The sequence below is a fragment of the Salinimicrobium sp. WS361 genome (genome assembly GCF_050750585.1).
Taxonomy (GTDB): domain Bacteria; phylum Bacteroidota; class Bacteroidia; order Flavobacteriales; family Flavobacteriaceae; genus Salinimicrobium.
In genome coordinates this window covers 57,672-115,342 of the sequence record NZ_JBOJLM010000003.1, presented here as the reverse complement: position 1 = coordinate 115,342, position 57,671 = coordinate 57,672, and the positions used below count along the sequence as shown (strand labels likewise).

The following is a 57,671-nucleotide window of genomic DNA, read 5'->3' as shown; positions in this document are numbered from 1 at the left end:
TTCTGGAACTACGGGATGTTCAAAGGTATTAGTGAGAACGTGGATAAACCTGTTTCCCCTGGAACTCTCGGAATACTAACGAATCCAAGTCACCCTATTTTCAGCTCTTTCCCTACAGATTTTCATACCAACTGGCAATGGTTTTCTATTATTAAGGAAAGTAATTCAATCATCCTTGACAACACTGACAGCGACTATTTACCCATCGTACATATTATCGATAATCTCGAAAGAAATCATAAACTGGGCCTGATCTTCGAATTCAAAGTGGGTAAAGGAAAACTGCTGGTTTGTATGTCGCAACTAAATAAACTAAAAGGAACTCCTGAAGCCGATCAGCTTTATAAATCTATTCTTGATTATATGAGCAGCGATAACTTCAATCCTTCTTATGAGATCAATGTAGAAACATTGGCAGAGCTATTAAACTAATAAAGATCAAAAAGTTCTACTTCTTCTGTTCAACAGGGGATATTTTTGCAGCCCATCCTCCCCCCGTAGACATGTGAATGTTTATCTTGTCCCCGGAAGAAATCTCAATCACCTCCCGCACATAATCTGTTGCTTCTCTGTCTGCATTTATTCCGTCCTTAAAGACAACGGCTTCATAATCTCCTTTCGGCAGAAAGGAAAGATCAAGCTCAAGAGAACGTGCATCCCAGTTGGTAATGGCTCCCACATACCAGGTATCACCTTTTCTTCTTGCTATAGCAGCATATTCTCCTACTTTCCCTTCTAACGCGACAGTCTCATCAAAGGTGGTGGGCACAGAGGCAATAAATTCAGTACTTTCCGGTTCATTTTTATAGTTGGTAGGATTATCGGCCAGCATATTGAAAGGAGCCTCATAAAGTATGTAAAGTGCCAGCTGGTGCACCCGCGTCCCCTGACTCATAGGAGCAGAATGAACTGCACGGAAGTTTGCCTTGTTAGCATTTTTCATGGCTCCCGGAGTATAGTCCATAGGACCTGCTAACATTCTTATAAATGGGATCCTCGTATCATAAAGTGGAAAATCAGTTTCAGACCATTTTACATTTTCCAGTCCCCGAACGCCTTCAAAATTCACCACGTTTGGATAGGTGCGCTGGAGTCCGGTAGGTTTATAGGAACCGTGAAAATCCAGCATCAGTTTATGTTCGGCAGCTTTTCTTGAGAGATCATAGTAGAAATCCACCATTTTCTGATCATCCCTGTTCATGAAGTCTACTTTGAGTCCCTTCACACCCATTTCAGAATATGTTGTCAGGGCTTGATCCATATTCTGTGCAAGTGGTAGATAACCCGACCATAGCCACACTCCTACATTTTTATCATTGGCGTACGTTATGATTTCTTCAAGATCGATTTCGGGAATAGTGTTGAGTATTTCCCCTTTTGGAGCCCAGCCTTCGTCCAACAGGATGTTCTCTATTCCATATTCGGCAGCAAAATCTGTATAATATTTATAAGTTTCAGTATTGATGCCTGCGCGAAAATCCACCCCTGAAATATTCCAGTCATTCCACCAGTCCCACGCAACTTTGCCCGGTTCGATCCAGGAAGTATCCTCTATTCGGGGCGCAGAAGCAAGCTTGTAAACCATATCATTATTGAGAAGGTCTTTGTCCTCTTCGGATATTATTAAAACGCGCCATGGAAATTTTCTGTTTCCTGATGTTTTGGCAATATAATCTGCCCGCTTAGTAACGAAAGACTGTAAACCATTATGCCCGCCCTGTTCTTCTTCCAAAGGGTAACCTGCAAATTCTCCTTGTAAAGAAAATTCCATTTCACCTGCCTTTAAGAACATTCCGGGATAGCTTTCTAGATCTGCTTCAGTAATTGCGGCTTTCATCCCATTGAGTAACTCAACCAAAACAGGGGCAAAAGCAAGAGTATCCTTCACTACTTCAGATAAAGGGATATGCTGATAATTATTCTCAAAAGAGATTTGGTAAACGTCCTTTTCAGGATCATTAGCATAAGGAACATAGATCCTGTAATCATCAGAAAAATTGAAGTTCACCTCTTCAGAAACAACAGTAATCTCTTGTCTTTTGTTGGTAACAAAGCGATATGCCACACCAGAATCGTAAACTCGGAATTCCAGGTTGTAATTCTTTCGGAATTTTAGTGTCAGTTCGTTATACCGGTCTTCAATGACATCTTTTTTATAGTTGATGGCATCAATTGTTGTGTTAATAATTTTCTTTTCTGAATCAATCAGTTTCGGATTATTTCCCAGTATTTCATTTTCAAGCTGAAGGTTTATCGCGGATGGAGAAATAACCTGCTGTGAATTGTTTTTAACCGACCAGGTAATGATCTCTCCGACACTAATAGTAAGTTCGATATCAGAATCCGGGGAGAGCAGTGTTATTGTTTTATTCGATTGAGCAATCATTGTGTTGCTGCCGATTACAACAAGAAAAATGAGAAGGAAGAAATTCTTTTGGTAAACCATTATTGTAAAATTAAGTTGACAATTTGGATTGATCTCCTTTGCTTAGGAAACTCCTAAAGCTATTGCTGTTATTTTTAATAAACCTGCAACCCTCGGGTACTCGGTAGCACATTAGTCAGTTTCCTGCTTCAACATCTCGATTACATTCTGAAGTGCCCGAAAATTGTGATATGAAGCTTTCCAGATATGCCCTTTCAGATCGTCTTTTGCTTCGGGATCCTGATCCAGTCCCCATTCATACCAGCCACCGTATTCATCATCGATAATGTATGTCTGGATATAATCCCACTGCTGTTCAAAGTATTGCCTGTAATTTCTTTCATCTTCGGGAAAATATCGATTCATTATAAACAATGTATTCAATCCCTCGGCCTGTGCCCACCAGTTTTTCCGGTTGTTCACTATACTTATTTGATCTTCCCCCTTGAAATAATATCCGCCGTCATAGAAGCCGCCAGTTTCATGATCCCATCCTGTTTTAAGCGCATGATCCACCATTTTTTCCCCTTTTTGGAGGGTAAGCGAATCATTTTTCAATCCCAGAGCATGAGAAGCCTCCAGCATGAGGTAAGCTGTTTCCACATCATGACCAAAAGAAACATGGTCGAGGTAGTAGTGTTTTTGTATTTCCTCTTTTGATCTGTTCTTAAAACTAACCGCCGTCCAGTCCGGCTGAAAGAAGAGGTTCATGTGCCCTTTTTCAGTGGTAATGGTATCGCGGATGAGGACCAGCATTTCCTCCAGCCGCTCCCGAAGTAATTCGTTTGGCCAGACTTCATAGAGGGTTGTGAAAGCCTCCAGAAGATGAATGGAACTGTTTTGATCTTTATAACCAACATCAGAGGTGGACGGCCACTCGGCAGTTCTTTCAACCGGCTTTCCTTCCAGGTCAAGAATATTGAAGTATCCTTTGTGTTCGGGATCGTGCGCCATTGCTTCCAGCCAGTAAAACGTATTTCTGGCAAGTTCGAGAGCCTCTTCATTTCCGGAAGCACGATAATATTCAGCTAAAGCGTAAATGGCAAAAGCATTACCATACGCCGTTTTTTCCTGTCCCTTTTGCAGAATAGGTTCTCCTTCTTTGGTTACAAAATCATAAAAGCCACCATGCACCGGGTCCCACATCTTGTTCCGTAAAAAATGAAACCCGTGTTCAGCATTATCCAGATATTTTTGCTTCTCAGGATAGAAACCGGCAGCTTTTGCATTGGTCCAGATGTGTCTGGCCTGTGTCACGATCATTTTATCGTGCTTTTTCCCTATCTTAAAATCCCGGGTGATCTGGCTAAAGTATCCTCCATCATCATAATCTAATGCCAAAGAATACCATTTGTCGATGAGCTGTTCTTTTGCTGCAAATTCCAATTCCTGCAACAGAACATCGTTATCTATAGTTTCAGGTTTTTGAGTAGTAACACATCCGGTAAAGATAACAGCCGAAAGAAGGGAATAAAAAATGGCTTTCATGGAAGAAAATTAAATGAACACCTAAAGATAAAATATTAGTCTGATCCCCGTACCTCCTGAAAGAATACTACCTGAAATCGACAAAAAAGTATAAGTCCAAAAATCCATTAAAAACCTATTTTTAATGTTTAAATTCCTTACTATGAAAACCTTTGCGCAAATTCTCATGTTCCTGATTCTTGCTGATGCATTTGCTCAGCAAAACTCAGACTCCACAGATATTTTTAAACTAAATGATCAGGAATATCTTGAAAGACGGGGTGCAAATGTGATGCTGGCTCATGATTTCTATCCCGAAAGCCACCAGGGCGGGGTTGGCCTTATCCAGAACGGAATTAGAGTTGCGACCAACGGCGACCTGCGGCTGGAGCCTGCTCCGGGCCAGTGGCAGCCGGTACCAAAAGTTGGAGAAAGACAGGTAGATCGTCAAAAAGGGGAAATTAGCGTCCGCATGAGCTACCCCGATCCTTCTAAAGATCGTGTGGGTTTTAATCCAATCATCTACCCTGACCTTGACATGTCCTACACTTTAAAGGTGCTTCCCGAGGGCAAATCCTTCAGGATCGTAGTAGATCTTGATAAACCGTTGCCCGAAGAATGGGTTGGAAAAGTGGGGATGAACTTTGAACTTTTCCCCGGAATCCTCTTCGGAAAATCTTACTTTATGGGAGATGAATTCGGGATCTTCAACCTGCAGGCAAACGGCCCCGGATTTTATACCGAAGATGGCGAATACCGCCTCGAACCTATGGCTACCGGAAAAGAACTCACCGTAGCTCCCGAAGATCCCAAACAAACCTTAACCATCCGCAACCTTAAGGACAACGAGCTGGAACTTCTGGACGGCCGTGCTATTCACAGCAACGGGTGGTTTATTGTGCGTTCGCTTGTTCCTGCCGGGGCAACCAAAAATGCCATTGAATGGCTGGTGACTCCTAATGTGATTGAAAACTTCATCTATGATCCCGTGGTACAGGTTTCCCAGGTTGGATACCATCCTGCCCAGGAAAAAATAGCCGTTGTTGAAACTGATAAAACCGACACAGACATAAAAAATATAAAACTTCTGAAAGTGAAAACTGACGGTGGTTTTACTGAAGTTATCTCCCAAAAACCTGAAAAATGGGGTGATTTCATGAGGTACAAATATTACCAGCTGGACTTTACAAAGATTACAGATCCCGGAATGTACGTCCTCGAATATGGAGACTATACCACTGAACCTTTCCAGATAAGCCGGGATGTTTATAAGCGGGATGTATGGCAACCTACCCTGGAATATTTCCTTCCGGTCCAGATGTGCCACATGCGCGTAAACGACCGTTACAAGGTGTGGCACGGGCTGTGTCACATGGACGATGCCCGCATGGCTCCCACAGATCATAATCATTTCGACGGATATATTCAGGGCACCGAAACACTCACGAAATATGAGGCGGGGGAGCATGTTCCCGGTCTTAACCAGGGCGCCTGGCATGATGCCGGGGATTATGATCTCAGGATTGAATCACAAGCTGCTACTGTACAGGGTTTGTCACATATTTATGAGATATTTCAGGAGGACTATGATAACACCAGTATTGACCAGGAGACCAGAATTGTGGAGATCCTGCAGCCCGACGGGAAGCCGGATATCCTTCAGCAAATAGAACACGGGCTACTTTCCATTGTTAACGGCTACGAATCCCTTGAAAGATTTTACCGCGGAATCATTGTGCCTACCAATAGGCAATACATTTTACTGGGAGATCCCGTGACCCACAGTGATAATGTTCCGTTCTCCAATGATCCTGAAGATGAAAATATTCCTATCGGTCTTGAAGGAGCTCCCGATGATCGCTGGGTCTTTACTGAAAATAATCCACGGAGGGAACTGCAGGCTGCTGCAGGCCTCGCAGCTGCGGCGAGGGTAATGAAGGATTTCAACCCAGACCTTGCCCGCCGGAGCTTAAACATTTCCGAAGAGATCTGGAACATCACCGAACCCGATGATGAGCTTCAAAAAGTGATGCTGGCAGTGGAACTTTTGAGAACTACAAAAGAGAAGAAATATTCAGATTTTCTGGTAGCAAACATCCAGCTCATTGCTGAAAATATTGAACAAACCGGATGGGTTGTTGGTCCGGCGCTGCCGTTGATCAATAACAAAAAGTTTACTCAGAAAATGAGAGCCGCTGTAAAGGGCCATTTACAAACTGTACAGGAACAGGAAAAGAAAACTCCTTACGGAATGCCTTACGAGCCCGACATTTGGGGTGCCGGTTGGGGGATTCAGGATTTTGGGGTAAAACAGTATTTTTTCCACACCAGCTACCCGGATATTTTCCCTGCAAAATACATGCTGAGTGCCATGAACTTTGTTTTAGGAGTTCATCCCGGCGTAAACACTTCTTCCTTTGCCTCAGGCGTGGGATCAAGATCAATAACTCAGGCTTACGGGGTGAATCGAGGGGAATTTTCACATATTCCGGGCGGAATTGGCTCGGGAACTGCTCTGATCCGCCCCGATTTTCCTGAACTACTTGAATGGCCATTCCTGTGGCAACAAACCGAATACGTTTTAGGCGGTGGAACCACAGATTATCTCTTCCTGATCCTGGCAGCAGATAAACTTCTGAATGAAAAATAAAGCATCCTCCAAATGCCCTTTTTGACACCTAAGTTTTGGATTAGTTAAACCAAAGCTGAAGAAATTAAAATATCATGACAAGATTTAATCTACACCACAACAGAATTAAAACTTTTCTGAGCAGCTGCGTTTTTTTAGCATTTATTCTCCTTCCGCACAATTCAGACGCACAAGCCGAATTTACCACCTGGGGAAACATGACAGGAATTCGAATTGACAATCAATTGATGGAATTCAACAGCAGTCTTTCGGTAGAAAACCAGTGGGGCGAGACCTGGCGCACGCGAAAAGAAGGACAGAATATAGATTTCAAAAGAGAGGGTTCAAAAAAGATCTTTTCCTATCAGATGAAAGATCTCAAATGGACAAAAACTATTGAAACTCTGGGAGACGCAAAGGCAGAAGTGGAGGTTACTTTTGTTTCTCCTAAAGACACCTTGATCAATGCGGCTTACTTTACCATTGATCTCCCTAAGGAATTTGGTTCCGAAACAACTTTCAGCTTTATTAGCCATGGAAAAGTGGAGATGAAAGATCTTCAAAATGGCGCTACCAAAGCAGACTATAAAGCTCCCGCGCAGGGAATGACCATCGAGTCCCCTACCCGTAAACTTATAATAAATTTTGCCAAACTGGCTGAAGTGATCATCAACAGGGAAGAGACGGAGATAGGAAATGTAAGGCTCAATTTCGTTATGGCTTCAGGTGAGATCAAGGCAAAGGATGTCCATAGAAATACCTTTACTATCGCTGCTTCCGGGGAGATAGACAAGAGTCCGGTGGCAATAAAAGTCTTCCCTGGGCAGGAAGAAAAAGCTTTTGACGGAATTGGCGGAAATTTCAGGCTTCAGAATGCAGCTACAGATCCGCAGGTAATTGACTACACTCTGAAAAACCTGGATGTGACCTGGGGAAGGGTGGAAATGCCGTGGCAATACTGGCATCAGAATGAGGATGAAGATCCGGCAGCACAGGCTCGAAAAGGGCAAATACACCCTAAAGTAAAAGCGGCCATGGAAATGGCTCAAAAGCTTGACGAAATGGACATCCCGGTCATGCTGGCCGCCTGGTTTCCGCCAGATTGGGCTATTATTGGGGAGCGGTTTAAGGGTAAACATCCTGACGGAAGCATGGGTAACAAATTGGATCTCACTAAGAGTGACAAGATCTATCGTTCTCTTGTGTCATACGTTAAGTACCTGAAGGAAGAATACGGAGTGGAAACCGTGATGTTCTCCTTTAACGAATCAGATCTAGGGATTGATGTGCAGCAAACAGATGTAGAGCACAATGAATTGATAAAAACAATGGGCTCTTTACTTCGGGCCGAAGGCTTAGAAACAGAGTTCCTGTTAGGTGATACTGCCGATGCCAACGGCTGGGACTTCACCACCCTTGCCTCCACAGATCCCGAAAGCCTCCCGTACATTGGCGGAGTTTCCTTTCACTCATGGAGAGGATACACAGAGGAGAACCTTCTAAAATGGAGGGATATTTCAAACCGGGTTGGAGAACCGCTGTTCATTGGAGAAGGAAGTATAGATGCCGGAGCATGGAGATATCCTCAGATCTTTGAAGAACCAACCTATGCACTGGAAGAGGTAGATGTGTACATAAAAATGATGAATATTGCGCAGCCACTTTCCATCCTGCAATGGCAGCTAACGGCAGATTATTCGGTAATGTCTGGAGGAGGAATTTTCGGAAATCATGAGGACGAATTATATCCCACACAGCGCTTCTTCAATTTAAAGCAACTCAGTAACACTCCTGAAGGCCTATTTTACATTCCGGTAAAAGTAGATAAGGAAGGGATCAGGGCAGCTGCACTTGGGGACAAATCCAAAGGCAGTTATGTCATTCACCTTGTAAATAAAGGCGCTACACGAAATGTAAAACTCACGGGACTACCAAAAGATCTTAAAACAATGAACCTGTATATTACTAATCAGGATTCTTCTTTTAAGAAACTGAAAAATGTAAAGGTGCAGAATGGAACTGCTGAATTTAGCCTCGAAGGTGCGAGTTTTGTTTCGCTGTTTAGTAACAAAAAATAAAGTCACTTTCAAATATTAAACCGTATTCAAGAATGAAAGAACGTATTTTGTGAAGCTGAACTTGTTTCAGCTTCTAATTGATGTAAATTTTCAGTTGGTTAAGATTCTGAAATAATTCAGAATTTCATTTTCTCGACTTTTCCGGCATTCTCTTTTTAAAAATCACGTCTTCAGAATGAACCTTCAAAAATGTCATTTTCAGGACCTGTTGAAATCTATGTTCTATTTTGTCTGTTATTTTATCCAGATTCTTCAGGGAAACCTCTATTTCGGGTAAAATGGGATTTTTCAGCTGAACATAAAAGCAGGCGGAACTATTTTTTGTCTCATTCTATGGTCATCTTTTAGTCAACTTTTTAGGATTTTATTTAAAAAAAGGTTAAAATAGCTCAATTAATCCTTTTTAGAAATGAAAAAGACAGTTCTATACCTTTTTACGCTATTGCTTTGTTATAGCGGTACATCAAATACATTTCCTCATCAAGCATTTGATCACATTAAGGAAAGGGAACCAAAAGGAGTTGAAAATGTGGCTTACAAGTGGGGAGAAATGGCTCTGATTGCAACTGCAAATGATACGGAGAAGTTTAATCCCAGGCCCACCGTAACCTCTCGCTTCCTTGGACTTATTTTTACAGCGGTTTTTGACGCCTGGTCAAGATATGATGAAAAAGCCATTCCTGTCTATTTAGAGGAAGTTGACCGAAGACCCGGTAACGAGCAAAACTTACGAAATAAAGAGATTGCAATTAGTTACGCAGCCTTCAGGGCTCTAAATGAATATTATTATACAGATGAACCCCTCTTTCGGGAGTTTATGGTGGAATTAGGATTAGATCCCAATGATCTTTCTCTAGATCCCACTACACCTGTAGGTATAGGAAATTTAGCGGCAAAAGCTGTTATTGAGACAAGGCGTAATGACGGTGCGAATCAATACGGTGATGAACCAGGATCCAATGGTAAGGCTTATTTTGACTATTCAGGATATCAACCGGTTAATACTGTTGATGAGAATTCGGACCTGAACAGGTGGCAGACTAAATATTTTTCTGATGGGAATGGAGGAAAGTTTGCTCCCGCCTGTCTCACACCCTACTGGCATAAAGTGAAACCTGTAGGTTTACAATCTGCAAAACAATTTAGGCCGGGACCTCCACCAATGGTTGGCTCAAAACAACTTGAAGAAGAGGTTAAGGAAGTGGTAGAACTGCAGGCAAATCTTTCTAATGAACAAAAAGCACTGGTGGAATTCATGAGGGATGGCCCCCAATCTGTACAGCAGGCAGGCCACTGGCTCAAGTTTGCCCAGGAAGTTTCGGTAAGGGATAATCATACTCTGGATGAGGATGTAAAGATGTATTTCTACAACCAGATCACTGCAATGGATGCATTTATTGCCTGCTGGGACACCAAAATGTTCTATGATTATGCCAGGCCCTATGCCTTAATTCACTCGTTTTACAAAGATAAAGATATCACCGGTTGGGGAGGTCCTGAAAAAGGAATGATAAAGCTGAAAGGGCAATCCTGGAGACCATATTCTCCTGATACCTTTTTATGCCCTCCTTTCCCCGGTTACGTTTCGGGCCATAGTGCAGTGAGCGGTGCCTGCGCTGAAGCCCTCAGGCTTTTTACTGGTAGTGATAATTTTGGGGCTCAAGTTAAGTTGATTCCCGGAAGCCTTACTGAACCCAATAGGGTTGGTAAAGAAGTGACCTTACAATTTCCCACATTTACAGAAGCAGCTGAGATGGCCGGATTTTCAAGAGTGTTGGGTGGATACCATATCCAATCGGACAACCTGAAGGGATTGGAATTGGGAAGAAATGTTGCACGGGAAAACTGGAAATTCTATAAAAAACATATTGGGGAAGTGGTAAATTAAAAACAAAGAAGTTTAAAACTGGGCCTTGTCTCTTCAAAAATAAGATTTGCTAAATATTGCTTTCGTTAACGGCGACAGTCGGAGCAATTCCCTTATTGGCTCGTGGTAATTTTTTACAAGATACTAATTCACTTGAACGGAATTAAATCGCAGGATAAAAATTTAAAATCCTCGCGCACAAAATCGGGCATTCTTTTAAGAGGTTAAACCCCTGTATATTTGAAATTTAGACTTCATGTAATTAGCAATAAAATAGATTTGTGTTATATTTACACTTCACCTGCCAATTCAGTGCAAATTTATTTAATTGAGATGAGTAGAATAAAAATTTTATCGGCTGTAGTGCTGCTACTAACAGTATCCAATATGACATGGAGCCAGGATCTAAAATTGAATGACCAGGAATATTTTGAGACGCAAGGTGTCAACGTTCTTGTTTACAACAACCTTTTTACAGGAGGCTTCAACGATGAAAAAACTGCAGGGATAGAACTTATCCACCATGGCGTAAGAACAGCTCAAGGTGGCGCCGTGAGGCTTTCCAGCACACCCGAGCAGTGGGATCTTGTTCCCTCAATACCTACACGAAAGGTAGACCCTGCCTCGAAAAGCATTGAGTCTATTTTAAGATATGATGATTTTGACTTTGAATCGAGAGTAGTTGTTACTGCTAAGGGTAAAGGGGTTGAAATATCTGTTTACCTGGATGAATCCGTTCCCAAAGAACTTGAAGGAAAAGCCGGATTCAATCTTGAATTTCTTCCCTCACAATATTGGGCTAAAACATATTTGATGGACGGGCGTATCAATCGTTTTCCGCGCTATGTGGTAGGTAACACTATTACAAAGCCGAACAGTGAAAAGCTTAAGCAATTTAAAGGTTATGAAACCTATGATGACAGGGGGACCGGCGAATTTATTGAGCCGCTTCCTCTCGAAACCGGGCGTATGCTTCTTCTTGCCCCCGATGAGCCTTCCCGTACGGTAAAAATCACGTCGCAGGGTGCCGATCTAATGCTTTTTGACGGACGTGTTCTTGCACAAAATGGATGGTTTGTGGTTCGAAGTCTGCTTCCGGAAGGAAAAACTGGTAAGGTACTAACCTGGACGGTTGAACCAAATGCAATTGAAGGTTGGGTAAGAGAACCGAATATAGGTTTTTCACAAGTTGGATATCTTCCATCACAGGAAAAAGTCTCCGTCATTGAACTCGACAAGAAAGACAAACCCCTTGCAAAAGCTTCAATACATAAAATTAACGAAGACGGCGAGACTACTGAGGTATTTAGCGGCCATATCGAACCCTGGGGTGATTATTATAAATACCATTACGTAAAATTCGATTTTTCTTCAGTTGACACTTTCGGTATATATTATATCCAGTATGGAGACACTAAAACAAATAACTTTATAATAAACAACAGTGTCTACGACAAAATTACTGATGCCACCAGCGATATCTGGATCCCCATTCACATGAATCATATGTTCGTTAAGGAGGGATACAGAGTGTGGCACGGGGAGCCTTTCAAGGATGGCTATCTGCAGGCTCCACCAAATACAGATCATTTCGATCTTCATGATCAGGGTCCTAAAACCGATACCGAATATGAAGGGCTGGAATTGATCCCTGGTTTGAACGTAGGGGGCTTTTTCGACGCCGGAGATTTTGATATTGAAACTGGATCGAATATTAGCGTCGTGCAGAATTTCGTCCAGACCTGGGAGTACTTTAAACCCTTACGCGATCAGACTTTTGTTGATCAGGAAGCACGGCATGTTGTTCTGCACCGTCCAGATGGCACACCAGACATATTACAGTTTATCGAGCATGGAACCTTGAACCTGGTGGCCCAGGCAGAAATTATTGGTCACATGACGCAGACGCTTTCTAATTCTGTTCTTCATAATTACCACCACCTGGGTGACGCAGCATCCTTGACAGACGGACTTCCTTATAATCCGGATCTTGGTCCTTACGAAGTAGCTGCTGACGGCCAGTCGAGCGGAGTGAAGGATGATATGTGGGCATTTACAAGTCGCAATCCCAGCCTTGATCTCAGGGCAGCAACTATGTTTGCTGCAGCAAGCCGGGCGCTAAAAGGATATAACGACGATCTTTCAGAAAGAGCTCTATTTCAGTCCAAAAGGCTGCTGAAGGAAGCTACAGAATTGCTTGCCAAACAGCCACAGGACAGTATCGGCAGGGAGTGGACATCTGTAGCAGATATTTCCACTAATCTTCAGCTGTATATCTCAACAGGAGAGCAACAATATAAAGATAAATTCCAGGAACTTCTGTGGCCTGCGCTTGACCGTAACGTCAGCTTTGTGATTTTAACTGCATTACATGGTATACCTCATATGGATGCATCTTATAAGGAAAAGCTACGACCATATGTCATGAAATACAATGAATATATTGCCGGGCTTGAAGATGATAATCCATACGGGGTACCCATTGGTCTTGGTAACTGGGCAGGTAGCGGATACATTGTAAACTTTGGTACCACCATTAGCTTTGCCAACAAACACTTTCCTGATATTATTGACCCCAGTCATGCATTCAAAACTACCGACTGGTTATTTGGAAAGCACCCATATCACAATTATTCATTAGTGGCAACAGTGGGTGCAGCACGTCCCAAGGAAGTGTTCTATGGCAATAACAGAGCAGACTTTTCATTCATTCCAGGCAATGTTGCTCCGGGTATTCTATTCAGAAAACCTAATCACTTTGAAAACTATGACGACTGGCCATTCCTGTGGGGACAAAACGAAGGTACGATTGGCGGAAACACCAGTTATTTAATCTTTGGGTCAGCTTTTAAAAATCTGGTAATAGACAAAGATTAGATATATAAGTCTATTCAAAAACTGATAAACATCTTATAATTATTAAGCGCAAGCAGTAAGATTTAAATTTAACTTACTACTTGCGCTTTTCTTTTTAGTTAGCAACATCTTTTCTAAAGATATTGACTTCTGGTTTGCATCTCTTTAATCTTCAGCTCCTGCTTTAAGAAACTTGTTTACTTCAAGCCAGTAAATAAAAGCATCGAACCAGCGATTACTTGTACGGTCAGGATTTCCCAGGCCAAAACCATGCCCACCGTTCTGGTAAAGGTGAAACTCAACAGGTATTCTGGCTTTGTGCCAGGACTCGATCAAACCGAATCCTCCCTGGAAGAGGAAATCATCAGCAGCAATAACGTTAAACATTGGAGGGGCATTCTCCGGCACCTCCACTTCATTTAAACCACCGTAAATTGGTCCGATGAAAGCCAAATCCATAGTTTTGGAATTCAAAGCTGAATGCATCGTAAGGCCCGCACCGGCTGAAAACCCGATCATTCCAATATTGCTGGGATCCACTCCCCACTCTTCAGCCCGTTCTACGATCATAGCATAGGCTGCCTCGGCATCTTCAAGTTGGTTCTCCAGGTTCCATCGCGGACGCTGAGGTCTGGTTACTTCCTCACCATCCTGCGACTCTGCCGGGGGTGTCATGGGGCGACTCATGTAGTCCTTAAATTCATCGAGTGACTCAGGCGTTGGGTGAAGCCGGTATTTTAAAACAAAGGCGGCAATTCCTTTCTCCGCAAGAGCTTCTGCCACTTCCCAACCTTCATTACCCAAAGAAAGCCATCTAAAGCCTCCTCCCGGAGCCACAATAACGGTGGTACCGGTCGCCTTGTCTGGATCTGGCAGAAAGGGAGTGAGTGTTGCAGTTGTGATATTCCGCGCCATGGGATCGCCCCACTGCCGAAACCAGGTCTCCTGGGCGGGCTGATCTTCAACACCCCCCGTTCCTAATGGAATGGCATTTGGTTCTTTAGGATTTTCAAGTGGATAAATAGTTCCATCCTGCGCCCATCCCGATGCAGCAAAGACAAATACAAATGTCCACATGGTAGACCTGAGCAATTTCATTGGTGAATAAGTCATAATAATTGGTTTTAAGGTTAATAATTTAAAATCTATAATATGGTTGTAAATATTCAGGTTCACCTGCCATTTTCCTGAAGGCAATTAACATTGCCTTACTCCATCGTGCTTAATCTCTTAGCCCCCTTCATCTTCCTTTGAACCATGTATTATTCCCCGCTAAAAAAAATCATTACTGCGGCCACTATTATTAAGATGAAAACAGAGACAACAATGTCTTTCCAGTTGTAACTATTCTTATTGTTCTTTTTCTCTTCCTCAGATATTGTTTGAAAAGTAAGATTATCTGTTTTCTCCTTGGCGGGAGCAGGCGTAAGATGACTCACAACTACAATAAGGATAATACAGAAGAGGAAAAACCAGGCTCCAAAGGAAAGGAAATTACTTCCTCCCAAAACGTACAGGTAACCGTCCGGATCAAGTGAATCCTTAGTGATCTCAAGAACGATACGTATCGCACCAACAACAAGACCTGTTATTAAAGTTACAAAAGCTCCGGTTGCATTAATTCTCTTGTAGAAAATCCCAAGAAGGAAAACTGCGGTAATTGGAGGAGCAATATAAGACTGCACACTTTGCAGATATTCATACAACACTCCTGAAATATTGGCCATAATAGGAATCCAGACAATACCAATAATAACAATTACTACGGTGGCATACTGGCCCGTTCTTACCAGTTTCTTCTCTGGAGTATTTGGTCTAAGCTTCTTGTAGATATCCACAGTGAAAAGCGTGGAACAGGAGTTAAATACTGAAGCCAGGGAACTCATTAATGCTGCCAGTAAGCCGGCAGCGACCAAACCTCTTAAACCAGATGGTAACAGGTTACTCATCAAAACAGGAAAAGCCTGGTCTGGGCTATCCCAATGAAGCTCTCCTCTCATTTTAAGAGTAAGTGCAATGATCCCGGGAATAAGGAATAAAAATACCGGCAGCAATTTTAAAAGTGCTCCGAAGATCGTACCTCTCCTACCCTCTTTAATATTCCGGGCGGTAAGTGCCCTTTGAACAATATATTGATCTGTACACCAATACCAAATTCCCACTATTGTACTTGTAATCAATAACGAAGGCCATGGGAAATCGGGATCTGTAGCAGGACGCCACATATTGAAATATTCGGGACCTACAGTGTCCACCATGCTCTCCCAGCCTCCAACTCTATCGAGACCAATAAAGGTTAAAGCTGCTGCACCAAGTACGAGGATAATGGCCTGCAGAGTTTCAGTGTAAACAACTGCTCTCATTCCGCCAAGTACGGTGTAAATACCCGTGAGAATTACAGTAGAAAGGGCTCCTGTCCAAAAATCTATTCCCAATAGCGCCGAAACCACAATTCCTCCTGCATAAATAGTTACCGAGATTTTGGTGAGAACGTAAGCTATAATTGAAAAAATGGAAAGCACCCAACGGGATCTTGCATCAAATCTTTTTTCCAGAAATTCTGGCATTGTGAACACTCCGCTTCGGGCATAGAAAGGGAGAAACACCCATCCAAGAATAAGCACCACCCACGCCTGGATCTCATAGATCAACATGGGGAGTTTATTCCCGGCACCGGCTCCCGCCAATCCCACTACGTGTTCTGAACCAATGTTTGATGCAAAGATGGAAGCCCCCACCACAAACCAGCCAACATTTCTTCCTGCTAAAAAATAATCTTCAGTATTTGACTGTTTCTTTTGGATCACCCAAACGGCAATCCCCACAAGAATAGCAAAATAAATACCTATCGAGATCCAGTCATAATTATCTAACGTCTGCATATCTATTTTACTGAAAATTTAAAAGTTGTTTTTGTAGCATAGGTTTCACCCGGTTCAAGGACAACAGAAGGAAAGTTCTCCTGATTTGGAGAATCTGGATAATGTTGTGTCTCCAGGCAGAAGCCACTCCTTTTTTCGTAATTACCGTCGCCATACTGAAGCGGTAAACTTCCATCCAGGAAGTTTCCTGAGTAAAACTGGATTCCGGGTTCGGTAGTGTGAACTTCCAGCATTCGGCCGCTTTCCGGATGGTATGCAGAAGCAGCAAAACGCATCCCGCCATCCTGCTCATTCAGCACCCAGTTATGGTCGTATCCGCCGGCTCTTTGAAGCTGTTCATTATTTGCATCTATATCTTTTCCAATTTGCTTCGGTTCTCTGAAATCAAATGGGGTATTTGCCACATCCCGCAATTCTCCCGTAGGAATAAGATTTTCGGTCACGGGAAGGTACTGGTCAGCATTGATCTCTATCTCGTGATCCAGAATGGTATTCGAAAAATCTCCAGATAAGTTAAAATAGGCGTGCTGGGTTAAATTCAGTACAGTCTTTTTATCGGTTGTGGCTTCATAATCAACATCAAGAGAATTATCATCGTTTAGGGTATAGGTGACAACAGTTTCAAGCCTGCCGGGATAGCCTTCTTCCATATCTTCACTAACATATGATAACTTAAGGGAGGTGCTATCTGCCTCTTCAACTGTCCACACAACTTTGTCAAAACCTTTTTCACCACCGTGCAAATGATTTTGGCCGTCGTTCTGCGCCAGGGTATATTCTTCCCCATCCAGGGAAAATTTTCCATTAGCGATCCTGTTTCCAAAGCGACCAATCAAGGCTCCAAAAAATGGATTATCTTCGAGATATTGCTCAAGAGAATCAAACCCCAGCACAACATCTTCATAATTCCCATTGGCATCTGGTGCTGTAAGAGAAGTTATTCGTCCCCCATAGGTGATTATCTTAACTTCCATTCCGCTTTCATTCTTAAGCGTATACTGCTCTACATTCTCACCATTGGGTGTGGTACCATATTCTTCCATTAAAACGTTTGCGTTATTAACAGAATTAATATCTCCCTCTACAGTCTGAGAATCTTTATTTTCATTTTTGCACTGAACGAATGCAAGGGCTAAAATCAAAAAGCCACAACCTAAAAAACTTCTTTTTACTGTATTCATATTTGGATTGGTTTAGTTTTACATCCCGTGTTGAAACAGGTGGTAATAAGCTTCGTTAGCATTCATTTTATCTTTAAATTCCCTGATGCTCGTTTTTTCATCGATCACCAATAGTTCTATTCCGGCGATGTCTGCAAAATCTTCCAAAAATTCGGTAGTAAGGGCCTGCGTATACACAGTATGGTGAGCCCCCCCGGCGAGGATCCATGAAGTCGCAGCGATATCAAGATTGGGTTTTGGATCCCAGAGTACCCGTGCGACAGGTAGATTTGGCAGATCTGCTTCCGGTTTTACCGCGTCCACTTCATTGACGATCAACCTAAACCTGTTGCCCATATCAACTAAGGAAGCATTGAGGGCAGGACCTTCGGGAGAATTAAAAACAAGTCTTGCAGGATCTTCTTTTCCTCCAATTCCGAGCGGATGCACTTCACAGGAAGGCTTTCCTTCAGCAATAGAAGGACAGATCTCCAGCATATGGGATCCAAGCACGTAAGATCTCTGCGGAGTGAAGTGGTAAGTATAGTCTTCCATAAAGGAAGTTCCACCTTCAAGTCCATAGGTCATCACTTTCATGGCACGTAAAAGGGCAGCTGATTTCCAGTCCCCTTCGGCTCCAAATCCGTAGCCGTCGGCCATTAACCGCTGAACGGCAATTCCCGGCAATTGTTTCAGCTCACCAAGGTTCTCGAATGTATCGGTAAAGGCTTTAAAACCTCCTTCATCAAGAAAAGCACGAAGACCCAGTTCAATTCTTGCAGCTTCTTTCAGGGAATCTCTTTTTTCACCGTTCTTCTGAATTTTTTTTGAAAGATTGTAAGATGCTTCATATTCTTTCAACAGCTTATCAATTTCGGCGTCTGAAACTTTATTGATATGCGCAACAACTTCCGAAGAATCGTAGCCATTGACCGAGAAACCAAATCTCATTTGGGCAGCCACTTTATCTCCTTCAGTAACAGCTACCTCGCGCATATTATCACCAATACGGGCAACTTTTAGATTTTGTAGTTCATCCCATCCAAGCACCACTCTGCACCAGTTGCCTATTTTTTGCTGTACACGCTCTTCCTGCCAGTGTCCTACGATCACTTTTCTCTTCTTGCGCATTCTGGACATCATGAAACCAAATTCCCGGTCTCCATGTGCAGACTGGTTAAGGTTCATAAAATCCATGTCGATCTTTCCCCATGGAATTTCAGCGTTAAATTGCGTGTGAAGGTGACAAATAGGTTTATTAAGAATACTCAGGCCCGTAATCCACATTTTGGCGGGCGAAAAAGTGTGCATCCAGGTGATGATCCCTATACACTTTTTCTCTGTGTTTGCCAGCTGGAGCAGGTTCGTAATCTCATTAGGGGTCTTGACGGTATCTTTGTGAACTATCTTTAACGGAATCTTTTGTGATCCATTAAACCCATCAACTATGGCTGCGGAATTCTTTGCGACCTGGTTAATAGTTTCTTCCCCATAAAGGTGCTGACTCCCGGTTACAAACCAAATTTCCTTTTCTTCTATCTTGATCATTTATTCTTAAATTAGGGGTTTTTTAATAATATAAGACCTCACAGCCCCGAAGCCTCGGGGCTGTGAGGTCTAGCGTTCGCTAGTTATTTTTGTCCGTAATAGGCATTCTTACCATGCTTACGTTCGTAATGTTTTTTTATAAGAGCATCCTTCAGTCGTGGTGCTTCGGGGTTTATCTGAAGTGTCAAAAATGCCATTTTTGACACCTCTTCCAGGACCTTACTATTGTATACAGCTTTGGCTGCATCTTTGCCCCAGGTGAAAGGCCCATGGTTACCAATGAGCACCATTTGAACTTCTTCATAGGAAAGGTTCTTATCCCTGAAACAGTCCAGGATCTGTATCCCGGTGTTGTGTTCATAATTCCCCTCGATCAAATCATCGCGCATTGGCGGGGCACATGGAATATCTGCTGTTAAATGATCGGCATGAGTGGTTCCAAAGATGGGAATGTCCCGTTGCGCCTGCGCCCAGGCTACCGAATAGGTTGCATGCGTATGCGCCACGCCACCTATTTCTTTCCAGTTCCTGTATAAATAAGCATGGGTTTTAGTATCTGAAGAAGGTCTCATTTCCCCCTCAAGAACATTGTTCTCAAAGTCGAGGATCACAATATCTTCAGGTTTTAGATCTTCATAAGGCACGCCGCTGGGTTTAATAGCAAAAACGCCTTTTTCACGGTCTACGGCACTAACATTTCCGAAGGTGTAGATCACGAGCTTCAATGCATTGAGCTGCATATTGGCCTCGTAACATTCCTGTTTTAATTCCTGATAAATAGAATTCATTTTTTGCTGATTTTTCGGGCTGCACTTTTTTCGGCGAAGGCTCCCAATTTTTTATACTCCTGCATTAGCTCTGCATAGACTTTCACTTCTTCTTTCTTCGGAAGGTATTCTGCTTCAAAATCACTTCCCAGGGTTTTACTGGCTTCGATTACGTTTGGGTAAAGCCCGGCGGCAACGGCGGCATAAATGGCAGCTCCAAGAGCCGGTGCTTCATCTGAAGCAGCTACTTTTATAGGCATATCCAGCACATTTGCCAGGGTTTGCATAATAAAAGGAGATTTTCTCGCCACCCCTCCAATTCCTATCACGCTATTGATCTTCACCCCTTCTTCCTCAAAACGGTTCACGATCTCTTTGGAGCCAAAGCAAATTGCATTGATTAAAGCTTTAAAAATATGGGGGGCTTTTGATCCTAAAGACAGGTTGGAAATGGCACTTTTCAACTCCTGATTGGCATCTGGAGTCCTTCGGCCATTGATCCAGTCAAGGGCGATGGGTAGACTCTCAAAAATGTCAATTTTCTCTGCTTCTTCTGAAAGTTTGCGGATAAAGTTCTTTTCGGTTTCTGCTTTTAGTTGCTCTTTTTGTTCTTCAGAAATTATATCTGAATTAAAAATGAGATTATCCAGGGGCCATGAAAGTACATCTTTGAACCAGGCAAGGACATCCCCAAAAGCAGATTGCCCTGCTTCCAGGCCTATCATTTCGGGAATTACCGAACCGTCTACCTGACCACAAATCCCTTTTACCGTTTTATCTCCAACGTTTTCCCTGGATGATATAATAATATCACAGGTAGAAGTTCCCATAACCCGAACCAGCGTGTGCTTATCGATCTTAGCACCTACCGCACCCGAATGCGCATCAAAAACTCCAACAGCAATGACACAATCTGTACTCAATCCTAATTTCTCAGCCCATTCTGCGCTCAAGTTTCCGGCAACCTCATCTGAGGTGTAGGTCTCATCATATAATCTTCTGCGAAGCTGCCCCAAATAAGGATCAAGCCTATTGAGAAAATCTTCAGAAGGAAGTCCGCCCCAGCTTTCATACCACATGGCTTTGTGACCTGCCGCACAACGGCTGCGTTTAAAAGCCTGTAAATCCTGATCTTCCAGGAGCATAAAGGTCATTAGATCGCAGTGTTCCATCCAGGAATAAGCTGCATTTTTTACCTTTTCATCTTCCCTGATGACGTGCGTGATCTTCGCCCAAAACCATTCGGAAGAATAAATTCCGCCTTCGTATTTTGTATAATTCTCTCCTCCCCAGTTTTCTGCCAAATCATTGATCTCATTGGCTTCATTGATGGCAGTGTGATCTTTCCACAAAACCATCATGGCATTAGGATTTTCTTTAAAACCTTCGACTAATGCCAGCGGAGTTCCTTCTTTGGTAACTGCAATTGGAGAGGAGCCCGTGGTGTCTATACATATCCCTTTTACTGCCTTACCGTCAATTCCACTTTTTTCTACCACCCCTTTGATGGTCTTTTTAAGACCTTCAATATGATCTAAAGGATGCTGCCGGAATTGATTTATCGCAGCATTGCAATACTTCTGCTCCTTCCAGCGAGGGTAATAATAAGTATCTGTGGCCATTTCTTTCCCATTTTCTGAGTCCACCAACACGGCTCTCACTGAATCGGTTCCGTAATCAAGGCCTATAACATAGTTCTTCATCTTTATAATAATTACTTAAAACAGATACCCAAATATAAGCTTCTTTTTCTTTAAGTGTCGATGAAACACTTATGAATTTTTAACAAAAATTTAAATTAATATAAATTTTTTGAAAGAAATATTATTTAACGATTAATAATTTTCCTGATAATTTCGAAACTTTTTTTATTGTATTATTCTTCTTTTAATAGCCTAACATCATAAATTCCAGCAGTACGGGAACCTGGTGCTGCTTCAAATTTAAGTCTTAAGATTCCATTACTGTTTTTTACAAGACCGGCAGGAAGTATATAATCCTTTTCAAAAAAGCGATTCCCCTCTAATCCGTGGAAACTTTCTTCTGCAATGACTTTATCATTGACATAAACTTTAAAATTACGCCCATTGTCTCCTCCAAAGTAGGTGATCCTAAGTTTTCTGGCCTGTTTTCCCTTATCGACAAGATTATAGCTAAACCAGCCTTCAGCACCTCTCCAATGGCGATCGCGATGAGTGCCAATACTGGAGTTTTGGCTTTCTATAAAATGATCGGCCTCCGGTTGTTGTTCTCCCGGGGCAACCCTGTCAATGGTTAAAGCTGCCAATAACTTTTCTTCCTCCTCCTTTTGCTCCAGTTTCTTCCTGATCTTTTCAATACCTTCGGTAGTTTCCAGAGGAAGATAAACTGCATACCTCGAATCGTGGAGCTTGTAAAATGGTATAAACTCAAGGTCTTTAAACTTGGCCGGGTAGATAACTTCTGAAGCCGAAAATGTCAAATTCTTACCGGGAACTTTCTTCACCAGCGTTTCTATGTTCTCAGTTTCATCTGAAATGAAATATGGCATTTCTGAAAGAGGAATGATCTCCCCGGCTGCAATGTGCCCACCCCTGCTGTCATCTGCAAAAAGTCCGTACATGTCTTCATTCCCGGTCTTAGCTGCCAGGACAATAGGTCCATATTTTAAAGCCTTATAATCTGAACCATCGGGAAGTCTTTCAGAAGTTAGGTGCATAGGTAATTTTACATCTATTTTATCGCCATTACTCCATTGCCTGTTAATGGAAATGTAAGTTCCAGGTTCTGCATTGACCTCTATGGGTTCACCGTTTACTTTAATTTCAAGCTCCCCGGGAGTAATCCAGCGAGGGTATCTTATTTTCAGGTTAAAATCCTGTGGACTTTTAGCTGCTACATTGAAGGATGTAAATTCTTCTTCAGGAAAAGAAGTTTTCTGAGTAAGTGAGAGACCTCTCTCTTTCCAATTTAATGTGGAAGGTATAAAAAGATTTACATAAAGATCATTTTCAGAATAGGCATATATGAATTCATTGTACTTGCCATGATTTTCAATCCCCGATCCCACACAGCACCAGAAACTGGTTTCCGGCTGGGAATACACCCGGTAATGTCCCGGGCGCATGGGGGTGAAATAGACAAATCCTCCTTTTTCGGGATGTTGAGATGACAAAATGTGGTTGTATAAGCCTTCCTCGTAATAATCGAGATATTTCTCCATGCCATCGGCCTGGAAGAGCTTTTTGCTCAATTTGAGCATATTGTAAGTATTGCAGGTTTCGGGTCCCTGCACATCATTGATCATTGCAGAAAAATCTGAAGCAGGATGAAAATGTTCCCGCACACTATTACCTCCAATAGCCACAGTGCGTTGATTCACCACGTTTTCCCAAAAATACTTAGCAGCATCATGATATTCTTCATCACCGGAGAGTGCTGCCACGGCTTCAAAGCCAATTATCTTGGGTATTTGGGTATTTGCATGCATTCCGTTCAAGACATCGTTTTCATCACTTAAAGGATTCAGGAGTGCCTTTTGGGAAAATTGCCGGGCCAGGTTCAGGTATTTTTCTTCACCTGTGATCCTTGAAACATCTGCAAAAACCTCATTCAATCCGCCATGTTCAGAAATAAGAAGGGATTGGATCTGTTCATCAGAAAGATTTGCTGTAAGGTCGATCATCCAGTCGGTAAAATCGATTAGCATTTCTTTAGCCATTTCATTCCCTGCATGTTGGTATGCATCGAGCAATCCCGCATAGGTTTTATGGATGTTATAAAGAGGAACCCATCTGTCGTTTAAACTGAAACTAGCTGGTTTGAGCTCTCCCGATCTAATTTCGGCCCATACCTCTTTACTTCCCGGAACACCTCCAATATAGCCAGTGCCATAGGCCTCCTGCGCACTTTTAAGTTCAGAAAGCATATATTCTAATCTTTCATATGCCTCTTCACTACCTGCAGATGCATACATTTGTGCCAGGGCAGTGAGGTAATGACCTCCTATATGTCCATCCAGTCCTGAATTCTCCCAGTTAGGATAGCTTGAAGCTTTTGGCTCTAAACCCGCTTCCCGTAGAAAGGGGGCTAATAACCTGTCTGGTTCTAATTCCAGGATATAGTCCAAATCTGTAAGCATGGCCTGCTTAAATGGCCCCTCTCCCAGTTCAACCTCCTGAAGCTTAAAAAATTCAATTGAGCTTTTGCTTTGAGACCAAACCTGAGATCCAAAAGAAAAAACAACGAGTATTGAATAAAACAGAATATTACGATTAAAACCTTTTATCATTACCTGGCTTTTTGATTATTTATATTACCTAGTTGAAGAAAGCACTACAACTGAAAAAGGAGGTAAGACCATTGATAATTTGCCATTTTTGAGACTGAAGTCTTTAAAATCCTTAATTGAAATTTTATTCGGATTATCAAAGGTATTGTGATCCTGGATTTTTCCTGATCGAAGGATTTGTCCCTGCATTTTCTTCACATCCATACCTTCCAGATCAATTTCAACCTTATGTTCCTTTTGGGCATCTATATTGACGAGAGAAATATTCGTGACTCCGTTCCCACCTTTTGAAGCCGAAACAGAAATGGCCGGTAAAGATTCCCCGTTGAAAGTGTACTCAGGAGAATCAAAAGCCACCGGCAGCAACTTAGCATCGTGGTGCACTGTATACATTTTGAAAACATGATAAGTGGGGGTAAGAATCATTTTCTCCCCTTCGGTAAGTATTTGTGCCTGCAAAACATTCACAGTCTGGGCGATATTGGCCATTTTTACCCTCTCACTATGATTATTGAAGATATTCAAAGTTGCCCCTGCAATCATTGCATCTCGCATGGTGTTCTGCTGATAAAGGAATCCCGGATTGGTACCTTCTTCTACTTCGTACCAGCCACCCCATTCATCTACAACAAGGTCTATTTCTTTTTTTGGATCATATTTTTCCATGACCTCTATGTGCTTGGTAACAAACTCGTCCATTTTTAAAGCTTCTTTCATGCTTTTAAAATAGATCTCTTCAGTATATCCTGTGGCGGGACCTTTTTCTTCCCAATCTATTACAGCGTAATGATGCAATCCAACTGCTTCAATAAGAGATTTAGGGACATCCCGCATAAGAACTTCGGTCCAGTGATAATCGTCTCCCGTAGCTCCGGCAGCGATTCTATAGAGATTGTCCTTATTTTCCCCGGCGATCATAAAAGTTGCATATTGCTTATAGATGTTAGCGTAATATTCAACGGTCATATTACCGCCGCAGCCCCACATTTCATTTCCAATTCCCCAGTATTTTACATTCCATGGTTCTTCTCTCCCATTTTCTTTTCTCAGCTGAGCCATAGGACTTCCTTTAGGATGATTGGTATACTGAACCCAATCGGCGAAATCCTTAACTGTTCCGCTACCAACATTTCCTGATATAAAAGGCTCGGCTTCCAATTCTTCACATAGATTTAAAAAGTTATGGGTTCCAAAACTGTTGTCTTCAGTTACCCCACCCCACCAGGAGTTTACCATGGTTGGTCTCTCTTCCTGGGGACCTATTCCGTTTTTCCATTGATAGGTATCGGCAAAACAGCCGCCGGGCCATCTTAAATTCGGAATCTTTATTTCCTTTAATGCCTTTATAATATCTGTTCTTACCCCATCTTTATTTGGAATTGCACTGGTATCCCCTACGTAAAATCCGTCGTAAATGGATCGTCCAAGATGTTCAGCAAAATGACCGTAGATATGTTTACTGATTTCTGGTGCATTTTGATCTGCGTTCACGGTGATCCTCGTCTCCTGCGCCAGTAACAATGACTGGCACATAAAAAGAAGGATAAAAAGGCTGCTAATTTTCATGATTTATTTTTTTAAAATGTATTACTCATAGTCATTTCTCAAATTTTTCAAAGCTTTTTTAATATGGAAAACAATTTGCGTGTTTACTCATACTCCTTTTCCGAAGAAGCTCTGGAGTCTATTTGTACCTTGTGATTTTCTGTACCTCATTCCGGATCTTTCAGCCATTACAAGTTTTTTACTTCGGAAGAAAATCAAAACTATTCTATAGCTTCTACTCCTTCCTCGGTTTGTTCTACTCTTTGAATTGTACCGTCCTCGTTGTAGTGCATGTAATCTACTGCAACAGATCGGCGGTAACTTCCTCCAGTAGGTAACAGGCCGTTATGGTAAAAGAAATAATCTTTGCCTTTGTATTCAATAATACCGGGATGTATTGTAAAACTATTTGGTGCACTACCGGTGATAATTCCCTGATACTCCCAGGGACCTACCGGACTATCTGAGGTTGCATACTCAATTCTTTCGCGCTCTTCTCCCTTGCTGGCGTAGACTAAATAATAGATTCCTTTTCTTTTGTAAACCCAAGGGCCTTCTATAAAGTTCTTCGGATTATCATATTGAATAGGCCCATCTAATTCCACCATATTATCTTTTAATTTAACAGTTTTAAGACTGCCATTACCCCAGTACAAATAAGCCTGGCCATCATCATCTACAAAGACTGAAGGATCTATATCATCCCACCCATGCGGATTGTCGGTAGTCATTTCATTATAAATCAATGCCTCTCCTTTGGCATCTTTAAACGGTCCTAATGGAGAATCGGCTACTGCTACCCCTATTGCTGCACCACCGTTACTCCTGCCGTCCTTTTTATGGAAGGTGGATACATAGAAGTAAAACTTCCCGTCCCTTTCTTCAACCTCGGCTGCATAGGCATCACCTGTTGCCCAGGAAAAATCTTTAGGGGAAAGCTTTGGCCCGTGATTGGTCCAGTTCTTCATGTCTGTAGTAGAAAACACCAACCAGTCTTTCATTTCATAATTGGTTGAGGCTACAGATGCCGTGTCATGACTGGTGTAAAGATATAAATTGTCGTTATGGACAATTGGTGCCGGATCTGCCGTAAATGGGGTCTGGATAAAAGGATTCTGCGAAAAGCCTGTTCCCACTGTCAGAACCAGACAAAAGCCCATTAAAATTTCTTGAATCTTCATAGTTTTTATTTTTTACAGTTAATAATTTTGCTCCTAATCTTTCTTTTTAATTTTATTCGATGGAATCGTTTAATTCTGATGTTCTTTGAACAATAATTGGGCGTATTGGTATAAACTTCTTCTCCAGGTCAACCATTCATGTCCGGTTTCGGGCGATGAATAGAAAACATAATCTATATCCTGCTTTTCAAGCATATCACGAAATGCGTTCACTGTTTTAAAGAATACTTCAGCCTCTTTAGTGCCCAGGCCTAAAAAGATCACATTAAGTTTTTCTTCAACATCTTCAGCATTGCTAAAGGCGCCGTTTAAAAAAGTATCGGCATCAAGTTCTTTATCTCCGGGGAAATTTGCTGTCCCGCTAAAACCTCCATAATATGAGAATTGATCCAGGTTATTCATAATAATGCTCATGGTTTGACTGGCACCCATGGAAAGCCCGGCGATGGCCCGATGCTCCCGATTTGCAATTGTCCTGAATTTCTTATCGATTTGAGGAATAACTTCCTCTATCAGCACTTCTTCAAAAGATGATCGCGGACGCCTTCCTCCTGCATTCTCCAGGACTTCAGGTCTGTAAGCATAACCATTATCCATTACTATGATCATGGGTTCTGCATCTCCTGAAGCAATAAGGTTATCCAGAATTAAATTGGCATGTCCCTGAGAGGACCACCCGGTTTCATCTTCATAACTACCGTGCTGAAGATAAAGTACCGGATATCTCTTATCCAAATTTTCAAAATATCCGGGAGGGGTGTAGACAAAATTACGTCTCCACTGTCTTGTGATTTCAGAGAAATAAAGATTCTCTGAAACAGTCCCATGGGGAACATCTTTTAAAGCATAAAATTCTTTATCCTTTGCAGGGATTTCGATCCCGCTTCCCCATCGACCCGCACCATAGTAATATTTCGATCCTGGATCTGGCACTGAAGCACCATCTATATTTAGCTGGTAATAGTGAAAGCCTTCATCCTGTGGAGCCGATTCTCCTATCCATATCCCCTCTTCATTTTTTTCAAGGTCATACTTCACACCACCAATATCCAGCTGTACATTATTCGCTTCGGGAGCTTCTATCTTCACCCTAACCCGTCCTTCTGAATTAACTTTGGGAAATTCCTTCCCGGGTTGGTTTACCACAGAAGGTTCGAAATCCTCCACAATTTTCTCTTCCGATTGTGCAAAACTAAAGACACTGGAAAGGATAAAAGTAAACAGCAATAATTGATGTCTCATAATTACAAGATTTTGTGTTCCATACTTGCTCCTCTATTACTTAGACTGGTTTTTAAACAGCACAGGTGCAAATCTATACAGGTCATTTCTCCACACCGGCCAGGTATGACCACCGGGATATTCACTGTAGATATAGTTTATTCCCATATCATCAAATCTCTTCATCATAAGCTTGTTGTTCTTAAATGCTATATCTTCTTTGCCTCCCATAGATAACCAGAATACTCTAAGTTCATTATTGATCTTTTCTGAATTCTCACTCATATACTCATATTGTCCCTTAGCTATCTCATTGTCATTCGCAAACCATCCTGAACTGAACACTCCTAAATAGGAAAACATCTCTGTATTCTGTACTCCTGCATAGAGCGTTTGAAGACCTCCCATGGATAAACCGGCAAGGGCCCTGTTGTCTGCATTTCCTTTAACCCGATATTTATTTTCAACAAAGGGGATCAAGCCTTCTTTTAATTCCCTTTCAAACATTCGGAGGCCATTTTCACTAAACCCTGAACCAGGCATATTCCCGTCGGGCATGATCACCAGCATAGGTTCTGCTTTGTCTTCAGCAATAAGATTGTCGAGAATAATATTTGTCCTTCCCTGTTGAACCCAACCTCTTTCATCTTCTCCACCGCCATGATAAATATAAAGTGCCGGGTAATTTGTATTGGTATTTTGGTCATATCCAGGTGGGGTGTATACATAGAACGTCCTCCAGCTATTTAGAACCGGAGAAAAATACTGTTCCATTCTCACATCTCCGTGCGGGACATTTTTCATTTTATAATAACCATCTCCTTTAAAAGGAACTTCTATTCCGCTGGCCATTCTTCCCATTCCGAAAAACGTCTCACTATTAGGATCGGCTACTGATACACCATCAACTATAAGAGAATAATAATGAAAGCCTTCGCTCAAAGAATCGGTGGTAACTTTCCAAACACCTTCACTGTCCTTATCCATATCATATTTACGCCCTAAATCCAGTTTTACATCCCTTGCCTCAGGAGCTTTAAGACGAAAAACGGCACGACCATCAGGTAAAATTTGGGGATATTTCGAATTCCTCACATTGGTTGAGGCTGGCGTACCCAGCAAGCTGTATTTATTGAATTTTGATTCATCTACCGGCTTAAATAGTAGTTTGGAAAACATATATAGCCCGTTCTTCCAGACTTTAAAATCATGACCACCCGGTTCTAAATAATAAATATGAGGAACATCCTGTTTAACCAAATATTCATGCGTTCGCTGACTGAAAGGCAACAGGTTGTCATCGTCCCCACAGGAAATCCATAAAAGATTAAGTTGTTCCCTGGCTTTTTGGGGCTGCGGAACTAATTCTTCCGGACTCTTAGTATTGGGCGCTGCGGAAAACGCCCCTACCCAGGAAAATGTATCCAGGTTGCCAAGACCAAAGTTCAAAGTTTGTCCTCCTCCCATGGAAAGTCCGGCAATTGCCCTTTTTTGCCTGTTTTTGATCACCGGATAATTTTTTTCTATAAAGGGAATAAGATCATTCAGCAGGTCTTTTTCAAAATTTGCAAAGGCTGCCACTTTTGTGCTGTCAAAAATGTTACCCACTGCACGATCGTCTTTCATCGCCCTTCCGTTTGGCATTACCACGATCATTGGTTCTGCCTTACCATCGGCATATAAATTGTCCAGTATCACCTGTGGATTGCCACCTCTAAGCCATTCCTTCTCATCTCCACCAATCCCATGTAAAAGATACAGAACCGGATATTTTTTATTTTTTGAAAATTTTGGCGGAGTGTAAACCAGAGCCTTTCGGTTAGTCCCTACTGTTTTTGATTTGTAGGTAATAGTATCGATCTTTCCGCGTGAGATGTTTTCTCTTCTTTGGTCAAAACCAGTAGGAGCTTCTTTTTCCAAACCTTTAAACCCCTGGGCTTCCAACATTTTCTTGCCATACCGTCTTCCAAGTTTCCGGTAACCTTCCGGTGTGAAGTGAAGATGATCATCCATCCCGTTACAACCTTCTGAAGAAACTACGTAACTATTAGGAATAACTCCGGGTAACTTCGCAATGATCTCATTCATACTGGCACAGACACCCCCTTCTTCCTTACTCACCAATTCTCCGGCAAGCAGAGGTACCTTTGCAGGATCAAGGTTTAAGTCCTTCATAAGATTGTCATAAACCTTCTTTACCTTTTGAGGCCATAACGTGTCTCCTGTATTTGATTCCCCCTGATGCAGTAAAATGCCTTTTATAACCCCGTCCTGTTGTGCCATTTTAGCCATTTCTACCAGCCGGCCATAAGGATTACCGTCATATTGCCTCACGGTATTTTTTAGCCAGTCCGGTGCAGATTCAACATACGTTTCATAATTATCCTTATCAAAAAGTTCAATTTTAGTGCCGCCTACAGAAACATTTACCACCCCGACTTTAATATTTTCCGGTAAATTCTCGATCATTTCCCTTCCGAAGTAATCGGTTGGGGTTAAACCTGTGTTACATCTGGTAAGAGGTGGTTTAGCTGTGTACCACTCCCCTTTTTTTCGTCCTAATTCGGGGCAATCTACCGCCTGGAGCACTTGAAACCGGTCACTCAAAGCAACTGTGTCCTGAGGTTCAAATTTTGCATGTCCTTCCATATTTGACTGACCGAAAGCCAGATAAATATGAAAATCAGAATCCTGCGCAGCAGTCTGAAACATTGCAAGAAAGGATCCAATACAGAGAAGAATTTTAATTTTCATCTTTAAAAGGATTATTTATCAGCATCAATTTTAATTATATACTTTCCTCCTTTCGAGGTGGCAAGATCATATTCATAAACTTTCATCAGGGTAGGTTTCTGCACATCAATATTTTGTGCAGTAATGGGATCTTTTATTTCTGAAACTTGATAGTAAGGATTGGAATTATTACCGGTAACATCTTTTAATCCTTTACCAGACAATAGATGATAAGAGCGAATCCTGCAATTGCCACCCAGGGTGGATTGTACGACCATAGTTTTTGGCTTGTTATTCTCCCATTCAAGATCTACTTCAAAACCTCCACGAGCTCTTAAACCTGAAACTTTTCCTTTGCTCCAGTCTGCAGGTAATGCAGGCAAAATATGAATGGCGCCATCGTGACTTTGTAAAAGCATTTCGGCAATCCCGGCTGTGCAACCAAAATTCCCGTCAATTTGAAAAGGAGGATGTGCATCAAAAAGGTTGGGATAAGTACCGCCCTTTTCGCTATGACCTTCCTGCATTGAAGGGGTTAGCTGGTCTTTTATCAATTTGAGTGCGTGATCCCCGTCAAGTAATCTCGCCCAAAGATTCACCTTCCAGCCCATAGACCAACCGGTAGACTCATCTCCCCGGGCAACTAATGAAGTTTTTGCAGCTTCAAATAATTCCGGATTGCGGTAAGGTGAAATTTGGTTGGACGGATAAAGTCCGTATAAATGAGAAACGTGCCTGTGATCGCTGTTAGGATCATCCCAATCTTTTATCCATTCCTGTAATTGTCCCCAACTTCCAATTTGCATTGGAGGTAATTGCTGAAGTTTTTCATTTAATTCGGCTATAAAATCTTTATCATCTCCCAGGATTTCAGCGGCTTTTGCTGTTCTTGAAAAAAGGTCGAAGATCAGCTGATTATCCATTGTGGCTCCATAAGTCAATGAAGATTCGGGATGTGCGGTTGGTGCGTGTTCCGGGGAAATGGAAGGTGATACTACCAGCCAGTTATTTTCCGGCTCCCTGATCATAAAATCCAGGTAGAATTTAGAAGCTTCTTTTACGATGGGATGAACCAATTTTAAAAACTCCTTATCTCCTGAAAAATCGTATTTATCAAATAAATGCTGGGACAGCCAGACTCCGCCCATAGGCCACATTCCCCAATAGGAACCGTCTATCGCTCCGGTCATTCGCCAAATATCTGTATTATGATGCATCACCCAGCCATCTGCGCCGTACATATCTTTGGCAGTCTTCCTTCCGACTTCTGAAAGCTCCTTCACCATTTGGATCAATGGCTCGTGGAATTCCGGCAGATTGGTGATTTCGGCCGGCCAGTAATTCATTTCAGTATTAATATTTACGGTGTACTTGCTATCCCAGGCAGGAGTTAACTGATCATTCCAAATCCCTTGCAAATTGGCAGGTTGCGTTCCCGGCCGGGAAGAGGTAATTAAAAGATAGCGCCCAAATTGGAAGTACAGGGAAACAAGGGCTGGATCATTTCCAGTTTTGAAATTTATGATCCTTTCATTGGTGGGTAGCTTCGCAGCTTTCGTTTCACCTAAATCCAGTGACACCCGATTGAAATAGGTTTGATAATCTTCCAGGTGCGTTTTGTAGATCCCTGCTGATTTCTTTTTTTCTATTGCTGAAAGATATTCTTCTGCTTTTGCTTCCTCATCAATACTGAGATCTTTATAGTTTTTGAAATTAGAAGCGATGGAAATATATAGTGTAGCACTGTTGGCATCCTGAATTTTAAGAGCTTCATCTTCTGAAGTAATTTTTCCGCCTTCAGTCTGAATTTTAGTGATCGCCAGGAATTCAACTTTGCCTTCTATTCCTTCAAAATCGCTGGTTTTACCGTGTAGTTTTAATGTCCCATTTTCAGTTGAAACTTCAGCACCTCCGGGGCGATCTATCGTAGCTGAAAAATTTAAGGTTCCGGGTTTATCTGCCGTAATTTGTACCACGATCACCTGATCGGGATGGGAAGCAAAAACTTTATTTTCATAACCTACACCTCCAACTCTATAGCGAGTTGTGGTAACCGCAGTTTCCAAATCCAGTTCCCGGTAATATTCAGTGTAATTTTGGTGATTCGGAAAAGATAATTTCAGGTTCCCTGCGGTTTGATAAGGCATTCCGTGGGAAGTTTTACTTATGAAATGCTGATTAACGAGCTCCTGGGCTTCTGCGCTTTTTCCTTCAAACAGAAGTTTCTGAACTTCGGGTAAATATTTTTTGGCTTCAGGATTATCGTTTCGGTTAGGTCCACCAGCCCAGACGGTATTTTCATTTAACTGAATAACCTCTTCCTGCGGATCTCCATAAACCATTGCCCCCAATCGCCCATTTCCTACGGGAAGTGCCTCTACCCATTTTTCAGCAGGCTTATCATACCAGAGTTTTAATTGGAAATCTTCCTGACTCCAGGATTGAAAAGGTGAAATCAAAAAGAGTATTCCCAGCAATACGGAAAATCCAATACTGGAATAACTATTTGTTGAAATTTTCATCTTACCAATTCCCATATCTTCTATTTTTCAAATTGAACCCAGTCCACTTCAACTCCGTCACCACTTTTCAGTTGCACTATCAAATCCTGAACAGCGGTTGCTTCAGATTTTACAGGAGCAGAAACAACCTCCCAATTTCCACCTTTTTGGATGGTAACTTCAGCAATCTCCTGTGCCTTCTCACCTGCCAGTTTCAGCGCAACAGTGGCGCCCGTTAAAGATCTTGCCCTGATTTTGACATTTTTGGGACCTTCAGCACCAAAATCAACCCGGTTATACTTCACCCAGGCATCAGGTTTATTTAATACCACCTTCCAACCCTGGAAAGGATCAAGCCGATCCAAAAACACCGAAGCAGCTCCATAGTTGCTTTTCGCGCTATAGCGGTCGATCTGAATTTTTGAAGTACTGGAGGTTATTCCCACTCCGCGTTTGGTTGGAATCACTTTTTTAATGTTTCCATTCCCTTCAAAGAACAAACTATCGGCACGAATGGAACGGTTTTTATCAAAATCGGGTGAAAGATCATTATCGTGATAAAATAAGTACCACTGATCTTTATAATTCACGATCGAATGATGATTGGTCCAGGTACCCGAAGCCGATTCATCCATAATCACCCCCTGATGGGTAAAAGGCCCCATAGGATTATCGGAAGTTCCATATTCCAGTCTTTCAGTATTGTTGGCAACGTGCGGATAAGTCATATAATATGTGCCATTTCTTTCGAAAACAAAAGGCCCTTCAATATGCCCTTTTTGAGGGATCTCCTCGAAGGTCTTTATTTCTGAATCCAGCTCCAGCATATTATCGTTCAGTTTTGCGCCATAAATTTTTCCACGGGACCAGTACAAATAAGCCTGCCCGTCTTTATCAATAAAAACATTGGGATCTATGCCTTCTACACCCTGAATATGGTTTGGCTGTGGCTCATAAGGTCCTTCAGGTTTGTCGGCGACTGCCACGCCAATTGAAAAACCTTGTTCCCCATCTCCGGCGTCTTTGAGTCTGGTGGGAAAATAGAAGTAAAATTTGCCATTTTTGGATACCGCATCAGGCGCCCACATACTATAAGCCTTAGGATCTGCCCAGGGAACATCTTTTTGATCCAGAATTTTTCCGTGGTCTGTCCAATTGGTAAGATCTTCTGAAGAAAACACGTGGTAATCGGCCATATTGAACCATTCGGCACGGCCTTCGCCTTTTGGGGGCACAATATCGTGGGAAGGAAACACATATAGCTTTCCATTAAATACCCTTGCCGTAGGATCTGCAGTAAACTGATCCATAATCAGCGGATTTTGTGCAAAAGCATTTACTGATAGTAAAAATATAATCAGGCTAAGAGATATCGTTTTCGGCATTTTTGAATGTTTCATCTTAATTATTTTTTTCGGCTTCAATTTTAAAGTAATCGAAATCTACGTGACCACCTGCTTCTTTTGTGGCGTAGTTGAACAACGCAAACCTGTAGCCCATAAAATGCGGAAGCGTGTAAGACATTTTAAGCTCGTTGCCAATAGCTTTCCAGTTTTCACCATCAAGACTGTAGAAAAATTCTGCTGTATCTTTCCTGTCCTGAAAATCACCAACGGCCTTAAGGTAAAGCTCCTCCTGATCTAACGGAATGCTTTCAATCTCTACAGGCTCTTCGGAAGCTCCATTGACCATAATAATGTGCTTCTTCTTATTCTCCATTTTCGCCCCTACAAATCCAAAATTCTTCTGAAGTAGACCAAGCCCTGCATAATCTCCCTCCTTCATTCCGGAAAGATCCACTTTAGTTATGCCCGTACTCTCTGGACCAATGGTTCTTTGGGTTAGGGTGTTTCGGGTATTTAAAAATGAAGTATCTACCCTGTCTGTAGTTAATCTTAAATAACCTTCACGGTCTTTTACAGACCAATATTCATTCTGCGGATTATGATTCCATTGCCAAACCAGAGGCAGATCTTTGTATCCAGATTTTCTGTCAAAATCATCTGAAGCCACAATTCCGGGAATCCATCCTTCGTTTGTTGGCAGATGCAGGGTTTCAGGCACTTTGCCATCTTCACCCAAAATTGGCCAGCCATTTTCCCATTTTACAGGAACCAGATAGGGAATACGCCCTACTGCACCATAATCCCGAAATAAATAGGCAAACCAATCCCCTTCAGGCGTATCAATTAAACCACCCTGGGCCACGCCTTTATCCTGAAAAGCGAGTTTTCCTTCGTAAGGTCCGGTAATTTTATCGGCGCGGTGAATGATCACCGTTCTCATACCGTCCCTTGGCCAGGCGATGTTGAACAAGTAATACTTTCCGTTAGCCTTAAATATTTGAGATCCTTCCGCAGGAAGTATATAGTTGGATCCAATAGGTTCAGTAGCGTTCTCAATAAGAACCCGCTCTGTACCTTCCTTCACTCCTGAAAGATCCTCTTTAAGCTCTACTATATTTAGTTTTCCTCCACCCCAAATGAGGTAAGTCTTTCCGTTGTCATCAAAAAATAAGGTGTTATCGTGAAGAGACGGGCTAAAAGAAATCTCTTCAAAAGTGCCATTTTCAATATCTTTTGTTTTGAAAATATAAGTTTTCCCGGTGGTGCTCGAAAAAGTAGAAACGTAAAAAGTCCCATTATGGTAACGAAGACTGCTTGCCCAGGAACCTCTTCCGTAGGCGTTTTCACCATTTTCAAGATTCAGCGCATCTGTATCTCCCAAAGTATCGTAAGCGTAATTCACTATTTCCCAGTTTACCAAATCTTCAGACTTCATAATTGGCACCCCGGGATTCATATGCATCGTGGTGCTACTCATATAATAGGTGTCCCCAACCCTAATTATGGAAGCATCGGGAACATCGGCGTGGATAATAGGATTTTCAGCCTGCTGTTGTGCAACAACTGAATTTCCTAAAAACAGGCTTAAAATTATAATGAGTAGATTTCTCTTTTTCATATTTTTTATTTGAAATAGGGTTTGGCAAATTCTATAAAATATGGCCAGTTAGGCACTACGGTATGACCGCCCTCGTGTATTCTAAAAACGAGTTTACCTTCAGATAAAAACTCCCCAAATTGAGGAAATTCGTTTTTTGATAGTCCTTTTTCATCATAGATTTCATAAGCAGGACCGGCGTAGACTCCGGCTAAAAACATCCCTTTGGCGTCTATCCAATTCCCTTCAACTTTAGGATCTCCACTGCTGATAAAAACCGGACGCGGCGCTGCGAGCGCAATCAAATGATGTGCATCTACCGGAAGGTCTTTTGTTTCTAAAGGACCTCCGTACTTTATAAAATTGGGAGCAAACCAGTGATATTGGGAAGTGGAGACCAAATTCTCTACCTGTTCCCCGAAATTCCTTCTCAATATTTTAGTACCACCTGCACCGGCAGAACCTATGAATCCCACCGCAAATCGATCATCGTAGGCCATAGTGACCATTGCAGCTTTCCCGTAGCGGGAAAGTCCTTCTATAGCTACTTTTTTTGAATCAACTTTAGAATGATTTTCAAAATAATCAAGCGCACGGCCGGCACCCCACGCCCAGGCTTTCAAAGCGCCCCAATCATCTAATTTTCTCGGTTCGCCTTTATTCACTAGCCCAATGATTCCTTGTCTAAGTCCGGCGCCATTATCGGCTTGATAACTTGTTGGGATCAAACTGGCGTAACCCCAATTCTGAGCCAGTAATTGTTCCTGCCACGGATTTTCCTGCTCGGGCTCAGGGAAAAACCCAGCTGGAAAATTCCAGTCGAATTTTAGGATTACCGGCACTTTTTTATCTGTATTTTTTGGAAGAGTAAGGGTCAACTCGATTTCAACGTCAATTTCGGAATAGGCAGAGTTATCTACCACTCCTAAAAGTGCCTCAACCTGCACAGGATAATTGCCAATAACTGAATCTTTTCTGGAAATAACTTTCCAGTTTACAGCTGGAGTATTTTCAGGGAAGCGGCCATAAACTTCTGCATCAAAATCTTCTTTGATCTCCCGCCTGCGTTTTTTCCATTCAGAAACTGAGGTGACTTTTGATCCATCTTTAAAAACCAAAAGTTTGGGTAGGCTGTAATCTACAACTTTAGATTCATCTGAATTTGCGGCATTAGGATCATTCGGATTTCCCGAAGGTCCGTGCCGCAAGGATTCTATTCCTAATTCCTTCAGCATTAATTGATGATCCTGAGAACTCAAACGATAAATACTGTCCCGCTCCTGTTGAGAAAACTGCGCCATCGATTGATTAACGCAGCTAAAAAAAACGATAATGACAAATAATTGTTTCATTTTTAATGTTTTACAGGTGGAGCAATTTATGCTAATTTGTAATCACAAATCCGCCCTGAGATTGGATGGTCACTTCAAATTTTCCTCTTTTTTGTTTGATTTCTTTCTTTTCAGTTTTCCCCTTTTTGGAATCATTAATAATACTGAATTTATTTCCTTTCAGTTCCGGAAGGGAGAAGCTCAACTTCTTTGCTTCTTTTGAGGCATTGATTCCGGCGATGTACCATTGAGCCCCGTGCCTTCTTGCTATCACGCTGTATTCTCCGGGATATCCTTCAACAAAAACGGTTTCATCCCAGGTGGTAGGAAAATTTTTCATAAAATCTATGGCAAAATCCGGAGCGTCTTCCAAATTATTTGGCGTTAGTGCGAAGAATTGAACCGGCGTCTGAAATAAAACTGCCGTTGCCAGTTGAAACGCATCAGAGGTTCTTCTAAAATTTCCGCCGTCATTGGTTCGGTTGTATCGTTCGTTTAGAACAGTACCCCCAAAATCCATACTCCCCACTGTATTCCTTATAAAAGGATGAATGGCAGCACTTCGGGCTTCCTGGTCGTTGGCATACTGGCTGAACATTAGATTTTCTGAAGCAAGTACAGCTTCAGTACTTATAAAATTAGGATACATTATCTCCCAGCCTCTCGGAATTGTTGCTCCGTGAAAGATCATCATCAAGCCGTAATCATTAGCATCGGACATTATATCCTCATAAAGCTGAATGGTCTCTTGTTTATCGCCGCCCATAAAATCAACTTTCAGGCCTTTTACCCCGTTCTCCTGCAACCACTTCATTTCCTTTTTGCGGGTAATAGCTCGGTGCATTTTATTACGCGGCGTCATCGGGGCGTCATTGGCAACGCCGTTGGAGTTATACCACAAGAAAACATCCACGTTTTTGCTCCTGGCGTACTTAATCAGTTCTTCCATCCTGTCGTACCCAATATTCTGATCCCAAAGCGCATCAATTAGAATGTATTCATAACCCATTTCAGAAGCAAAATCTATGTAAGTCACCTGGCCGTCATAATTCATACTTCCATCCTGCCACATAATCCAGCTCCATACACCGCGCCCGAAATTATAATCCCGGGAAGCTTCGTAAAGCGGCTCCACCACATCAAAAGGAATGGTGGTTTCTACAATAGGCTTTAAACTTTCACCAATTGTGATAGTCCGCCATGGAGAACTAAACGGAAGGGAAATAGCCGCACCAGTACTTCCAAAATCATTATTTTCAGTACTGTCGGGAAAAGCGATCGTATATTCCCCTTCAGCATTTGGATCGCTGAGATGAGCGCCCACGTAAGTGCCGTCAACCCCAGTTTCAGAAAGTAGAACCCAGTGATCTTCGGTTTTAAATAAACCCGGAAAAGTATATCCGAGATTATTTCCAGAGGCTTTGGTAATCTCCTGTTCTAAATAATAACCCTCTTCATAACTCGGTTTGGTACGCTGAAAACCTACCATAGATTTAGACTGAGGCGTAAGAAAACTTTTTGCCGTAGCTGGAAAATTAAATCCTGTAAATTCTTTCGTCACCACGTGAGCTATGGTATCGCTGTATTTATGAAGATGATATCTAAAAGCGATATCATTATTACTTACCCGAAAAATTACATCCATTTTTTGCCCTTTTTGAGTGGTAAAAGTGGAGGTTAGTTCCTGTGCTTTATAACTGATCTCTGAATCTTTAAGCTTTTTCGATTCATAACTCTTTTCTACGGAAGTAGTTTTACTCCCTTCAAAACTTAAACCTTCAGAATAATCTGAAATATTCGTTTTTAGTCCCAAACGGGATTTTTCTAGCACTACTTCGCTATTATAGAAAACCGAATAGCTGGGTTTTCCCGATTCCAGGAATACTTCTAATTTCAGAGCTTCATCGGGACTCTTGATGGAAGCTTCCTGTGCCACCATAAATGGAAAAATGCCCAACAGGCAGATAAGTAAAAAGAATTGTTTCATTTCTAATTTTAATATGAAAGGTAATAGGCATTTAAAAAAGCAGATAACTCATTAAGTGTGAATTTCACATTACTAGTAAATAAATTAAAGTTTTTTAAAAAAAGCAAATTTATTTTCACACATTATTAACTTTGGAATTAAATAGTAATAAATCAGCATCAAAGATAGTTTTGAGATTCAGCACTCTCCTGCTTCTTTTATTCTAAGAGTTTATATAGTTTCTTAAATTGCCGCTTTAAATCTTATTTATGATCCATAATTACAATTCAGAAGACAAAGTATTGCTTGCAGTCGATTGTATCATATTTGGTTTTGATGAAGAGGAGCTTAAAATCCTTTTAGTAAAGAGAGATTTTGAACCTGAAAGAGGTAAATGGTCCCTGATGGGCGGATTTTTAAAAAGAAATGAGGACCTTGATCAGGCCGCAAAAAGGATTCTCTACCATCTTACAGGGATCAACAATGTCTACATGGAGCAACTCTACAATTTTAGCAAAGTAGATCGTGACCCTGTAGAAAGAACGCTTTCTGTTGCCTATTACGCCCTTATAAATATAGCGGAACATAAACAGGAAATAACCAAAAACTATTCAGCTAAATGGTTTAGTTTTTCGGAAGCACCAAACCTAATATTTGATCATGACCGAATGGTGCAACATGCCATACACCGCCTGCGCTACAGAACATCTAACAAACCCATTGGATTTGAACTCCTTCCGGAAAAATTCACCATGCGTCAACTGCAAAAGTTATATGAGACTATTCTAAACGAAGAATTGGATAAAAGAAACTTTATAAATAAAATAAACGCTCTGGATATTTTGCTGAAGTTGGACGAAAAAGACAAGACGTCTTCCAGAAAAGGTTCTTTTCTTTACATGTTTAATGAGGAAAAATACCGGAAAAAACTGGAAGATGGATTTTCATTTAAATTGTAGCCCTTAGCTTAGACAGTTAATTTCACATCTTGAAAATTCCAGGAGTAGCACCTAAAACTTTAAAATTCGTAAAGTAGAGAATTTTTCCAGCCTCTTAATATTCATTTTCAGCACCTGTATTGTCTCAACTTTACACATTAATAATTTTTCTAACTGCTTTTCTTACCATATCTATCCCTGATTACCTTCAGGCAACAACTGCGGAATTGAAATAGCATCTACTATTGATTAATTCAAAATTATCTTTCAAAAATGCCATTTTTGAAAGGTTTTTTATCAGAAAGGTTTATTTTGGTGCAGATTTGATATCTGCCCAAGTGAAATATTATGTAATCATCTTTTTTATTTTCCTGCTCCTCCCCCTCCAGGCACAGGAAAGATCCGTGGTACAGGGAATTGTGAAAAACAATGATTCGCTGCTTAAAAATGTGCATATCAACAATGTTTCTTCAGGAAAACTTTCTGTTTCGGGGGAAAAGGGTTTGTTTCAGCTAAAGATGAAAACCGGTGATACACTGGTGATGTCTCATGTAGGAATGAATGATCTCATTAGCTTCATAAAAGCTGATGACCTTCAGAAGTCACCATTGTACTTTCGGATGATTGAAAACTCTCAGGAATTAGGAGAAGTAGTAATAGATGAAAATTCAGAAATTAATGTGGTAAGCCTGGGAATCATTCCGAAGAAAATAGAAAAGCTCTCCATGAACGAGCGGAGATTGGAAACAGCCGGGGATTTTAAATTTATTCACCTCCTGAGCCTACTGGGAGGTTCGTTAGAGATCGACCCTATTCTAAATGCCATTAACGGCCGTACAAAAAAGCTGAAGAGAAATATTAAGATTGAAAAAGAACAGCGAAATATCGCATTTTTGGAGACTCATCACAAACCTTATATGCTGGAGACAATGCAATTAACCAGCGGAGAAGCCGCCTTGCTCATCGATTTTGCACTGGAAAGAAAAGAACTACAAGCTTTGCTGGAAGAAAAAAATGATGCTGCCATAAAACTTTTTCTTCACGATTGTTGGTTTCACTTGAGCAAACGAATGGAGTCATCTAAATAGCATTTTCCAACAACTATTAAAATTGCTGTTAAACATGGCTAATAGCTGCACTTTTATTGCATTTTTCTAATAAATTTAAGACCAGCGATTCACTACCTGAATAATTTTCTTTCATTTGCTATGCGTGCATAATAAAATTTTCTTAACTTTGAAATTGTATGAAAGAAAAAACCATTGATTACGTTCTTCGCGCGACCTGGATTGCTATTGCTAAAATGTACAATGAAGAGGCCGGAAAAGAAGGAAGTACAATGGCTACAGGCTTTGCTCTTTTGAGTATAGATCCCGAGGAGGGCACCCCTTCTACCTCCCTGGGCCCAAAAATGGGAATGGAAGCCACCAGTTTGTCGCGAACTCTTAGAACCATGGAGGATAAAGGTCTCATAAAACGGAAGAAAAATCCGGTAGACGGGCGTAGTGTCTTAATTTACCTCACCGATTTTGGAAAGGAGATGCGCGATTACTCTAAGAAAGTGGTACTTACTTTTGACCAGGCGGTAAGAAATGAAATCCCTCAAGAAGATCTCGATAAGTTTATTGAGGTAGCTTCAAAGATCATGGATCTTATTGCCACGCGTAAAATTTACAATGAATAATAAAAAATCGTTCAGGCGATTATCAAAATAAATAACAACATGAAAAGACGAATCAACAAAGTTGCAATTATAGGTTCGGGAATTATGGGGAGTGGAATTGCCTGCCATTTCGCCAACATTGGCGTAGAGGTGCTACTACTGGATATTGTTCCCCGGGAACTGACCGAAAAAGAAAAAAAGCAGGGTCTTACCCTGGAAGACAAACAGGTGAGGAACCGTATTGTGAACACAGCATTGCAGGATGCTTTAAAATCCAAGCCCTCTCCTATATATCATAAAGACTTTGCCAATCGTATTAAAACCGGAAACCTGGAAGATGATATCTCGAAGGTATCGGAAGTTGACTGGATCATGGAGGTTGTTGTGGAGCGCCTGGATATTAAAAAGCAGGTTTTTGACAATCTTGAAAAGCACCGCAAACCGGGAACATTGATTACCTCCAATACTTCAGGAATCCCAATTCAGCAAATGAATGAGGGCCGAAGTGAAGACTTTCAGAAGCATTTCTGCGGAACACACTTCTTTAATCCGCCGCGATATTTAAGACTATTTGAAATTATTCCGGGGCCAGATACTTCCGAAGAAGTTTTGGAATTCCTGAATGAGTACGGTGAGAAATTCCTCGGAAAAACTTCGGTAGTCGCAAAAGACACTCCGGCGTTTATTGGGAACAGGATTGGTACTTACAGTATCATGAGTCTTTTCCACATGGTGAAGGAGCTAGACCTTACTATTGAAGAAGTTGATAAACTCACAGGTCCTGTTATAGGAAGACAAAAATCTGCCACTTTTAGAACTGTAGACCTTGTAGGACTTGACACGCTTAAACATGTTGCTGAAGGCCTGCACAAAGGAGTACCTACAGATGAAGAGCACGATCTTTTCGCAATGCCAGACTATATTAACACCATGGTCGAGAATGAGTGGTTTGGAAGCAAAAGCGGACAGGGTTTCTATAAAAAGATCAAGAACAAAGACGGTTCGAGTGAAATTCAGTCACTTGACCTTAACACACTTGAGTACCGGGCGCAAAAAAAGGCAAATTTTGCTACTCTTGAATTAACGAAAACGATTGATAATGTAGCTGAAAGGTTTAAAGTTCTGGTTAATGGTAAAGACAAAGCCGGGGAGTTCTACAGAAAGAATTTCGCTGCTATTTTCGCATATGCCTCTAAAAGAATTCCTGAAATTACCGATGAACTATACAAAATAGATGACGCTATGAAAGCCGGTTATGGCTGGGAACATGGTCCGTTTGAAATTTGGGATGCCATAGGTGTTGAAAAAGGTATTGAAATTATGAAAGCTGAAGGCAGGGAGCCTGCAGCCTGGGTAAACGAAATGCTTGAAAAAGAAAATCAAGGCTTCTATACCGTTAAGAATGGCAACACCTGGTATTACGATATTCCTGCCAAAGAATACAGGAAGATTCCAGGGCAGGATGCATTTATTATTCTCGATAACATCAGGGAATCCAAAAAAGTATTCAGCAACAGCGGAGTTGTAGTTGAAGATCTTGGCGACGGAATCCTAAATGTGGAATTCCGAAGTAAGATGAACTCGATTGGCGGCGATGTTCTTGACGGACTCAATAAAGCCATTGATCTTGCTGAAAAAGAATACCAGGGATTGGTTGTAGCCAACACCGGAAAAAACTTTTCTGTAGGAGCCAATATCGGAATGATCTTCATGATGGCTGTGGAGCAGGAATATGATGAGCTAAATATGGCTATAAAATATTTCCAGGACACTATGATGAGAATGCGCTACTCCTCTATTCCAACAGTTGCAGCGCCACACGCCATGACTTTGGGTGGTGGATGTGAACTTTCATTACACGCAGATAAAGTTGTCGCTGCAGCCGAAACATACATCGGACTTGTAGAATTTGGAGTTGGGGTAATTCCCGGTGGTGGAGGTTCTAAGGAAATGACCTTGCGTGCTGCCGATACCTTCCAAAAAGATGATGTGGAGTTGAACCGACTTCGGGAACATTTTCTCACCATTGGAATGGCAAAGGTTTCCACCTCAGCTTATGAGGCTTACGACCTGAATATTCTTCAGAAAGGAAAAGACATTGTGGTAATTAACCCCGATCGCCAGCTGGCAATTGCTAAAAAGCATGCGCTACTCATGGCAGAGAATGGTTATACCAAGCCTATTATGAGAAAAGATATTAAGGTATTAGGTAAACAAGCACTGGGTGCCTTCTTAGTAGGTACAGACCAGATGTACGCCGGTAAATACATTAGCGAACATGACAAGAAGATCGCCAACAAACTGGCTTACGTAATGGCCGGAGGTGACCTTTCTGAAAACTCTTATGTGAGTGAACAATACCTGCTCGATTTAGAAAGAGAAGCATTCCTTTCTTTAACAGGAGAAAGAAAAACCCTGGAGAGATTGCAGCATATGTTGCAGAAAGGCAAGCCATTAAGAAACTAATAGTATAGTGTATAATGTAGATTGTATACTGTAAAACTGAAAAGATTATGAATTATTTCAAGGAATTAAAAGTTTGGCAAAAAGCAATTGATCTGGTAACGGAAACCTATTTAAAGAGCGCTAATTTTCCAAAAGAGGAACTATATGGGCTTACTTCGCAAATAAGAAGGTCTGCAGTATCTATTCCTTCAAATATTGCCGAAGGTTGTGGAAGGAAAACTAATAAAGACTTTGCTAACTTTCTTGGAATCGCCTTAGGATCGGTATTTGAATTCGAAACTCAGTTGATCATTTGCAGAAACTTAAAGTTAATTCCGGAGCAAGATTTCGAAGACCTTGAAAAGGAAGTTCATCATATTCAGAACATGATAATTAAACTACAATCTACATTGTAACTACAAAATAAGACAATATACATTATACAAAATACAATATACAATGAATAGAACAGCTTACATCGTAAAAGGATACCGAACTGCAGTGGGAAAAGCGCCGCGGGGGGTATTCCGATTTAAAAGGCCAGATGAATTAGCGGCAGAAACTATCCAGTTTATGATGGATAAGCTGCCCGAATTTGATAAAAAACGCATCGATGACGTGATCGTTGGTAATGCTATGCCCGAAGCCGAACAGGGGCTTAACGTAGGGCGTTTTATTTCCCTCATGGGATTAAACACAGAAGACGTTCCCGGGATGACCGTTAACCGGTATTGTGCTTCAGGTCTCGAAACCATTGTTATTGCAACAGCCAAGATCCAGAGCGGAATGGCTAATTGCATTATTGCAGGTGGTGCAGAGAGCATGAGCTATATCCCAATGGGAGGTTATAAACCAGTCCCCGATTATAAACTGGCAAAAGCCGGAAAAGAAGATTATTACTGGGGAATGGGATTAACTGCGGAAGCAGTTGCTCAAAAATATAAGGTTTCAAGGGAAGACCAGGATGAGTTCGCCTACAACTCTCACCAGAAGTCTCTAAAAGCCCAAAAAGAAGACCGTTTCCAGGACCAGATCGTTCCCATCACAGTAGATCAAACTTATGTGGATGAAAACGGAAAAAAACAAACCAAATCTTATACCGTCAATAAAGACGAAGGACCAAGAGCCGATACATCAAAAGAAGTTTTAGGCAAACTAAGACCTGTTTTTGAAGAAGGTGGAAGTGTGACAGCAGGTAACTCTTCTCAAATGAGCGATGGTGCTGCTTTCGTCATGGTAATGAGCGAAGAAATGGTGAAAGAACTAAACCTGGAGCCCGTTGCAAGACTTGTTAGCTATTCGGCTGTTGGGGTTGAACCAAGAATTATGGGAATTGGGCCTGTACATGCCATTCCTAAAGCTGTTAAACAAGCAGGGATCCAGCTAAATGATCTTGAGTTGATCGAGCTTAACGAAGCCTTTGCATCTCAGTCTTTAGCAGTAATTCGTGAACTAGGACTGGATATGGACCGCATGAACCCTAATGGAGGCGCTATTTCAATGGGCCACCCGCTGGGATGTACAGGAGCCAAACTATCAGTGCAGTTGTTCGATGAAATGCGCAAACGTGACCTGAAGAATAAATACGGAATGGTAACCATGTGCGTAGGTACAGGACAGGGAGCTGCGGGAGTTTTTGAATTTCTTTCTTAAGAGATTTGAGATATGAGATCTGAGATTTCAGATATTAAAGAAGAATAAAAAATCATAAGCTTGGGAAGGTTCTAAAATCTAATATCTCAAGTCTAATATCTATAAAAAATGAGCACACAAACAGATAGCAACAAAAAAGACCTTCTTCGCGGGGGGCAGTTTCTGGTAAAGGAAACAAAAGCAGAGGATATTTTTACTCCCGAAGATTTTTCGGATGAGCAAAAAATGATGCGCGAATCGGTACAGGAATTCGTGAATCGGGAAGTAATGCCGAAGAGAGAAGAATTCGAAAAGAAGAATTACGACCTCACAAAAGAGTTAATGCAAAAGGCCGGTGAAATGGGCTTTTTGGGAGTTTCGGTGCCCGAAGAGTACGATGGCCTGGGAATGGGATTTGTCACTACCATGCTGGTAGTGGATTATATTTCGGGAGCTACGGGATCATTTTCGACTGCTTTTGGAGCCCATTCGGGGATTGGAACACTTCCAATTACCCTATATGGTAATGAGGAACAAAAGAAAAAATATCTTCCGAAGCTCGCTACTGGAGAATGGTTTGGAGCTTATGCCTTGACAGAGCCGGGAGCTGGTAGTGATGCAAATTCAGGAAAGACAAAAGCAGTTCTTTCTGAAGACGGAAAATATTATAGCATTACAGGTCAAAAAATGTGGATCTCCAATGCCGGATTCTGCAATATGATGATCGTCTTCGCCCGAATTGAAGATGACAAAAATATCACCGGATTCATAGTTGAATACGATCCGGAAAACCCAAATGGTATTTCTCTTGGGGAAGAGGAAAAGAAACTTGGTATCCACTCCTCCTCCACCCGTCAGGTATTCTTCAACGAGACGAAAGTGCCTGCAGAGAATATGCTTTCAGAAAGAGGAAATGGCTTCAAAATTGCCATGAACGCCCTTAACGTGGGCCGTATCAAACTTGCAGGAGCCTGTCTTGACGCCCAGAGAAGATCTATTGATGCTTCAGTAAAATATGCAAATGACCGCGTGCAGTTTAAAACTCCAATCTCCCAGTTTGGTGCGATACAGTCTAAACTTGCAGAGATGGCAACTTCAGCTTACGCAGGGGAATCGGCTTCATATCGTGCTGCAAAAGATATTGAAGACAGGATTTCTATCCGTCAGGAAGAAGGAAATTCCCACCAGGAAGCCGAATTGAAAGGGGTTGAAGAATACGCTATTGAATGTTCTATTCTTAAAGTGGCAGCTTCAGAAGATCTTCAGAATTGTACCGATGAAGGTATCCAGATCTTTGGGGGAATGGGCTTCTCGGCCGATGCTCCTATGGAATCTGCCTGGAGAGATGCACGTATCACCCGTATTTATGAGGGTACAAACGAGATTAACCGAATGCTTTGCGTAGGGATGCTCGTAAAGAAAGCTATGAAAGGCCATGTTGATCTTTTAGGGCCTGCTACCAAAGTTGGAGAAGAACTCACTGGAATTCCCTCTTTTGACAAACCTGATTTTTCTGAACTTTTTGCTGAAGAGAAAGAAATGGTCAAAAAGTTGAAAAAGGTATTCCTGATGGTTGCCGGTAGTGCAGTTCAAAAATTTGGACCTCAGCTGGAAGATCACCAGCAGTTGTTATTGGCTTCTGCCGATATTTTAATAGAGATCTACATGGCTGAATCCACGATCTTGAGAACTGAAAAAAATGTGAACCGCTTTGGTGCCGATACTCAAAAAGAGCAAATTGCGATGGCAAAATTGTACCTGTACCACGCTGTTGACATTATTAATCAAAAAGCCAAAGAAGGAATTGTTTCTTTTGCTGAAGGTGATGAACAAAGAATGATGTTGATGGGACTAAAAAGATTTACAAAATATGAAAATCAGCCAAACGTTGTAGAATTGCGTAAGGTGATTGCCGATAAAGTAATTGGAGAGAATAAATATCCTTTCTAAATTAAATCTGCATCAATTAAATCTGCATCAATTAAATCTGATCAAGGTCGCCAATGGCGGCCTTTTTCTTTTGTTATTTCTTTAACAGGTTATTTCCTCTTCATTTTATAGCTTGAAAAGAAAGGAAAAAAAATCCTATGGGAGACACAACAAGGAATATCCTCATCTTTTTAGGTGCTTTACTGGTTCTTTATTTCCTGGTGCACTTTCTACTGAAGAAACTTGGAAAAGACCCTGGTAATATTCTACCTCACAATATTGCAAGTCGCCTGAAGATTCCCATGATCGTTCTCTTTCTTGCAGTTGCAATCCAGGCAGGGCTTATAAACAGGGAAATTATAACAGATAAAAACCAGATAGACTTATTCCAGCAAATAAGGTCTATCCTGCTTATTTTCAGTTTCACCTGGTTCATTGTAGTTGCTATAAGAATTGCCAAAAATCAATTTTTAAAACAATTTGATGTCAATACGGCCAATAATCTTCGTGCCCGTAAATTTTACACCCAGTTCAACATAATAGAAAGGATAGCCATCTTTGTTGTTGTTCTTTTTGCCCTTGGTATAGCTCTCCTCACTTTTGATGGGGTAGAGGAAATTGGGGTGAGTATTCTAACTTCTGCAGGGATAGCAGGGATTGTTCTGGGGCTTTCTGCTCAAAAAGTGTTTGGAACCATATTCGCCGGAATTCAAATAGCCATAGCTCAACCTATACGTATTGATGATGTTGTTATCGTGGAAGGGGAATGGGGGCGTATTGAGGAGATCAAACTCACTTATGTGGTTGTACAAATTTGGGACAAACGCCGGCTGGTATTACCTACCACCTACTTCATTGAAAAACCCTTTCAAAACTGGACCCGTAATTCATCTGATATCCTGGGAACTGTCTATATTTATACCGATTTTGATCTTCCTATTGACAAGTTAAGAGAGGAACAGACACGGCTTTTAAATGCAACCGATCTTTGGGATCGAAAAGTCGATGTGATTCAGGTGACAGATCTTACTGAAAAAACCATGGAACTAAGGGCATTAATGAGTGCAAAGGATGCTCCTACCGCCTGGGACCTACGGGTGTATGCCAGGGAAAATCTCCTGAAGTTTATTCAGGAAAACTTCCCCGACAGTCTGCCGCGTACACGTCTTGAAGTTAAAGAAGAGCGTCCTCGTCAAGAAGGGCCTTCAAATTTGCCTCAGAAGTAATATTCTGAGAAAAATTCATTGCCGTCTCAATCAACGCCAGGTGTGAATATGCCTGCGGAAAATTACCTAAAAGACGCTTGGTTTTAAAATCAAGGTCTTCACTAAACAACCCAAGATGGTTACTGTAAGAAAGCAATTGATCAAACATTTTCATTGCCTTTTCCTTTTCTCCAATTTTGTAAAGGCTGTTTATAAACCAGAAAGTACAAATAGTAAAGGATGACGATGGGGTACCAAAATCATCTTTGTTCTTGTACCTGAATAAAAGTCCGTTATAGCTAAGTTCTCTTTCAGTAGCTTTTACTGTGCTTATGTAGCGTGGATCTTTAGCTTTTATAAATCCGTAGTTCTCCATTAACAAGGTAGAAGCATCTAAGTCTTTAGAACCATAAGATTGGGTATAAGCCTGCACCTCCTCGTTCCATCCACGGTGATAAATATCATCATAGATCTCCTGTCTAAGGTCTTTCCACTTTTGGTCATTTATCCCATTTCTAAGGATTTCCCCAATTTTTACTGCCCTGTCTACTGCTACCCAACACAGCAATTTGGAGAAGGTAAAATGCCGCTCTTCGGTCCTGAATTCCCAAATACCCTTGTCGGGTTGTTTCCAATGCTCCTCCACAATACGCACAATACCTCTCACAATGGTCCACAACTCTTCGCTGTTCTCCAGAGTAGTCTCAAATCTCAAAAACTGCTGATAAATGACTTCCATTAAAATCCCGTAGATATCATTCTGCTTTTGAATATAAGCTGCATTTCCCACCCGTACTGGCTTAGAGCCTTCATATCCTTCAAGGTGATCAAGAATATGTTCGGTCAATTCCTTTTCGCCATTGATGCCGTACATAATTTGCAGCTTTTCATTCTTATTAGGAATAAGGTCGATGATAAACTGAAGGAAACTTTCTGCCGATTCCCGGTGGCCCAGGCTTGTCATAACCTTTATAACCATAGAGGCATCCCGAATCCAGCAGAAACGGTAATCCCAGTTACGCACTTCCCCGATAGTTTCAGGCAAAGAAGTTGTCACAGCGGCAAGCACTGCCCCGGTTTTTTGATAGCTCATAGCCTTTAAAACAAGAGCACTGCGATTTACAGCTTCGTCGTAGAAAGGAAATTTGGTGGTAGATTCACTCCAGTTCATCCAATACGTCTTGGTGCGCTGGAATTTCAAATACGCCCTTTCCAGGTTCTGTTCCCTCAGTTTTTCATGATATCCCAATAAGAAATAGGCATGATCTTCAAGAGTGATTTCCTCGGCATGCAAAACCTTATCAAGGTCGAGACTCGTGTAGAGATAAAGGGAGTCGTAAGTGCCCTTTTTGGTGAAACTTTTAAGGTAATAACGGTGGTTCTCGGTAAAGGTTTCCTCCCGGGCATAATTAAGCCGGGGCTGGTAATGCACTTTAACCCTGGGTTTTCCCTTGAGAAGGTGAATATACCTCACCACATCTGGTGGCGTGTAAAAATCTCCGTCGTCTTCCCTGTACCGGGGCATAAAATCGATCACCTCAAACGCTGCAGCTTCCGAAGTAAAAGTAGTACATAGAATATTCGTTTTCCGAAGGTACTTTTGAGTTACAGTATAATCGGGCGACACTTCAAAAGAGAAATGGCCGCCTTTATTCTTGTCGAGCAATTTTGCAAAAACCGAAGCCGAATTAAAGTTGGGCAAACAACACCATTCCAGAGAACCCGATTTCGATATTAATGCGGCACTTTTACAATTGCCTATCAATCCATAATCCAGTGTATCCATTTAGTCTTAAAGTTCTTTTAAAAAGGTAGGGCACTTATTTTAAATTTCGGAAATTTAAGCAAAATGAATAAGATAGAACCCGCTTAAAATTTACTATGGGCAAAACAATAATTATCTCTAATCGCCTACCCTTACAAATAAATATTACCGAAGATGAAAAATTAGAAGTTACACCCAGCGTTGGTGGGCTTGCAACGGGACTTAAGAGTTTTCACCAGGAGGGAGACAGTATATGGATTGGTTGGACCGGACTGGCTGCGGAAGATATTCCGGAAGGTTTAGAAGAAGAAGTAAAATCTGAAGCCAGGAAACAAGCCTGTGTGCCTGTTTCTTTGACTACCGAGGAAATTGAAAAATTTTACTACGGCTTTAGTAACCGCACTATTTGGCCCCTGTTCCATTATTTTATGGAATATACAGAGTTTCAGCCCGAACACTGGGAAGCTTATAAACAAGTGAATGAAAAATATGCCGAAGCTGTTGTTGAACACCTGGATGATGATGATGTAGTGTGGGTGCATGATTACCAGCTCCTGTTGCTACCCGAATACATCAGAAAAAAGAATCCGAAGGTTACCATAGGCTTCTTTAATCATATCCCCTTCCCTTCTTCTGAAGTATTTCGCACCCTGCCCTGGAGGGAAGAAGTGCTGAAAGGAATGCTGGGCGCCGATCTTATAGGTTTTCATACCTACGATTATGAAAGGCACTTTTTGCGCTCTGTAAACCGTATACTTAGGTATGACATCAACTTCAATAGTGTAAATATTGGAAGCCGCATCGTACGGTCAGATTCATTTCCTATGGGTATTGATTATAAGAAGTTCCGCACGGCAGCAAAAGAACATTTTAATCAGCCGCGAAGTGAGAATTCAGATATTCAGAAAAAGCTGGACTACCACAAATACGTAACCCGCAACACCAAGCTTATCCTTTCTATAGACCGCCTCGATTACACCAAGGGTATAGCCAACAGGATAAGAGCCTTTGGTTATTTTCTTGAAAAGTATCCAGAATACCAGGAAAAGGTTAGACTTATCATGCTGGCGGTACCTTCACGTACCAATGTACCGCAATACCAGCTTTTAAAGAGGGAAATTGACGAACTGGTAGGCCGCATCAATGGAAAATTTGCTACTATCAACTGGACGCCTATATGGTACTTTTATCGTTCTATGCCCTTTGAAAATCTTATAGATCTTTATACATCCAGTGATGTTGCGCTTATTACCCCAACCCGTGACGGGATGAACCTGGTGGCAAAAGAATATATCGCCACAAGAACAGACCAAACCGGAGTTCTTATTTTAAGTGAAATGGCGGGGGCAGCGCATGAACTCAATGAGGCACTTATCATCAACCCGAATAATTTTGAACAGATTGTAGATACCATTAAAATGGCTCTCGAAATGCCCGAAGAAGAGCAGGTGCGCCGCAACAAGATTCTGCAGAAGAGACTTAAGAGATATAACGTAGAAAAATGGGCCAAAGATTTTATGAAAAGCCTGAAAGAAACCAGAAGTTCCAGAAAAGCTTTTAAGGCAATACAGCTTTCAGAGAACGTAAAAAAAGACCTTTTTGACAAGTATAGTGCAGCCCAGCGCCGTATTTTGTTCCTCGATTATGACGGAACTCTTCGGAAATTTGTCGATAAACCCGAAGAAGCCATGCCCGACCCTGAGCTGCTCGAGTTGATTACCCGCCTTGGAGAACAAAAAAACACCCGTGTAGTTCTAATAAGCGGAAGAGATAAAGAAACCCTGGGAACCTGGTGGAAAAATGTTCCTATAGAATTAATTTCTGAACACGGGGTATGGAACCGGCCGGTAAACGAAAAGTGGCAACTCACCGAGAACCTCAACAATAACTGGATGGCTTCGGTAAGGCCGGTGTTGGAAACTTATGTAGACCGCACCCCCGGAACTTTTATTGAGGAAAAGAACTTCTCTCTTGCCTGGCATTACAGAAAAGCAAATCCCGAACTGGGCGAAGTTAGGGCAAATGAACTATCTGCCGTTCTTAAAGACATGATTGCAAATCATGGCCTTACAGTACTACAGGGGAATAAAGTACTTGAAATAAAGAACAGCGGTGTCAATAAAGGCAAGGCAGCCAACAAGCTACTGGTAGAAAAATACGATTTCATATTTGCCATAGGAGATGACTGGACAGACGAGTACCTGTTCACCGAACTCCCCGATCAAACAGTAAGCGTGAAAGTAGGACGAAACAAAACTGAAGCAAAATACTATATTGAAGATGTAGATGAAGTACGGGAACTCCTGGAGCAGTTTGTGAGCCTAACACATTAAAAAAGCTCACTTTTTTTGTTAATAATGAGCAAAAATTGTTATTTAATTTAAATCAACCTTAACTGTACGATTTACTGCAAATCACCTTTATACACTATCTTAGTAGTTGGATATAACACCATTATCAATTTAGAAAAAACTCAACATGAAAACAGGAAAAATTTTAGCAGGCATACTATCAGGAGCCGCAGTTGGTGCCATAGCAGCTTTATTATTTGCACCAAAAAAAGGATCTGAAACCCGTAAAGATATTGCTGACAGAGGTAACGAATATCTTTATGGAGCAAAAAGCAAATACAACGATCTCAGCGATAATCTTTCCCACAGGTATGATTCAGTAAAATCAAAATTAAAAGGAAAGCAGGAAAAGCTTGAGGCAGAAATGAATGGAGACGACAAGATCATCTACTAAGTTTTTCTTAGCACCACTAAGAGGTTGCTTTAAATGCTATAAAAAGTTTGTCTAAAATTGTTTACATATCTCTATAGATCTGTTTATCAGAAAAGGGATACAAACCAAGTTTAGATCAACGAAAAAGTGGCTTTTAAAACAGCCTCTTTTTTTTTGCGCTATTTTCACTATTTTGCCTTTTAGAAATTTAAAAATTATGTTCAAAAATGCCATTTTTGCCACCTTACTATTTTGCGGTTTATCCACTTATGCTCAAAAAGTAGCCCCGCCACAGGTAGATCTTCGAATCTATGATATCATTGAAGAAGTTTCGGCTAATGAAATTGAGGCCGATATTAGGCGCCTCGCAGGTTTTGGCACCCGGAACACCTTTAGTGACACCGTTTCCAATACCCGCGGTATAGGTGCTGCCCGCCGATTCATAAAATCTGATTTTGAAGAAATTTCCAGAAACTGTAATGACTGTCTTGATGTATTTTATCAAAAAGATTTTGTCACCAAAGAAGGAAATGACCGCGTTCCAAAAGATGCATGGGTGGTAAATGTTGTGGCGGTGCAAAAAGGTTCCAAGTATCCCAATCGGTATATTATCATGAGTGGTGATATAGATTCCCGCGCCAGCAATACGATGGATTTTACCACAGATGCTCCCGGCGCCAATGACAACGCCAGCGGAATGGCAGGGGTGATGGAAGCGGCCCGTGTACTTTCAAAATACAACTTTGACAACAGCATTATCTATTTAGGCTTATCGGGAGAAGAACAGGGGCTTTTTGGCGGCCGCGGATTTGCAAAAATGGCAAAAGATAAAGGCTGGGAAATCATTGGAGTGCTTAACAATGACATGATAGGTAACATTGAAGGAGTAGACGGCGTTATTGACAATCGCACTTTCAGGATCTTTTCTGAACCCGTGCCTCCTACCGAAACCGAACGAGAGCGGAATATGAGGAGGTTCTATGGCGGTGAAGTAGATGGTATTTCCCGTCAACTGGCAAGGTATGTACACCGCACTACCCAAACCTATATGCCCGAAATGAACCCCATGATGGTCTACAGGCTGGATAGGTTTGGCCGTGGCGGGCACCACCGTCCTTTTAACGATCTTGGTTTCCCCGGAATCAGAATAATGGAAGCCCACGAGAATTACACGCAGCAACACCAGGATATACGTACCGAAAATGGCATTGAATATGGAGATGTTATTGAGCACGTAAACTTTGATTATGCTGCCAAACTCACTGCAGTAAATGCAATTACCATGGCCAGCCTTGCCTGGGCACCTCCTGCCCCAAAAAAGGTAGCTATTGGTGGGATTGTTGAACCTTCAGCAAAATTAAAATGGGAAAAAGTAGCGGGAGACAATGTTGCCGGCTACAAGGTTTACTGGAGAGACACTACTGCGCCACAGTGGGAGCATTCAAGATTTGTGGGTGATGTAGACAATTTTACTCTTAAAGGCATTGTGATTGACAACTTCTTCTTTGGCGTCTCAACAGTGGGAAAAAACGGAAATGAAAGCGTGGTGGTATTTCCATCGGCTACTTTCTGATAAAAAATAATGCTCTAAAATGTCATTTTTGAGTAGGGATCACACGATCCCTATTTTTTTTGAATGTGCAATGGCTTTTCCGCTATCGGTAAAATAGCAGGTAGCCACTCCCAAATCTTCAATGTTTTCCAGGACTTCTTTCACCTTTGATTTTTGTTTTTTTGAAGTTTGCCGAATATAAATGGCCCTAATGTTCATAGGAAACATTTTGGTGACCCGCTCATAAAGATGAGGGTCCTGCTGGGAATCATCTCCCATTAGCACATACTGAAGCTGAGGATAAAAGGAAATAATGTCTTTTATCTTAATGAATTTATGGTCGTGCCCGCCCCTTCCGGTAAATAGAAAATCCCCTAGACCGGTTTTGATACTCTTTAGTTTAATGACGGCTTTTGGCAGGCCATGTTTCCGGGCAAACTGCAGAATGAATTCGTAGAGGTTCCATTCACTGCTCGAAACATAGAAAAAAGAGTTGAACTGCCCTTCCTCCTGCCCTGCACGGCTCAAAGCCCGGTAATGTGGCACCACATCATCAAAAACTTCCCTGTTATCAATATTCTGGGTAAGAATTACATAGAGTTTCTTGAAAAAATTCTGGGTATGGGAAATCAGAAAAGTATCATCAATATCCGATATAATTCCCAGTTTACTTTTGAAAGGCTTCAGCAGCTCCCCCCGCTCAACCACTCCTTTTTCCCCTATTTTACAGGAAACAGAATACTCATGCCAGCCGCTCTCTAAAAATTTATTATACGGAAGGTTAAACCTGAAGTAACCGTCATCTGTAGTTTTGGTAACAACTTCCAGCTCTTTAAAATTCAACTGGATAGTGGCATTTTTGATGGGGCTGATGGTAAACATTTTATAAACAGATTTTGCATGTCTGTAACCCCTGCGGTCTATTTCATATTTATCTGGTGCCCACGATTTAAAAACATGGCCGAAGACTACCAATTCCTGATCATTTACATAGCCGCGATAAAGCTTTATGTCTAGCTTCATATTACATTATTTTTAACTGCCATTCCTTCCCAAATTACTTATTTTTGAGCACAAGCTCAATAAAATGGCCGAATTTAGCAGGGTTTTAATGGTTGTTAATCCTATTTCGGGAGGAAAAGACAAATCTGACATTGTTGAAGAAGTAGAAAAGCAGGTGTCGGAGAGAAATCTTAAACTCGAAACTTATTATACCTCCGGAAAAGGGGATAAAGAAGCTTTATTTTCTGTCATTGAAGAGTACGACCCTCAGCGTATAATATCGGTAGGAGGTGATGGTACGATTAAATTGATTGCAGAGCTACTTACTGATGATTCCATTCCCATTGGGATCTTTCCTGCCGGTTCTGCTAACGGGCTTGCCGAAAACCTCAACCTGGACAGGAATAATGCCGAATTAACCCGCATTGCCCTGGGAGAAAAGTTTAAATTAATAGATGCCATCCTCATCAATGATGAACTATGCCTTCATATTAGTGACATTGGCCTTAATGCAGCTTTAATCAAAAATTATCAGGAAGGAAATATCCGCGGAAAGCTGGGATATCTCATACAGTCTATACCTACCCTAATTAAAAGCGATTTCCCTTTTCAGTTTAATATAGAAGTAGACGGTAAGGAAATTTCCCGTAAAGCTGTGCTCATCGCTGTGGCCAATGCAAAAAAGTACGGAACAGGATCTAAGATCAACCCAAACGGCAGGTACGACGACGGTAAATTCGAGATCCTCATCTTTAAAGAATTCAACATCCCTCAAATTCTTCAAACCTTCAGGGAAAATGTAGAAATCGATGAAGATTTCCTTGAAATTATTTCAGCAGTAGAGACCCGCATTTACAGCCAAAAAAATATCCCTTTCCAAATTGACGGAGAGTACCGGGGAGACGTTAAAGAAGTAACTGCACGAATCTCTCCCATCAAGATTAAAATTGCAGTTCCGTAAAAATATTTTCATCTATCTTCTTCTACACTGGCATTAATGCAATTAATTTGCTCTTTTAATGCTTAATTAACAATACTTTAGGCTGCCATTAATTAAAATAGCTTTCAAAATCAGTAATTTAGAGATCAATCTAACTAATAAAAAAAGAAGAATTATGGCAGAGATCAAGATCGAAAAGAAAAAACCAATTTGGCCCTGGATCATCCTGGTTCTTGTTATCCTGGCAATCTTATACTTTTTAGTATTTGCCGATGACGACAACGATTTGGATGATGTACAAACCGAACAGGTAGAAGAAACCACCTGGGAGGAAGATGCTGAAACAACCACCTGGGATGACCAAAACGACACCACAGGATGGGAAAATACCGGGGATACGCTTTCCGGAACAGGAGGAGTATCTGGTTACCTGGCTTACATTGGAGATGAAAGCAAAATGGGCATAGACCATGAATACACCAATAATGCTATCATTCACCTTATGA

At 41.5% G+C, this 57,671-nt stretch carries 38 protein-coding genes (2 of these 38 cut by a window edge); 18 read left to right on the top strand and 20 right to left on the bottom strand.

Annotated elements, in window-relative coordinates; translation table 11 throughout:
- Positions 1-432, top strand: the 3' end of a protein-coding gene (locus ACQ93I_RS04000) for a sugar-binding domain-containing protein (protein ID WP_431697247.1). It extends 2,355 nt beyond the left edge of the window; 432 of the gene's 2,787 nt are visible here — the last part of the coding sequence; the start codon falls outside the window, past its left edge; it ends in the stop codon at positions 430-432.
- A 16-nt stretch (positions 433-448) separates the two neighbouring features.
- Here ACQ93I_RS04000 and ACQ93I_RS03995 read toward each other — a convergent pair whose 3' ends face one another.
- Together ACQ93I_RS03995 and ACQ93I_RS03990 are read right to left on the bottom strand one after the other, a co-directional pair.
- Positions 449-2,446 (bottom strand): glycoside hydrolase family 97 protein, encoded by a 1,998-nt coding sequence (locus ACQ93I_RS03995; protein WP_431697246.1) that lies wholly within the window; start codon positions 2,444-2,446, stop codon positions 449-451.
- 111 nt (positions 2,447-2,557) lie between these two features.
- Complete coding sequence (locus ACQ93I_RS03990) at positions 2,558-3,913, bottom strand: AGE family epimerase/isomerase (RefSeq protein ID WP_431697245.1); 1,356 nt, start codon at positions 3,911-3,913, stop codon at positions 2,558-2,560.
- Positions 3,914-4,055: 142 nt separating this feature from the next.
- On the opposite strand from ACQ93I_RS03990, the gene ACQ93I_RS03985 reads away from it, so the two are divergent.
- From ACQ93I_RS03985 to ACQ93I_RS03970, 4 genes are all read left to right on the top strand, one after another.
- Positions 4,056-6,542 (top strand): glycoside hydrolase family 9 protein, encoded by a 2,487-nt coding sequence (locus ACQ93I_RS03985; RefSeq protein WP_431697244.1) that lies wholly within the window; start codon positions 4,056-4,058, stop codon positions 6,540-6,542.
- Positions 6,543-6,616: 74 nt separating this feature from the next.
- Entirely contained in the window at positions 6,617-8,599 is a 1,983-nt protein-coding gene (locus tag ACQ93I_RS03980; RefSeq protein ID WP_431697243.1) for a hypothetical protein, read from the top strand.
- A 409-nt stretch (positions 8,600-9,008) separates the two neighbouring features.
- Positions 9,009-10,487, top strand: coding sequence for a vanadium-dependent haloperoxidase (locus ACQ93I_RS03975; protein ID WP_431697242.1), 1,479 nt, complete (start codon positions 9,009-9,011; stop codon positions 10,485-10,487).
- A 312-nt stretch (positions 10,488-10,799) separates the two neighbouring features.
- On the top strand, positions 10,800-13,343 hold the full coding sequence (locus tag ACQ93I_RS03970; protein ID WP_431697241.1) for a glycoside hydrolase family 9 protein: 2,544 nt from the start codon (positions 10,800-10,802) through the stop codon (positions 13,341-13,343).
- 144 nt (positions 13,344-13,487) lie between these two features.
- Here ACQ93I_RS03970 and ACQ93I_RS03965 read toward each other — a convergent pair whose 3' ends face one another.
- From ACQ93I_RS03965 to ACQ93I_RS03890, 16 genes are all read right to left on the bottom strand, one after another.
- Entirely contained in the window at positions 13,488-14,435 is a 948-nt protein-coding gene (locus tag ACQ93I_RS03965) for an alpha/beta hydrolase (protein ID WP_431697240.1), read from the bottom strand.
- A 149-nt stretch (positions 14,436-14,584) separates the two neighbouring features.
- On the bottom strand, positions 14,585-16,204 hold the full coding sequence (locus tag ACQ93I_RS03960) for a sodium:solute symporter (protein ID WP_431697239.1): 1,620 nt from the start codon (positions 16,202-16,204) through the stop codon (positions 14,585-14,587).
- A gap of 2 nt (positions 16,205-16,206) precedes the next feature.
- Positions 16,207-17,385: an aldose epimerase family protein gene (locus ACQ93I_RS03955; RefSeq protein WP_431697238.1), complete on the bottom strand. Its 1,179-nt coding sequence runs from the start codon at positions 17,383-17,385 to the stop codon at positions 16,207-16,209.
- A gap of 18 nt (positions 17,386-17,403) precedes the next feature.
- Positions 17,404-18,912: an L-arabinose isomerase gene (gene araA, locus ACQ93I_RS03950; protein ID WP_431697237.1), complete on the bottom strand. Its 1,509-nt coding sequence runs from the start codon at positions 18,910-18,912 to the stop codon at positions 17,404-17,406.
- An 83-nt stretch (positions 18,913-18,995) separates the two neighbouring features.
- A complete protein-coding gene (locus ACQ93I_RS03945) occupies positions 18,996-19,700 on the bottom strand; it encodes an L-ribulose-5-phosphate 4-epimerase (RefSeq protein ID WP_431697236.1) in 705 nt (234 codons plus the stop codon).
- Positions 19,697-21,382, bottom strand: coding sequence for a ribulokinase (locus ACQ93I_RS03940; protein WP_431697235.1), 1,686 nt, complete (start codon positions 21,380-21,382; stop codon positions 19,697-19,699). Before ACQ93I_RS03940 ends, ACQ93I_RS03945 begins: the two co-directional genes overlap by 4 nt.
- 173 nt (positions 21,383-21,555) lie before the next feature.
- Positions 21,556-23,949 (bottom strand): beta-L-arabinofuranosidase domain-containing protein, encoded by a 2,394-nt coding sequence (locus tag ACQ93I_RS03935; RefSeq protein WP_431697234.1) that lies wholly within the window; start codon positions 23,947-23,949, stop codon positions 21,556-21,558.
- A 24-nt stretch (positions 23,950-23,973) separates the two neighbouring features.
- On the bottom strand, positions 23,974-25,515 hold the full coding sequence (locus ACQ93I_RS03930; protein ID WP_431697233.1) for an alpha-N-arabinofuranosidase: 1,542 nt from the start codon (positions 25,513-25,515) through the stop codon (positions 23,974-23,976).
- 200 nt (positions 25,516-25,715) lie between these two features.
- Entirely contained in the window at positions 25,716-26,675 is a 960-nt protein-coding gene (locus tag ACQ93I_RS03925) for a glycoside hydrolase family 43 protein (protein ID WP_431697232.1), read from the bottom strand.
- Positions 26,676-26,744: 69 nt separating this feature from the next.
- A complete protein-coding gene (locus ACQ93I_RS03920; protein ID WP_431697231.1) occupies positions 26,745-27,917 on the bottom strand; it encodes an alpha/beta hydrolase-fold protein in 1,173 nt (390 codons plus the stop codon).
- Positions 27,918-27,953: 36 nt separating this feature from the next.
- The gene (locus ACQ93I_RS03915; protein ID WP_431697230.1) at positions 27,954-30,650 is read right to left on the bottom strand and encodes an alpha/beta hydrolase-fold protein; all 2,697 of its coding nucleotides are present in this window, start codon (positions 30,648-30,650) and stop codon (positions 27,954-27,956) included.
- A gap of 11 nt (positions 30,651-30,661) precedes the next feature.
- Positions 30,662-33,166 carry a glycoside hydrolase family 95 protein gene (locus ACQ93I_RS03910; protein ID WP_431697229.1) on the bottom strand — a complete coding sequence of 835 codons (2,505 nt, stop codon included), beginning with the start codon at positions 33,164-33,166 and terminating at the stop codon, positions 30,662-30,664.
- Positions 33,167-33,171: 5 nt separating this feature from the next.
- Positions 33,172-34,440 (bottom strand): family 43 glycosylhydrolase, encoded by a 1,269-nt coding sequence (locus tag ACQ93I_RS03905; protein WP_431697228.1) that lies wholly within the window; start codon positions 34,438-34,440, stop codon positions 33,172-33,174.
- 91 nt (positions 34,441-34,531) lie between these two features.
- A complete protein-coding gene (locus tag ACQ93I_RS03900) occupies positions 34,532-36,094 on the bottom strand; it encodes a glycoside hydrolase family 43 protein (RefSeq protein WP_431697227.1) in 1,563 nt (520 codons plus the stop codon).
- 5 nt (positions 36,095-36,099) lie between these two features.
- On the bottom strand, positions 36,100-37,425 hold the full coding sequence (locus ACQ93I_RS03895; RefSeq protein ID WP_431697226.1) for an acetylxylan esterase: 1,326 nt from the start codon (positions 37,423-37,425) through the stop codon (positions 36,100-36,102).
- Between the two features lie 31 nt (positions 37,426-37,456).
- Positions 37,457-39,391, bottom strand: coding sequence for a glycoside hydrolase family 97 catalytic domain-containing protein (locus ACQ93I_RS03890; protein WP_431697225.1), 1,935 nt, complete (start codon positions 39,389-39,391; stop codon positions 37,457-37,459).
- Positions 39,392-39,639: 248 nt separating this feature from the next.
- On the opposite strand from ACQ93I_RS03890, the gene ACQ93I_RS03885 reads away from it, so the two are divergent.
- The 8 genes from ACQ93I_RS03885 to ACQ93I_RS03850 all read left to right on the top strand — a co-directional run bounded on the left by ACQ93I_RS03885 (position 39,640) and on the right by ACQ93I_RS03850 (position 49,203).
- Complete coding sequence (locus ACQ93I_RS03885) at positions 39,640-40,329, top strand: NUDIX hydrolase (protein ID WP_431697224.1); 690 nt, start codon at positions 39,640-39,642, stop codon at positions 40,327-40,329.
- A gap of 317 nt (positions 40,330-40,646) precedes the next feature.
- A complete protein-coding gene (locus ACQ93I_RS03880; protein WP_431697223.1) occupies positions 40,647-41,396 on the top strand; it encodes a hypothetical protein in 750 nt (249 codons plus the stop codon).
- Between the two features lie 158 nt (positions 41,397-41,554).
- On the top strand, positions 41,555-41,992 hold the full coding sequence (locus ACQ93I_RS03875; RefSeq protein WP_431697222.1) for a MarR family winged helix-turn-helix transcriptional regulator: 438 nt from the start codon (positions 41,555-41,557) through the stop codon (positions 41,990-41,992).
- A gap of 39 nt (positions 41,993-42,031) precedes the next feature.
- A complete protein-coding gene (locus tag ACQ93I_RS03870) occupies positions 42,032-44,437 on the top strand; it encodes a 3-hydroxyacyl-CoA dehydrogenase NAD-binding domain-containing protein (protein ID WP_431697221.1) in 2,406 nt (801 codons plus the stop codon).
- 47 nt (positions 44,438-44,484) lie between these two features.
- The gene (locus ACQ93I_RS03865; protein ID WP_431697220.1) at positions 44,485-44,832 is read left to right on the top strand and encodes a four helix bundle protein; all 348 of its coding nucleotides are present in this window, start codon (positions 44,485-44,487) and stop codon (positions 44,830-44,832) included.
- 43 nt (positions 44,833-44,875) lie between these two features.
- The gene (locus ACQ93I_RS03860; RefSeq protein ID WP_431697219.1) at positions 44,876-46,069 is read left to right on the top strand and encodes an acetyl-CoA C-acyltransferase; all 1,194 of its coding nucleotides are present in this window, start codon (positions 44,876-44,878) and stop codon (positions 46,067-46,069) included.
- 108 nt (positions 46,070-46,177) lie between these two features.
- A complete protein-coding gene (locus ACQ93I_RS03855; protein ID WP_431697218.1) occupies positions 46,178-47,998 on the top strand; it encodes an acyl-CoA dehydrogenase family protein in 1,821 nt (606 codons plus the stop codon).
- 137 nt (positions 47,999-48,135) lie between these two features.
- The gene (locus ACQ93I_RS03850; protein ID WP_431697217.1) at positions 48,136-49,203 is read left to right on the top strand and encodes a mechanosensitive ion channel family protein; all 1,068 of its coding nucleotides are present in this window, start codon (positions 48,136-48,138) and stop codon (positions 49,201-49,203) included.
- Here ACQ93I_RS03850 and ACQ93I_RS03845 read toward each other — a convergent pair.
- Complete coding sequence (locus ACQ93I_RS03845) at positions 49,151-50,968, bottom strand: glycoside hydrolase family 15 protein (RefSeq protein ID WP_431697216.1); 1,818 nt, start codon at positions 50,966-50,968, stop codon at positions 49,151-49,153. The genes ACQ93I_RS03850 and ACQ93I_RS03845 overlap by 53 nt on opposite strands.
- Before the next feature lie 95 nt (positions 50,969-51,063).
- Here ACQ93I_RS03845 and ACQ93I_RS03840 point away from each other — a divergent pair, with 95 nt between their 5' ends.
- The 3 genes from ACQ93I_RS03840 (at position 51,064) to ACQ93I_RS03830 (ending at position 55,244) form a co-directional block, all read left to right on the top strand.
- Positions 51,064-53,280 (top strand): bifunctional alpha,alpha-trehalose-phosphate synthase (UDP-forming)/trehalose-phosphatase, encoded by a 2,217-nt coding sequence (locus tag ACQ93I_RS03840; RefSeq protein ID WP_345597433.1) that lies wholly within the window; start codon positions 51,064-51,066, stop codon positions 53,278-53,280.
- Positions 53,281-53,425: 145 nt separating this feature from the next.
- On the top strand, positions 53,426-53,692 hold the full coding sequence (locus ACQ93I_RS03835) for a YtxH domain-containing protein (RefSeq protein WP_266067835.1): 267 nt from the start codon (positions 53,426-53,428) through the stop codon (positions 53,690-53,692).
- A gap of 196 nt (positions 53,693-53,888) precedes the next feature.
- A complete protein-coding gene (locus tag ACQ93I_RS03830; protein WP_431697215.1) occupies positions 53,889-55,244 on the top strand; it encodes a M28 family peptidase in 1,356 nt (451 codons plus the stop codon).
- Between the two features lie 39 nt (positions 55,245-55,283).
- Here the strand turns inward: ACQ93I_RS03830 and ACQ93I_RS03825 are convergent, their stop codons facing one another.
- Positions 55,284-56,246, bottom strand: coding sequence for an App1 family protein (locus tag ACQ93I_RS03825; protein WP_345597428.1), 963 nt, complete (start codon positions 56,244-56,246; stop codon positions 55,284-55,286).
- A 64-nt stretch (positions 56,247-56,310) separates the two neighbouring features.
- Between ACQ93I_RS03825 and ACQ93I_RS03820 the strand changes: the two genes are divergently transcribed.
- Positions 56,311-57,186, top strand: a complete 876-nt coding sequence (locus tag ACQ93I_RS03820; RefSeq protein ID WP_431697214.1) for a diacylglycerol/lipid kinase family protein — start codon at positions 56,311-56,313, stop codon at positions 57,184-57,186.
- A 154-nt stretch (positions 57,187-57,340) separates the two neighbouring features.
- Positions 57,341-57,671, top strand: partial view of a hypothetical protein gene (locus ACQ93I_RS03815; protein WP_431697213.1) — the 5' portion only. The gene runs 317 nt beyond the window's last position; only the first 331 of its 648 coding nucleotides appear in the window; the start codon lies at positions 57,341-57,343; its stop codon lies off the right edge, out of view.

Bases quoted from the DNA above. Each gene is read 5' to 3' on its own strand.
- ACQ93I_RS03855 (WP_431697218.1), top strand. From the start codon at position 46,178: ATGAGCACACAAACAGATAGCAACAAAAAAGACCTTCTTCGCGGGGGG.
- ACQ93I_RS03945 (WP_431697236.1), bottom strand. From the start codon at position 19,700: ATGAATTCTATTTATCAGGAATTAAAACAGGAATGTTACGAGGCCAAT.
- ACQ93I_RS03825 (WP_345597428.1), bottom strand. From the start codon at position 56,246: ATGAAGCTAGACATAAAGCTTTATCGCGGCTATGTAAATGATCAGGAA.
- ACQ93I_RS03835 (WP_266067835.1), top strand. From the start codon at position 53,426: ATGAAAACAGGAAAAATTTTAGCAGGCATACTATCAGGAGCCGCAGTT.
- ACQ93I_RS03865 (WP_431697220.1), top strand. From the start codon at position 44,485: ATGAATTATTTCAAGGAATTAAAAGTTTGGCAAAAAGCAATTGATCTG.
- ACQ93I_RS03850 (WP_431697217.1), top strand. From the start codon at position 48,136: ATGGGAGACACAACAAGGAATATCCTCATCTTTTTAGGTGCTTTACTG.
- ACQ93I_RS03995 (WP_431697246.1), bottom strand. From the start codon at position 2,446: ATGGTTTACCAAAAGAATTTCTTCCTTCTCATTTTTCTTGTTGTAATC.
- ACQ93I_RS03915 (WP_431697230.1), bottom strand. From the start codon at position 30,650: ATGAAAATTAAAATTCTTCTCTGTATTGGATCCTTTCTTGCAATGTTT.
- ACQ93I_RS03885 (WP_431697224.1), top strand. From the start codon at position 39,640: ATGATCCATAATTACAATTCAGAAGACAAAGTATTGCTTGCAGTCGAT.
- ACQ93I_RS03955 (WP_431697238.1), bottom strand. From the start codon at position 17,385: ATGAATACAGTAAAAAGAAGTTTTTTAGGTTGTGGCTTTTTGATTTTA.
- ACQ93I_RS03820 (WP_431697214.1), top strand. From the start codon at position 56,311: ATGGCCGAATTTAGCAGGGTTTTAATGGTTGTTAATCCTATTTCGGGA.
- ACQ93I_RS03990 (WP_431697245.1), bottom strand. From the start codon at position 3,913: ATGAAAGCCATTTTTTATTCCCTTCTTTCGGCTGTTATCTTTACCGGA.
- ACQ93I_RS03895 (WP_431697226.1), bottom strand. From the start codon at position 37,425: ATGAAACAATTATTTGTCATTATCGTTTTTTTTAGCTGCGTTAATCAA.
- ACQ93I_RS03965 (WP_431697240.1), bottom strand. From the start codon at position 14,435: ATGACTTATTCACCAATGAAATTGCTCAGGTCTACCATGTGGACATTT.
- ACQ93I_RS03845 (WP_431697216.1), bottom strand. From the start codon at position 50,968: ATGGATACACTGGATTATGGATTGATAGGCAATTGTAAAAGTGCCGCA.
- ACQ93I_RS03875 (WP_431697222.1), top strand. From the start codon at position 41,555: ATGAAAGAAAAAACCATTGATTACGTTCTTCGCGCGACCTGGATTGCT.
- ACQ93I_RS03960 (WP_431697239.1), bottom strand. From the start codon at position 16,204: ATGCAGACGTTAGATAATTATGACTGGATCTCGATAGGTATTTATTTT.
- ACQ93I_RS03920 (WP_431697231.1), bottom strand. From the start codon at position 27,917: ATGAGACATCAATTATTGCTGTTTACTTTTATCCTTTCCAGTGTCTTT.
- ACQ93I_RS03870 (WP_431697221.1), top strand. From the start codon at position 42,032: ATGAAAAGACGAATCAACAAAGTTGCAATTATAGGTTCGGGAATTATG.
- ACQ93I_RS03830 (WP_431697215.1), top strand. From the start codon at position 53,889: ATGTTCAAAAATGCCATTTTTGCCACCTTACTATTTTGCGGTTTATCC.
- ACQ93I_RS03980 (WP_431697243.1), top strand. From the start codon at position 6,617: ATGACAAGATTTAATCTACACCACAACAGAATTAAAACTTTTCTGAGC.
- ACQ93I_RS03840 (WP_345597433.1), top strand. From the start codon at position 51,064: ATGGGCAAAACAATAATTATCTCTAATCGCCTACCCTTACAAATAAAT.
- araA (WP_431697237.1), bottom strand. From the start codon at position 18,912: ATGATCAAGATAGAAGAAAAGGAAATTTGGTTTGTAACCGGGAGTCAG.
- ACQ93I_RS03890 (WP_431697225.1), bottom strand. From the start codon at position 39,391: ATGAAACAATTCTTTTTACTTATCTGCCTGTTGGGCATTTTTCCATTT.
- ACQ93I_RS03985 (WP_431697244.1), top strand. From the start codon at position 4,056: ATGAAAACCTTTGCGCAAATTCTCATGTTCCTGATTCTTGCTGATGCA.
- ACQ93I_RS03860 (WP_431697219.1), top strand. From the start codon at position 44,876: ATGAATAGAACAGCTTACATCGTAAAAGGATACCGAACTGCAGTGGGA.
- ACQ93I_RS03930 (WP_431697233.1), bottom strand. From the start codon at position 25,515: ATGAAAATTAGCAGCCTTTTTATCCTTCTTTTTATGTGCCAGTCATTG.
- ACQ93I_RS03940 (WP_431697235.1), bottom strand. From the start codon at position 21,382: ATGAAGAACTATGTTATAGGCCTTGATTACGGAACCGATTCAGTGAGA.
- ACQ93I_RS03905 (WP_431697228.1), bottom strand. From the start codon at position 34,440: ATGGATCAGTTTACTGCAGATCCTACGGCAAGGGTATTTAATGGAAAG.
- ACQ93I_RS03910 (WP_431697229.1), bottom strand. From the start codon at position 33,166: ATGGGAATTGGTAAGATGAAAATTTCAACAAATAGTTATTCCAGTATT.
- ACQ93I_RS03935 (WP_431697234.1), bottom strand. From the start codon at position 23,949: ATGATAAAAGGTTTTAATCGTAATATTCTGTTTTATTCAATACTCGTT.
- ACQ93I_RS03900 (WP_431697227.1), bottom strand. From the start codon at position 36,094: ATGAAAAAGAGAAATCTACTCATTATAATTTTAAGCCTGTTTTTAGGA.
- ACQ93I_RS03975 (WP_431697242.1), top strand. From the start codon at position 9,009: ATGAAAAAGACAGTTCTATACCTTTTTACGCTATTGCTTTGTTATAGC.
- ACQ93I_RS03970 (WP_431697241.1), top strand. From the start codon at position 10,800: ATGAGTAGAATAAAAATTTTATCGGCTGTAGTGCTGCTACTAACAGTA.
- ACQ93I_RS03925 (WP_431697232.1), bottom strand. From the start codon at position 26,675: ATGAAGATTCAAGAAATTTTAATGGGCTTTTGTCTGGTTCTGACAGTG.